This window comes from Psychromonas sp. SP041 (genome assembly GCF_000470315.2).
Classification (GTDB): domain Bacteria; phylum Pseudomonadota; class Gammaproteobacteria; order Enterobacterales; family Psychromonadaceae; genus Psychromonas.
The window spans coordinates 1-49,466 of the sequence record NZ_CBRF02000036.1 but is presented as its reverse complement, the minus strand read 5'-3'; the positions used below and the strand labels follow the sequence as shown (position 1 = coordinate 49,466).

41 protein-coding genes and 1 pseudogene are annotated in these 49,466 nt (G+C 35.6%); 19 read left to right on the top strand and 23 right to left on the bottom strand.

Annotation, left to right across the window (positions count from 1 at the left end):
- Window positions 1-235 precede the first annotated feature (235 nt).
- Window positions 236-625 carry a hypothetical protein gene (locus SP041_RS16830; RefSeq protein WP_025564304.1) on the top strand — a complete coding sequence of 130 codons (390 nt, stop codon included), beginning with the start codon at window positions 236-238 and terminating at the stop codon, window positions 623-625.
- A gap of 29 nt (window positions 626-654) precedes the next feature.
- Here SP041_RS16830 and SP041_RS16825 read toward each other — a convergent pair.
- Window positions 655-765 (bottom strand): annotated as a pseudogene (locus SP041_RS16825) (IS110 family transposase); the annotation flags it as partial.
- A gap of 116 nt (window positions 766-881) precedes the next feature.
- Between SP041_RS16825 and SP041_RS16820 the strand changes: the two are divergent.
- Both SP041_RS16820 and SP041_RS16815 read left to right on the top strand, forming a co-directional pair.
- Window positions 882-1,253 carry a hypothetical protein gene (locus tag SP041_RS16820; RefSeq protein ID WP_025564302.1) on the top strand — a complete coding sequence of 124 codons (372 nt, stop codon included), beginning with the start codon at window positions 882-884 and terminating at the stop codon, window positions 1,251-1,253.
- On the top strand, window positions 1,246-1,569 hold the full coding sequence (locus tag SP041_RS16815) for a hypothetical protein (RefSeq protein WP_025564300.1): 324 nt from the start codon (window positions 1,246-1,248) through the stop codon (window positions 1,567-1,569). The genes SP041_RS16820 and SP041_RS16815 overlap by 8 nt, the downstream gene beginning before the upstream one ends.
- A gap of 152 nt (window positions 1,570-1,721) precedes the next feature.
- Here the strand turns inward: SP041_RS16815 and SP041_RS21245 are convergent, their stop codons facing one another.
- Together SP041_RS21245 and SP041_RS16805 are read right to left on the bottom strand one after the other, a co-directional pair.
- Window positions 1,722-2,558, bottom strand: coding sequence for a zinc-dependent peptidase (locus SP041_RS21245; RefSeq protein ID WP_025564298.1), 837 nt, complete (start codon window positions 2,556-2,558; stop codon window positions 1,722-1,724).
- A gap of 317 nt (window positions 2,559-2,875) precedes the next feature.
- Entirely contained in the window at window positions 2,876-5,119 is a 2,244-nt protein-coding gene (locus SP041_RS16805) for a peptidase U32 family protein (protein WP_025564296.1), read from the bottom strand.
- A gap of 478 nt (window positions 5,120-5,597) precedes the next feature.
- Here SP041_RS16805 and SP041_RS16800 point away from each other — a divergent pair, with 478 nt between their 5' ends.
- A complete protein-coding gene (locus SP041_RS16800) occupies window positions 5,598-6,071 on the top strand; it encodes a peroxiredoxin (RefSeq protein ID WP_025564295.1) in 474 nt (157 codons plus the stop codon).
- 280 nt (window positions 6,072-6,351) lie between these two features.
- Here SP041_RS16800 and sfsA read toward each other — a convergent pair whose 3' ends face one another.
- Complete coding sequence (gene sfsA / locus SP041_RS16795; protein ID WP_037048814.1) at window positions 6,352-7,047, bottom strand: DNA/RNA nuclease SfsA; 696 nt, start codon at window positions 7,045-7,047, stop codon at window positions 6,352-6,354.
- A 231-nt stretch (window positions 7,048-7,278) separates the two neighbouring features.
- On the opposite strand from sfsA, the gene SP041_RS16790 reads away from it, so the two are divergent.
- Window positions 7,279-7,476: a hypothetical protein gene (locus tag SP041_RS16790; RefSeq protein WP_081695375.1), complete on the top strand. Its 198-nt coding sequence runs from the start codon at window positions 7,279-7,281 to the stop codon at window positions 7,474-7,476.
- A 282-nt stretch (window positions 7,477-7,758) separates the two neighbouring features.
- A complete protein-coding gene (locus tag SP041_RS16785) occupies window positions 7,759-9,387 on the top strand; it encodes an NAD(P)/FAD-dependent oxidoreductase (protein WP_025564291.1) in 1,629 nt (542 codons plus the stop codon).
- A 169-nt stretch (window positions 9,388-9,556) separates the two neighbouring features.
- Here SP041_RS16785 and SP041_RS16780 read toward each other — a convergent pair whose 3' ends face one another.
- The gene (locus SP041_RS16780) at window positions 9,557-10,099 is read right to left on the bottom strand and encodes a hypothetical protein (protein WP_025564289.1); all 543 of its coding nucleotides are present in this window, start codon (window positions 10,097-10,099) and stop codon (window positions 9,557-9,559) included.
- Window positions 10,100-10,669: 570 nt separating this feature from the next.
- Here SP041_RS16780 and SP041_RS16775 point away from each other — a divergent pair.
- Entirely contained in the window at window positions 10,670-11,602 is a 933-nt protein-coding gene (locus tag SP041_RS16775) for a D-2-hydroxyacid dehydrogenase (RefSeq protein WP_025563937.1), read from the top strand.
- A gap of 113 nt (window positions 11,603-11,715) precedes the next feature.
- Here SP041_RS16775 and SP041_RS16770 read toward each other — a convergent pair whose 3' ends face one another.
- The 8 genes from SP041_RS16770 to queF form a co-directional block, all read right to left on the bottom strand.
- Entirely contained in the window at window positions 11,716-13,011 is a 1,296-nt protein-coding gene (locus SP041_RS16770; protein ID WP_025563939.1) for an NCS2 family permease, read from the bottom strand.
- Window positions 13,012-13,246: 235 nt separating this feature from the next.
- Window positions 13,247-14,995, bottom strand: a complete 1,749-nt coding sequence (locus tag SP041_RS16765) for a hypothetical protein (protein WP_025563941.1) — start codon at window positions 14,993-14,995, stop codon at window positions 13,247-13,249.
- Between the two features lie 588 nt (window positions 14,996-15,583).
- Entirely contained in the window at window positions 15,584-17,302 is a 1,719-nt protein-coding gene (locus SP041_RS16760) for a hypothetical protein (protein WP_025563943.1), read from the bottom strand.
- A gap of 421 nt (window positions 17,303-17,723) precedes the next feature.
- Window positions 17,724-18,509 (bottom strand): flap endonuclease Xni, encoded by a 786-nt coding sequence (gene xni, locus SP041_RS16755; RefSeq protein ID WP_025563945.1) that lies wholly within the window; start codon window positions 18,507-18,509, stop codon window positions 17,724-17,726.
- A gap of 1 nt (window position 18,510) precedes the next feature.
- Window positions 18,511-19,863 (bottom strand): nucleotide 5'-monophosphate nucleosidase PpnN, encoded by a 1,353-nt coding sequence (gene ppnN / locus SP041_RS16750; protein ID WP_025563947.1) that lies wholly within the window; start codon window positions 19,861-19,863, stop codon window positions 18,511-18,513.
- A gap of 128 nt (window positions 19,864-19,991) precedes the next feature.
- On the bottom strand, window positions 19,992-21,455 hold the full coding sequence (locus SP041_RS16745) for a GGDEF domain-containing protein (protein ID WP_025563949.1): 1,464 nt from the start codon (window positions 21,453-21,455) through the stop codon (window positions 19,992-19,994).
- Between the two features lie 91 nt (window positions 21,456-21,546).
- Window positions 21,547-23,748, bottom strand: coding sequence for a hypothetical protein (locus SP041_RS16740; RefSeq protein ID WP_025563951.1), 2,202 nt, complete (start codon window positions 23,746-23,748; stop codon window positions 21,547-21,549).
- A gap of 85 nt (window positions 23,749-23,833) precedes the next feature.
- Window positions 23,834-24,691 (bottom strand): NADPH-dependent 7-cyano-7-deazaguanine reductase QueF, encoded by an 858-nt coding sequence (gene queF, locus SP041_RS16735; RefSeq protein WP_025563955.1) that lies wholly within the window; start codon window positions 24,689-24,691, stop codon window positions 23,834-23,836.
- A 106-nt stretch (window positions 24,692-24,797) separates the two neighbouring features.
- Between queF and syd the strand changes: the two genes are divergently transcribed.
- On the top strand, window positions 24,798-25,355 hold the full coding sequence (syd, locus tag SP041_RS16730) for a SecY-interacting protein (RefSeq protein WP_025563957.1): 558 nt from the start codon (window positions 24,798-24,800) through the stop codon (window positions 25,353-25,355).
- 134 nt (window positions 25,356-25,489) lie between these two features.
- Here syd and SP041_RS16725 read toward each other — a convergent pair whose 3' ends face one another.
- Window positions 25,490-26,335, bottom strand: a complete 846-nt coding sequence (locus SP041_RS16725; RefSeq protein WP_025563959.1) for a delta-class carbonic anhydrase — start codon at window positions 26,333-26,335, stop codon at window positions 25,490-25,492.
- 163 nt (window positions 26,336-26,498) lie between these two features.
- On the opposite strand from SP041_RS16725, the gene SP041_RS16720 reads away from it, so the two are divergent.
- From SP041_RS16720 to SP041_RS16695, 6 genes are all read left to right on the top strand, one after another.
- Window positions 26,499-27,374, top strand: coding sequence for a DMT family transporter (locus SP041_RS16720; RefSeq protein WP_240791491.1), 876 nt, complete (start codon window positions 26,499-26,501; stop codon window positions 27,372-27,374).
- 287 nt (window positions 27,375-27,661) lie between these two features.
- Window positions 27,662-28,510 carry a PA4780 family RIO1-like protein kinase gene (locus tag SP041_RS16715; RefSeq protein WP_025563963.1) on the top strand — a complete coding sequence of 283 codons (849 nt, stop codon included), beginning with the start codon at window positions 27,662-27,664 and terminating at the stop codon, window positions 28,508-28,510.
- A 75-nt stretch (window positions 28,511-28,585) separates the two neighbouring features.
- Window positions 28,586-29,680 (top strand): GGDEF domain-containing protein, encoded by a 1,095-nt coding sequence (locus SP041_RS16710; protein ID WP_025563964.1) that lies wholly within the window; start codon window positions 28,586-28,588, stop codon window positions 29,678-29,680.
- Window positions 29,681-29,806: 126 nt separating this feature from the next.
- The gene (locus tag SP041_RS16705) at window positions 29,807-30,241 is read left to right on the top strand and encodes a TerB family tellurite resistance protein (RefSeq protein ID WP_051368505.1); all 435 of its coding nucleotides are present in this window, start codon (window positions 29,807-29,809) and stop codon (window positions 30,239-30,241) included.
- 123 nt (window positions 30,242-30,364) lie between these two features.
- Window positions 30,365-32,110, top strand: a complete 1,746-nt coding sequence (locus SP041_RS16700; protein ID WP_025563966.1) for a SagB/ThcOx family dehydrogenase — start codon at window positions 30,365-30,367, stop codon at window positions 32,108-32,110.
- A gap of 71 nt (window positions 32,111-32,181) precedes the next feature.
- Window positions 32,182-32,544 (top strand): 4a-hydroxytetrahydrobiopterin dehydratase, encoded by a 363-nt coding sequence (locus tag SP041_RS16695; RefSeq protein WP_025563968.1) that lies wholly within the window; start codon window positions 32,182-32,184, stop codon window positions 32,542-32,544.
- Between the two features lie 50 nt (window positions 32,545-32,594).
- Here the strand turns inward: SP041_RS16695 and SP041_RS16690 are convergent, their stop codons facing one another.
- Window positions 32,595-33,170 carry a GNAT family N-acetyltransferase gene (locus SP041_RS16690; protein WP_025563970.1) on the bottom strand — a complete coding sequence of 192 codons (576 nt, stop codon included), beginning with the start codon at window positions 33,168-33,170 and terminating at the stop codon, window positions 32,595-32,597.
- Window positions 33,171-33,304: 134 nt separating this feature from the next.
- Here SP041_RS16690 and SP041_RS16685 point away from each other — a divergent pair, with 134 nt between their 5' ends.
- Window positions 33,305-33,934 carry an alpha/beta family hydrolase gene (locus tag SP041_RS16685; protein WP_025563972.1) on the top strand — a complete coding sequence of 210 codons (630 nt, stop codon included), beginning with the start codon at window positions 33,305-33,307 and terminating at the stop codon, window positions 33,932-33,934.
- A gap of 256 nt (window positions 33,935-34,190) precedes the next feature.
- Entirely contained in the window at window positions 34,191-35,258 is a 1,068-nt protein-coding gene (locus tag SP041_RS16680) for a branched-chain amino acid aminotransferase (protein WP_025563974.1), read from the top strand.
- Window positions 35,259-35,323: 65 nt separating this feature from the next.
- On the opposite strand, the gene SP041_RS16675 is transcribed toward SP041_RS16680, so the two are convergent.
- Entirely contained in the window at window positions 35,324-36,283 is a 960-nt protein-coding gene (locus tag SP041_RS16675; protein WP_025563976.1) for a LysR family transcriptional regulator, read from the bottom strand.
- A gap of 203 nt (window positions 36,284-36,486) precedes the next feature.
- On the opposite strand from SP041_RS16675, the gene SP041_RS16670 reads away from it, so the two are divergent.
- Both SP041_RS16670 and SP041_RS16665 read left to right on the top strand, forming a co-directional pair.
- Window positions 36,487-37,692 carry a multidrug effflux MFS transporter gene (locus SP041_RS16670; protein ID WP_025563978.1) on the top strand — a complete coding sequence of 402 codons (1,206 nt, stop codon included), beginning with the start codon at window positions 36,487-36,489 and terminating at the stop codon, window positions 37,690-37,692.
- An 89-nt stretch (window positions 37,693-37,781) separates the two neighbouring features.
- Window positions 37,782-38,570: a M48 family metallopeptidase gene (locus SP041_RS16665; protein WP_081695372.1), complete on the top strand. Its 789-nt coding sequence runs from the start codon at window positions 37,782-37,784 to the stop codon at window positions 38,568-38,570.
- 128 nt (window positions 38,571-38,698) lie between these two features.
- Here SP041_RS16665 and SP041_RS16660 read toward each other — a convergent pair whose 3' ends face one another.
- Window positions 38,699-39,664 carry a hypothetical protein gene (locus SP041_RS16660; RefSeq protein WP_025563982.1) on the bottom strand — a complete coding sequence of 322 codons (966 nt, stop codon included), beginning with the start codon at window positions 39,662-39,664 and terminating at the stop codon, window positions 38,699-38,701.
- A 217-nt stretch (window positions 39,665-39,881) separates the two neighbouring features.
- On the opposite strand from SP041_RS16660, the gene SP041_RS16655 reads away from it, so the two are divergent.
- Complete coding sequence (locus tag SP041_RS16655; RefSeq protein WP_025563984.1) at window positions 39,882-40,340, top strand: Lrp/AsnC family transcriptional regulator; 459 nt, start codon at window positions 39,882-39,884, stop codon at window positions 40,338-40,340.
- 75 nt (window positions 40,341-40,415) lie between these two features.
- Here SP041_RS16655 and SP041_RS21240 read toward each other — a convergent pair whose 3' ends face one another.
- From SP041_RS21240 to rapA, 6 genes are all read right to left on the bottom strand, one after another.
- Window positions 40,416-41,132: a hypothetical protein gene (locus tag SP041_RS21240; protein ID WP_240791490.1), complete on the bottom strand. Its 717-nt coding sequence runs from the start codon at window positions 41,130-41,132 to the stop codon at window positions 40,416-40,418.
- A 308-nt stretch (window positions 41,133-41,440) separates the two neighbouring features.
- Window positions 41,441-41,923: a hypothetical protein gene (locus SP041_RS21075; RefSeq protein ID WP_205961212.1), complete on the bottom strand. Its 483-nt coding sequence runs from the start codon at window positions 41,921-41,923 to the stop codon at window positions 41,441-41,443.
- Window positions 41,924-42,071: 148 nt separating this feature from the next.
- Window positions 42,072-43,442, bottom strand: a complete 1,371-nt coding sequence (gene pntB / locus SP041_RS16645) for a Re/Si-specific NAD(P)(+) transhydrogenase subunit beta (protein WP_137297955.1) — start codon at window positions 43,440-43,442, stop codon at window positions 42,072-42,074.
- 2 nt (window positions 43,443-43,444) lie between these two features.
- Window positions 43,445-44,986: a Re/Si-specific NAD(P)(+) transhydrogenase subunit alpha gene (locus tag SP041_RS16640; RefSeq protein ID WP_137297954.1), complete on the bottom strand. Its 1,542-nt coding sequence runs from the start codon at window positions 44,984-44,986 to the stop codon at window positions 43,445-43,447.
- A 409-nt stretch (window positions 44,987-45,395) separates the two neighbouring features.
- Complete coding sequence (locus tag SP041_RS16635; RefSeq protein WP_137297953.1) at window positions 45,396-46,058, bottom strand: RluA family pseudouridine synthase; 663 nt, start codon at window positions 46,056-46,058, stop codon at window positions 45,396-45,398.
- A gap of 78 nt (window positions 46,059-46,136) precedes the next feature.
- The gene (gene rapA / locus SP041_RS16630; protein WP_137297952.1) at window positions 46,137-49,049 is read right to left on the bottom strand and encodes an RNA polymerase-associated protein RapA; all 2,913 of its coding nucleotides are present in this window, start codon (window positions 49,047-49,049) and stop codon (window positions 46,137-46,139) included.
- Window positions 49,050-49,466 lie beyond the last annotated feature (417 nt).

Genomic DNA, 49,466 nt, shown 5'->3' with positions numbered 1-49,466 from the left:
GTGTTGTTGTTCTGAAGTGTTCATCGCTTATACTCCTATTATTCATCACGAGGACGTGATGTGGATAATAAGTATGAACGTTATTGGTCTTTTGTTTTTCTGCCGCACAGCGGCTTCGTTCAACAAGAGCTTTAAACGGAATAAAAACAGTTGGCTACGTTCCGCTTCGCTCCACAATTATAGCCAACTATTTTTATCCGCTTAAGCAGGCGGTTAAGTTTCCATGGAGTTCTACATGAGTGTAAATGTATCAGATAGAGTAATACTTAAAAAAATATATAATATGTATCTGTCTGATTTCAAAGAATTTGACGAAGAAAGTAGAATGAGTAAAGTTTATGTTCCAATTGATTGTGATTTAATTGCTAAAAATTTAAATATGGATCCGGAAATTGTTTTTGGGCGCTTATATTACCACTTAGAAAAAAAACACGGTTATAAAAACTCTACAGGTGTTGTGAATTTTTTTCGTCTAAAAATAGATAAAGGTCGTCATGTAATAAATTTTCCATTGTTATCAGCGGTTTTAGCTGAGGAAGAACAGTCTTTTCTCCGTTTTACAATTCCAATTACACTATCACTTATTGCACTTGGGGTTTCAGTCTTTACATTGGCTACAAAATAAAGCTTAACAAGTGGCTATGGTGTCAAATCCTAATTTGTATTCATTTTAGGATCCCACTCGACACCATCTCTAACCATCGAATTTAGGATAATAATCATCTTACGAACGCAAGCAATGATGGCGGTTTTTTTGGGCTTTCCTGCTGCTAATTAAAAATTTTGGACATATATTTCTCTTGATTTTTACAATGAACTACAGATGTTTAAGTACTGTTTTGTTAATATTTTTTTTTATTAATATTTGGTGTCTGAGTTTTATGGAATATACGTTTTTTGCAGAGAAAATTAAATCTAATATGTTGATGAGTATATGTTTATTCTCAGTTATTTCGATATTTGAACCTTTTATGCTTGTTTTTCCTGTGATGTTTCTAGCAATGTTTTTCTTTTGGAAAAAGAGTCCTCTGGTGGTGCTTACTGATGAATATATCGCTATTAATCAAGGGCCTTTTAGAAGTGCAGGAATGATTATTTTAAGTGAAATAGAGTCGGTATCTTGGACGAAAAAAAGACAAAGCATTATTACGCATAACGGAAAAGAAAATAAATATATGCTTGGTTTTCTTTCAGACGAATCATTTGAAACCGTAAAAACATCACTTGAAAATGCTGCAGCCGCTAATGGGTAAAGTTTACCTTTCCTTAATGATCAATTTTTTGGTTTCTTTTTCTGTGCTTGGTGGAGATGACTCATCCATTGGTTTTGGTTTATTTGTTATTTTTGCTAGTGGTTGGGTTGTTAGTGTGATCGGTGTTGTTTGTTATCAAAATAACCAAGCGCGCTGGGCATATATAACAGCTGCTATTGGCTTTACAATCTTTATACCTATTGGGTTACTGGGATTGTTTGGCCTACAACAAGATCGTAGCGATAGAGATAAACAGAAGTTGCTTGATCGTTTGGCCGTAAAAAAGAGCACTAAACAGAAAGTGAATCATATTTAATCCGCTTCAATAATATGAACCGAGTGAACATTATATTATGTAATATGCTCACTCTCTTCATTTCATCAGTTTATTTAACTCTCTTTCTGTTTTCTTTCAATTCCCATTAAATGCAATTTTCATTAAATGTGAGTGACCACTTAACACCCTGATTAATCTGCAGGTAAACAACAACGTTTGTAACGTTTTCCACTACCACAAGGGCATGGATCTTTTTTTCTAGGAATGATTGCTTCTGCAATATTACTGAGATCTTGTTGGTAAAAGTCACTTAAGGCTTGATATAACTTAGGGTGTTTATGTTTTAGTTGTTTTGGTCTTTCAAAAAAATACTCGCTGGCGACACTAAAAAATTCAGCATTATTGGTCGCACCGTAGGGATTGATATTGCTTTTTTTTGTCTCTATCTCTGATATTTTTTCTCGTACTAAGTTTAACCAAGGGATTGAAAAGCTAAACTCTTTTAAGCGTTCAGGGAAGCCATCACAATCACCATCTGCCATATCAATTAAGTGTACAAATTCATGTATTCCGACGTTACGTTTATCTTTATTATTACTAAAACCATAATGTAAGGCGTTGCGGCTAAGTAACATTTTACCATGCATCATTCCAGTGCCGACCATACCTTCAATATAAGAGTCTGGCTGCGAGGTCATAATGTCGTAGTTAAAACTAGACGGTAATAAAATAACGGTTTGGAGATTAAAGTAATGCCATTTTGGAAATTTCCACACTGGAATAATGGCGCTGGCAGCCACTAATAAACCATCCTCCTCAGTCACTTCAAGACCGTTTCCTACGATTTCAGTGGTATTTAAAAATAATATAATACGTTGCTCAAACAGTTTTTTATCAGCTTCTGACAATACTTTATAGAAATTGACATTTTCGGTTAAAAATAAACGCCAATCAGCTAGGAAAGGAATGGGCTCTGGTTTTTTCGATGAAAATAATTGTCTGATAAAATTGAATAAATTAGAAAACATGATTGTCCTAAACGATAGTAGTGACTATAAAAAATAAATTACTTGTAAATTAAAGGTATTTTTAAAGAGTGTCACGTATAAAAGACAGTTATTTTGGATTACTTGGTCGATTGATGAAGTTCATGTATGAAAATGATGATGTGTAAAGTAGAGCTATGAAGCATATGAAATGATGCAAATGAGCATTTTAAATATTTATTAATGCATTGATGTATTAGCTAATTTATTTGCAGAGGTAGCCTTAGTAAAGAGGATCAATATTAAAAATTAAGCGAACCAAAATCACTTTTGGCTCGCTCAGCTAAGCACTTATAAAACTATAAACCTTGTTGATATTGCGCATTAGTCGAGACAGTTACCATGCCTGTCACTGTTGCTGCTGCTTGCTGATCTCCCGCTAAGAAATCTTCAAAGTGCTTAATTAATTGTACCTTATCTTGCTTCTCTTTTGAACCTGAACCGATGTCAGTTAGGTCAATGAAGAACTCGTCAAATAAATCAGAGAAGTCTCTTACCGCATCAAAGTTTAAGAACTGTTCGTGGTTGTAAATACTTGGGTAACCACCTAACTGCTTATCAACGGCGAAAGAGATTCCTTTCACGTTGGTAATCGTTGTCGCTTTTTGGCACTTCAACATACAGCCATCTTCAATGCTTGGTTTGTTACAACCTACCGTTTGTTGGAAGAAACACTGACGGCTAGTCATCATCAATATTGGGTGGTAAATGCTGTATAGCATTTTAAAGTTAGCAGGGCGTTTGATGTTTTTGATTTGGTTGCGGTTTATCTCGTTAGAAATAAACGCGCCAGCACAATTAAGTTCTTCTTGCATGGTTAATAGCGCGTAAGAGTTAGTGGTGTTTAAAAACGGACCTGCAATCCATTCAATACCCATTTCAAAGGCTTTATAAGCGATACCCGTATTATTGGTTACGATGCGTTCTGGTTTTAGTTCTTCTAAAATACGCACGGCTTCAATGTAGTCTTTACCAATTAATACCGCAGGGAACCATGGAATAAAGCGTGGATTACGCGCTAAAATGTCACGTTGTTTGTTACAGCGTTTTTTAAAGCTTTCAGGTAGTTTGAAGTAGATATCTGCGTTCGTTACGTCACCTAAGTGTGCATCTTTTTCATCGCTAATTAATATTGATAACGTAGGCGTTTCATTTAATTTAGGGTGCGAGGTTAACGGTGGAAGTGTTACCGCTGAAATCACGTCTTTCTCACCATTAAGGTAGTAAGCCACTTTGTTTTTAACGTCTGTTAATTCTTTAAATGGAATCGTTAAGCTATCCGCGAGTTGTGAAAAATCAAATTCAGCGACGTTATAACGGCTGTTTTTAAAACTTTTAAAACGTTTTGCAATGGCGTCTGAGGTGACTGCCGATTGCTCTGAAGCAATCATTTTTGAGTTAGATTCTACAATAAAGGTTTTTTCATCAATCACGATAGTCACAGTGAACGGTTTATCCAACTGCCCTGAGAAGCTTAATGATAAATCACTTTTATCGATATTCAAGGTGGCGACTTTAGCCGCCACTTCATCAACGATTTTATTTTTATCGTCACGTAAGTCTTGTTGTACTTCTTGAATTTGTACGACTGAAATTGCATTATTTTTTTCATTGGCATGGGTAAAGCTGTTATCGCGTGGATTGTCGATAAACATGTCTTTAGTTAAATTGCCTTTCAAAAACGAGTTAGTGAAATCACGGTTAAATACTTTATATAAAGCAGAGTCATCGGCTAATAGTTTACCAGTATCTACAAAGGTGTTGATTTGTTGGCGCCAGCTATCGACGACGGTATGCACGTATTGTGCGCCTTTAATACGACCTTCAATTTTTAGTGAGTCAACGCCTGCTTCTACTAAATCAGGTAAATCAAACCACGCGGAGTTATCTTTTAAATTAAGCGGGAATTTATTGCCTGCTGCAGTGACTTCATATTCATCACGACAAGCTTGGCTACAGCGACCACGGTTACCTGAGTTACCAACACTTACTGAGCTTGAGTAACATTGGCCTGAAAATGCGATACATAATGCACCGTGTACAAACACTTCGGTTAATACTTCGTTATCGTGTGCTAATGCAGTGAGGATCTTGATCTCAGTGAGGTTCAATTCGCGTGATAAATTAGCGCGTGTTGCCCCAATTTTAGCAAGGAATAAAATTTGCCCTTCATTGTGTGTAGTGAGTTGTGTTGATGCGTGAACATGTAAGCTTGGGAAAAACTTTTTAACCAGATTAAAAATACCTAAATCCTGCACGATGATGCCATCGATACCGGTATTCACGAGTTGGTTTAATAGTTTAGTGAGGGTTGGAATTTCATGCTCTAAAATCACCACGTTTAGTGTGAGAAAAACCTCACATTCATATTCGTGTGCCAGCTTAATAATGCCGACTAAATCATCAAAGGAAAGATTAGCAGCACGGTTACGAGCATTAAAAATATCTAAACCACAATAAATGGCATTAGCGCCAGCAATTATCGCCGCTTTGATTGCGTCAACATCGCCACCTGGGGCTAATAATTCGATTTTTCTACTCATAACTTTTCACCATCTATTTGATTCATTTTTATTTTGAGGCGCGAGTTTACCCTTATCCTTGGCGTTTTACTATGCTATCTCTACTGTAGAATTAATAAGCGTTTATTTTAGTGATGATTTTATTGTTTGGAGCATAATAGCCTTTATTTTATTCTGTGTTTATTGAGTCACTTTAAGGATAAACTAGATCCCATAAAGTAATAATGCCAATCTAAGTCATTATCTCGTCATTTATGCTTGTTAAAATGAATCCTAGCTTCGTTGTTGATTTTGTAATGAGAATACTAGTTACTGCAATCAACGCCTTGCTAGCATCCATTTTTCCTAACGCCTAAATAGAGCATTTATTAATCCAGATTGGTATAACTTCATCGCCTATTAAATTTATGATGCGCATTTCAATTTGATGAACATTTAAATAGGTATTCTTTATTCACTTTTCTACTCTAATATTGTTAACACAATTAAAGGATAAAACATGATTGAATTAGGCCAAAAACTACCCGCTGCAACATTAAGTCAACTAACTGCTGATGGTATGGTTAAGCATGACGTAACAGAACTTTTTGCTGGTAAAAAAGTCGTCTTATTTGCTGTCCCTGGTGCATTTACTCCCACTTGTTCTGAAGCGCATTTGCCAGGTTATGTGGTCCTTGCTGATAAGTTACAAGCAAAGGGCGTTGATTTAATTGCTTGTGTTGCAGTTAATGATGCCTTTGTGATGAAAGCATGGGGCGAAGTGCATAATGCGTCTGAATTGTTAATGTTAGGCGACGGTGATGCAAGCTTCACTAAAGCATTAGGATTATCAATGGATACTGAAGGTTTCGGCGGTATTCGTTCACAACGTTACGCAATGGTAATTGAAGACGGTACAGTGACGTTATTAAATGTTGAAGATGCTGGTGAGTTTGAAGCAAGTACTGCTGAAACGATATTAGCTGCGCTTTAGTCGCTTAGTTAACGCTGCTATTCAAACTATAGTATTTTTATACCACTATAGGCTCTAAAAAAGTATCTAAAAACGGAAGCTGAGCTTCCGTTTTTTATTGTTTTTTAAATGGTCTAAAAAGTAGATGTAAAATAATCAGTTGGTAGGGGGCAACTATTCCAATAGGTTTCCCGTCGTTGTTCTTTTAATTTTTTCATGGCTGTTAGTCACGTTGATAATTCACCTTTAAGCGGTGAATGACATCATCCTTTATAACATTGCTCTAAAACATTAATCTAAATTAGACTAATGGATTAACAACATTGCTTAAATCTGGGAAATAACAAATCACTTCCACACCCGCTTCTTTAGCTTGCTCAAATAAAACTGCATATTTTTTATCAATAAAGTCTGCTGCTTGTACTCGTTTAATGCCTGAATGTAATACTGCAAATAAAAGAATACTGCGATGACCCTGTTGTTTCATTTCAATTAATTCACGTAAATGCTTTTGCCCTCGTGTGGTTACTGCATCGGGGAAGTATCCATCACCGATTTGATTACGTTCATCTAATAAGGTGCAGCTTTTCACTTCCACATAACAGTTCGCTTTATGGTCATCAGTTAATAAAAAGTCGATACGACTATTTTCTTCACCGTATTTAACTTCAGCTTTACAGTGTTGGTAGTCGAGTAATTCTGGAATTTTTTGTTGTTCAATCGCTTCTGAAACTAATGCATTGGCTTTAGCGGTATTCACACATATCCACTCGCCAGCTTGAGTGAATGTAAATTCCCATGTGTATTGGTATTTGCGTTTTTTATTATTAGAGGTGCTGTAAAAAACACTGTCACCTGGTTCTGCGCAGCCAGTCATTGCACCTGTATTTGCACAGTAAATGGTCGTTTCAGTCCCATCTTCAAGAATTACATCAGCTAAAAATCGCTTGTAGCGTTTTATTAATATTGCTTTTTTAAGAGGCGTTTCAAATAGCATTTTTACTTATACCTTTATGGTTTAACTCATTATTTTTAATCTATCAATTACTTGTTTTTAATAGTTTACCAACAATTTTATAACAATTTAGTCATATTTTAATTATTCACCTCTTTACTATTTAAATGATAATCATTACCATTGCGTTGTTGGTGATTGATTTATCCCAAACGAAGATTAAAATTTTTAAAAAGGGAGTACTAAAAACACATGGAAATGGAGGAGTCTGATATGACCATTCAAATTGAAATAGACGAAGAAAAGTTAATGCACTTATTCGAGCTGGGCGTGTTATGTGCTTCTGATTTTCGTTGTTTAAATAGTGAGTCAAAGCAACAAGTCTCTAAGTTATGCCTTACTAGTTGCTCTAAACGTTTAAAAACAATTACCTGCAATATCCCTATTGCTATGTATAAACAAGCACACTAGCTTTTTCCATTTATCAATGATCTCAAGGGATCTTATTTAAATGTTAGATTGCTTGGCTTGTTTTAACTTACGCCCTATATAGAGGGCTTAATATAGATGTTGGCCTTTTTTATTACTGTTGTCAGATAAAAGCCGTTAAGCAAGTCGTTGTTTAAAGGTTTCCTCAAATTTCACTAAACGAATATGATTAAATCGCTATTTAATATGCTGGCTATTATTACATTTCCTAAACAGATCACGTAAACTACGCGCTTATTTTTTAAGCCACTTTTCAGGTGAATCATGATACGTCTCAACCAAGTTAAATTACCGCTCGACCACAATGAAGATGCGTTGCAGCAGTTTGTCTTAACAAAGCTAAATATTACAGCACAGCAATTGGTTAATATTCATGTATTTAAACGTGGTTATGATGCCCGTAAGAAGAATCAAATTACGCTTATTTATACGCTTGATATTACGTTAGTCGATGTTGACGAAGCGCAATTGTTGAGTGATTTTGAAACAGATCAAAACGTACGTGTTTCTCCAGATACCGATTATAAATACGTTGCGACAGCGCCAGCCGATTTAACTGAGCGTCCTCTTGTTATTGGTATGGGACCTTGTGGTTTATTCGTTGCGTTAATGTTGGCACAAATGGGCTTTAAGCCGATTGTATTAGAACGCGGTAAATCTGTTCATGAACGTGCAAAAGATACGTTCCGTTTTTGGCGTACCAGTGAGTTAAATACTGAATCAAACGTGCAGTTTGGTGAAGGTGGGGCGGGTACTTTCTCTGACGGTAAATTATATAGTCAAGTTAAAGATCCTGGTTTCAAAGGTTTAAAGGTAAAACAAGAGTTTGTTGCTGCGGGCGCTCCTGCTGAAATTATTTATGTAAGTAAACCACATATTGGTACTTATAAGCTTGTGACCATGGTAGAAAAAATGCGTCGACAAATCATCGAGTTGGGTGGTGAGATCCGCTTCGAAACACGTGTTGAAGAAATTAATATGGAAGAGGTTGACGGCCATAAACAAGTTACTGGTGTGACGTTAAACGGTGGCGAAGTGATTCACTCTCGTTATGTCACCGCAGCGATTGGTCATAGTGCCCGTGATACTTTCCAAATGTTACATGACAAAGGCGTACACATGGACGCACAGTCATTCTCTATTGGTTTCCGTATTGAACATAAACAAGAGATGATTGACCAAGCGCGATTTGGTCTTAATGCAGGGCATCCCATTTTAGGCGCTGCCGATTACAAACTTGTACACCATTGTAAAAATGGCCGTAGTGTTTATAGTTTTTGTATGTGTCCAGGTGGCGTAGTAGTTGCTGCAACGTCTGAAGAACATGCAGTAGTAACCAATGGTATGAGTCAATATTCACGTAGTGAGCGTAATGCAAATAGTGCGATTGTAGTTGGTATCTCACCTGAAGACTTTAATAATGACCCGTTACAAGGGGTTGCGTTACAACGTAAATTAGAGCGTCATGCTTATATCATGGGTGGCAGTAATTACGATGCACCTGCTCAAATGGTGGGTGATTTTCTTGCTGCGGGTAGCGGTAAACCTTATGAGAATGTTGAACCATCTTATAAACCAAACGTAAAAATGACTGATTTAAGCGAAGCATTGCCACAATTTGCCATTGATGCAATTCGTGAAGCATTACCTGCTTTTGCTAAGAAAATACGTGGGTTTGATAGTAAAGATGCCATGTTAACCGGTGTTGAAACACGTACTTCATCGCCAATCCAAATTAAACGTGGTGATGATTTCCAAAGTATTAACACACAAGGTTTATATCCGGGTGGTGAAGGTGCTGGTTATGCTGGTGGTATTTTATCGGCAGGCATTGATGGAATTAAAATTGCTGAAGCGGTTGCGTTAAAAATGTTGGCTGATTTAGAAGCTTAATTTATTAAGTCATTAAGCTTCTAAATAAAGTAATAAAGTAATAAAGTAATAAAGTAATAAAGTAATAAAGTAAAACTGAAAAAGGTAATCTCGCATTAAGCGTGATTACCTTTTTTATTATTTAAGCGTAATTAAAGCCTCAGCGAAATTAAAATCTAAGCTTTCAGCTTTAGACTTCAAGAATAGGAATTGGGCTAGTATTTTGTGATACTGCAAAGTCGATCAGTTCTAGTAGCTTGTCTTGGATGATAACTAAATTTCTAGACTGCACCGCTTCTTCTAACGGTTCATTTAAAGACAAACCATAACTACGATACCCGGCTTTTGTTGGGATAGATAATGACATAGGGATGCCTTGCGCAACGCCTCCGCCAATTAATTCAATTGCACGATCTCTAATTAACACTTCTTTAGGATCTTGAATGGGTTGGAAAATAATACCATTTTCGTCTGAGCGTAACATGATACCTGAAAGATCTGGACGCCAACTGTCGTCCAATTGCCCCATAAAGCGCCATGCGCAATACCAGTCTTGGCAAACAGAAGGGCGTTGCTGATAAATTTTACAGCCGCCAGCTTCCATTAAATTTTCACAAGCCTGGTTAGCTGGTTTCTTGAAATTTTTGTCATCAATAAGGAGTTCTACACAACAGGCTGTACATTCTCCACATTCTCGATTTTTTACTAAATGTGATTCGTTATCTTCACTCATTGTTACTACTCATTTATTCTGTGTTATGACTCATCATGTGACTACTAGTTATGTTGGTGATTGTATTCGCTATTGGCTAAGTTTTTTTACTTATTTTAGGCCTTCAATAACTTGGCTTTAGAAAATATGCGCGAATAGTACAGTAATCGATGTGTTTATTCAGCGTCTGTTTTATTTGTATCTATATAACCATAACCATAGCCAATAAATAAAGTCACTTTATAAACGTTACATAAATTTAAGCATTTAACCATGCGATTATCTTTGGTTCATTTATTAATGCCACGATTTAAGTTTGATAATTTAATACTTCTATCTCTTTTTGATTTTTTAATACTTATCCCAATCACAATAAATAGCTCATCTATTTTACTTGTTAAAACAGCGCACTTCCTCGTTGTAAATTTCGTAAAGGGAACAGCCATTTACGTCTTGAATTGAACTGTTTTTCCAGCGCAAAATTTAGATAACATATTTAATGTAACCGGTATTACAATTTGTACTTCTACTTAAAAATCCTGTATATCTAAGACTCTCAATTTATTAGCTTTTTCGGATTAAGGAATAGAAATGAATATTGTTTTATTAGATGCATTAACGTTAGGTGATAGTGATTTATCGGTTTTTGATGGGTTAGGAAAACTAACTGTTTATCAAACAACAAGCTCAGAAGAAACGTCAGAAAGGTTGGCTGGGCAACAAGTTATCATTACCAATAAGGTGGTGATCACTGCTGAGCATATGGCGAATAATCCTGAGTTAAAGTTAATTTGTATTTCAGCAACAGGCACTAATAATGTTGATTTAGTGGCTGCTGAAAAGGCGGGAATTGAAGTTAAAAATGTATCGGGTTATTCAACTGAAAGCGTTAGCCAATCTACTTTTTCTTTATTGTTTCAGTTAATTCATCAAAGCCGTTATTACGACCAATATATTGCAGAAAAACAATGGTGTGATAGTCCAATATTTACGCACATAGAACGTCCTTTTTATGAGTTAAAAGGGAAACGTTGGGGCATTATTGCGATGGGCACTATCGGGCAACGTGTTGCTGAACTTGCCGGCGCTTTTGGTTGTGATGTTTGTTATTACTCGACGTCAGGTAAAAATACACAACAAAGCATTCCACAAGTTAGCTTAGAAGTATTATTAAGTGAATGTGATGTTATTTCTATTCATGCCCCATTTAATGCACAAACTGAAAACCTGATTGGTGCTGAACAGCTAAAACAGTTAAAAGCGGGGGCTGTGATCATGAATTTAGGACGTGGCGGTATTATCGACGAAGCCGCGATGGCAGAGGCGTTAGAGACTCAAGATATTTATCATGCAACTGACGTATTAGCGGTCGAGCCTATGTTAGCAAATCATCCTTATTTATCATTAAAAGCATCACATCGTTTAGTGGTAACACCTCATACTGCTTGGGCAAGTGTAGAAGCTCGTGAATGCTTAATAGGTAAAATTGTAGATAACATTAATAGTTTTGTAGATAGCCAGTAAAACCATTAACAACACGTAAAGAAAAGCCCCGCTTTATTGGTATAAAGCGGGGCTTTTTAATGTTAATTGTTAATTATAGATTATGAATTACCATCAATAATCTTAGTGTTAACTTAACCAGGAAAGAAAATAAGTTTAGCTAGGAATAAAATAGCTAAGAACCAAACACTGAGACTTAAGTCTTTTGACTTGCCGCTTGCAATTTTAATCGCTGCGTAAGCGATAAAACCAATCGCGATACCATTTGCGATTGAGAATGTTAATGGCATCATCAACGCAACAATCACTACTGGTGCAGATTCAGTAATATCATCCCAATCGATACTTTTTAGCCCACCGACCATTAATACCGCAACATATAACAGAGCACCTGCCGTAGCATAAGCGGGTACCATACCAGCCAATGGTGCAAAAAATAACGCTAATAAAAATAACACACCGACAACAACAGCAGTTAAACCAGTTCGACCACCTTCAGCAACACCAGATACGCTTTCGATGTAACTTGTTGTAGTAGAAGTACCTAACATTGAACCTGCAATCGATGCACCACTATCGGCTAATAAAGCACGGCTTAAGCGTGGTAAATTGCCGTCTTTATCTAATAGTTTTGCTTTATCTGCTACGGCAATTAATGTGCCTGACGTATCAAATAAATCGACGAACAAGAAGGCAAAAACAATACTAATCATGCCAACATTAAATGCACCAGCGATATCCATTTGCATGAAAGTAGGGGCAATACTTGGCGGCATAGACATAATACCAGTGTATTGAACGTCACCCATTAACAAGCCAATAATCGTCACACCTAAAATAGCGATCATTACACCGCCTTTAACACGGTAATGTGCTAATGCGATCGTAGCGATAAACGCTAAACAAGCTAATGCTGCTGGTAATGCGGTTAAATCACCTAAGCTCACTAATGTGGCTGGGTTAGCAACAACAATTCCTGCATTTTTAAGTGCGATAAGAGCAAGGAATAAACCAATACCGGCTGCAATTCCTTTACGCATTGGTAATGGAATTGAATTGATTATCCACTCACGAATTTTAAATAAACTTAATAAAGTAAAGCAAACACCCGATAGGAATACCGCACCTAATGCCACTTCCCAAGTGTATCCCATGTGTAAAACAACTGTGTACGAGAAGAAGGCATTAAGCCCCATTCCAGGTGCTAATGCGACAGGGTAATTAGCGTAAAAACCCATGATAAAACAACCTAACGCGGCTGCTAAACATGTTGCTACAAATACGGCACCTGAGTCCATACCGGTTGCTGATAACATTGATGGGTTAACAAAAATGATATAAGCCATGGTTAAGAAAGTGGTAAAGCCAGCAACAATTTCTGTTTTCACATTACTGTTGTTCGCGCTTAGTTTAAATAATTTTTCTAACATAATTTTTCCATTACTAACGGATGTGGAGGCCTATTCCCTCTAGCCTGTGGGGTTAAATTCTTTGTGTGAATTTTGCGAAATTATAGAATAACTGGTTTTATTAGCTAGTGTAAAAATTAAATTAGAATAGATTGAGGTGTCGTTAGGGGAAAAAGCAAGCAGAATGCCTAATAAAAAAACTGACCGAAGCCAGTTTCTTAAATTAAAATAATAAGATAAAAATTATTTATTTATATTATTTAGCAGATTTGGTGTTGAAAGTAACATCAAAGCGTATACCTTCAGAATTAATATCAGCATTTGTGTCAACACGTATTTCATAGTTTAGTAAATTTTTAACTTCTGGTGGTAAACCATCTTCTTCTGATTTTTCTATTTCATTTATTATTGGGCTCATCATTTTTGATAAATCAAATGCCATACGATATAAGCCATTAGCAGACAGTTTCTCATTTGATAAATTCTCTGCTTCTTTCTTTGCTATTTCTCCATTATAAATAACAAAATGGTTACCCCTTATAGCAACCTGTGGATCTTCTTTAAATTCCGGAGGAAATGGAATCATAGACTTTAATGAAACTGATGGTCCATCAACTGTTAAACTTAGTTGCGATAAACCAGGCACCATCATTTTTAAAGTGTCAAAAGTTGTTTTTGGTGATTCTGCATGAACAGCAATTAATGCATCAATATTTAAATGCTCTACTTTTTTTGTGTCTGTATCAGAACGTTTTATTTTATAGTCAAATATTGTTGCACTTAGACCTTGAATGCCTGTTGCCATATTTGCAAACATGCCTACCATACCTAACGGTTTACTACCTTTAGCTATTTCTTGTTGTACTATGTGTAATGGAAGGCATTGATAACTTGGTGTTACTAAGTCTGTAAAAATATTAGCTAATGAGCCTGATAAATTACTTACATTAAATGCAATACCTATCGATGCGATCTTATTTTCATAACCTTGAACATATGCTGGTATGTAACCGCGTAACGCTTGAAGAGAGTCTAAGATAACTTTGTTTTTACTTTCAACAATAGTAGACATTCCCATAGTCGTTTCTTCTTTTGTGATATCCATTTTTGTGTAACCAAATACGGTACGTGGCCAGTTTTGTGCAATAGAGTTAAACTCTCGATGACAAACTTCATTTTGAATCATTGTAAGCGATTCATTGCTCTCTTCTTTCATTAATTCAGTTATTTGCTTAGCGATTAAATTACCGTCGGTTGTTGTTAATCCTTTAATTATTTCAACGTGATTAATAAATCCAATATTTGATTTAGATAAATTATGTTGTTTAGCCGTATCCGAAATAATGCTTGTATCTGATATAGGATTAACTGGTTTGGTTAAACCTAAAGCTGTTGATAATAGTTGTTCAGAAACACCTTTCGTTGTTATTGTTAAGGTTAAAATACCGTTATTTTCTGCAATAATTAGATTAATTGTTTTATCTGCATCTACGCTATCGTCAGTTAAACGATAAAGGCGGTAAGTTTGTTCATTCAGTTTGCCTTGTATATGATTGAATCCCGTTTCTTTTTCATTCTTATCTAAAAAGTCCCAAAGCACTTGTGGGTTTGCTATTTCAGCTTTAAAAACAGGTAATAAACCTATTGTGTAGAAATAAGCTCGTATTTCATCTGCTAAACCGAAGTTAGTTGATAAAATTTCTGGGTTTTTTAATGCGTCTTGATAAGTGCTCAATATATTTTGTGCAAAGTTAATTGCAGGGCTTTCTTCCTCTAAAATTTCAGATAATAAAATTTCTTTTTGAGAGTCAAAAGAAGGGATCGAAGCAAGGTAATCTTTTATCGGGAAAGGGGTTAATTGACCTGTAAATATTGCAGTATCTGCTGGTACATAATTTAGTACGTTATAAGCCGGTTGTTTTGTTTGTTGCGGTTGCTGTTGTTGATAAAGGTAAGCTGCACCAGCGAGGGCGACAAGGGCAACAGGTATTAATATTTTTTTCACGATTAAAGCTCCATAATATATTGATTTTAATTACTATTATTTTTTTATTAAACGTTTGTTAGAGAATAGAACCATATAAATATTAATAAGCTTATTTATGTTATTTATTGATACTTTAAATAATTGGCTTATTAATACCAATCACACTAATTAACTGATCTATTTTACTGGTTAAAATAACTTATTTCTTTGTTATAAATTTCGTAAAGGGAACAACCATTTAGCTCAATTTACGCCTTAAACTAAGTCATTTTCCTGCGCAAAATTTAGATCGCTTATTTAATGTAATCGGTATAATAATGGTTAAACAGGTTAATTTAATAAATGGATGTTACTAAAAAATTGACGATAAAGCTTTTTTTATTATTTTATTTTGATTTTTAGGGAGGGAAGTGGTTTTACTATGTTTAGTCTTGAAGTGTTATTATTTTGAATACAATCTTATGTTTTTTATTAAATATTTATAGAATTAGCGTTAATCTCTTATGGTAAACGAGAGGTGTTTTTTAATTTTAAAGTTATTTAGAGGATATAAACTGGCCGAAGCCAGTTTTAAGTTATATAAAGGATATTACTGGAAAAATACGTTTATTTTTTAGGTGATTTATTATTAACGATTGAATCGAAGCGTATGCCTTGATCATTAATGTCTAAATTAATATTCATACGGGCATCGTAGTCCATTAAGAACATCGCTTCTTCAGGAATAATTTCACCCGCTAGTTTTGCAGCATCTGAAATTGGCGTTAATATTTTCTTCGCATCAAAAGATAATTGATAAATCCCATTAGCTGATAACTTCTCAAGTGCTAATTTTTCAGCTTCCTGTAAACCTTTGTTACCATTATAAATGATTAAATGATTACCTTTGATCGCAAGTTGTGGATCTAAGTTTAATTCAACTGGTGTTGGGAACAGGCTCTTTAATGATATCGCTGGGCCATTATTAGTTAAATCAACTTGTTGTAACTGACGCACAAGCACTTTAACCGAGTTAAAAATAGCGACTGGATTATCAACGTGTATTGCTAATAATGCATCAAAGGTATCCAATTGTGCTTGGTCATTATTTTCAGAAATACTGTAATCAAATATTGCACCGCTAACGCCTTTAACGCCAGCAGCCATATTTGCACCTATTCCTAACATCGATAATGATTGACCACTTACTTCAATTTGATATTGCATATCTGCTAGCGGCGCACATTGGTAACTCGGTGTTATTAAGTTAGCTAGAATATCTGTTAGAGAACCAGAAAGTTGACTAACATCTAAACCAATGGATGTTGCAATGACGTTATTATCAAAGTTCTGAGTATAGTTAGGGATATAACCTCGTAATGCTTTCAGGGCACCTAATATAACTTGGTTTTTACTTTCGATGACCGCTGAGAACCCTAATGTCGATTCGTCTTTACTGATATCCATTTGAGTATAACCAAATACAGTGCGAGGCCAGTTTTTTGCAATGCCATTAAACTCGTTTTTACAGACTTCTGTTTGTAGCATTTTAAATGGGTTTTGACCCTCTTCTTTACTAAGTTCAGTTAATTGTTTAGCAAGTTGGTTATCACCTTTGCTCGTTAAGCCTTTTATGATTTCGATATTGTTGATGAAACCAACGCTAGCATCAGAGAATTGATGTTGTTTAATGATATCGGAAATGGTGCTTGTATCTGCTAATGATTTCCTTGGTTTTTCTAAACCGAGTGCCATTGCTAATAGGTCTTCAGATACAAAGTCGCCTTCAATCGTGACGGTGAGCATGCCATTTGACTGTGCTACAAGTAAGTTGATTGATTTACCGTTATTATTTTCTGTTAGTGGGTAAGTTCGGTAAGTTATGTCTTTTAATTTACCTTCTTTATGTATGAAACCTGTTTCTTGTTCATTTTTGTCTAATAAATCCCAGATAGCTTGTGGGTTTTGAACTTCAAGTTTTAACACGGGTAATAGACCCAAAGTGTAAAAGTAACCACGTACTTGATCTGCTAAACCAAATGTTTTAACCAACAAGTCTGCATCTGATAAACCATCTTGATAAGCTTTCATTAAATTAGCTAAAAAGTGCATTGAAGGCGTATCTTGATCATATAAAGATTCAATTTGAGCCTGATCTGACGGATCAATTAAATGCGGAGAAGAAGCAATATAATCTTTAATAGGGAAAGGTGTTAATTGGCCAGCAAAGAAGGGCGTATCAGCAGGTACGTAGCTTAATACATTATCATCTGAACTTGGCTGTTGGTATATGTAAGCTGAAGCACCAACGGCAACAACAGCGATAGGGATTAATAATTTCTTCACGGTTAAAACTCCATCATTCATTTCTGAGTATTGTGACCCATTATTAGCCACGCTTCATTTTTATAAAATATTGTACCGAGTCGATTAAACAGTTGACCTATTTTTACTAATTAACATCATGGCATCTGTGTTGTGATGTTAGTAACAAAGCAGAATTTTTTGTTAATTTACACTTTGTATCAGGTCGTTTTCTTTGCTAAATCTTAAGTCACAAGCTTAACTCTATTCGTCTTCCATAAGGATGCCGCATAAGATGCTATATAACAGTATTACATCACGCTATCGAAGGGCCATTAGTGAACATTTTCTAGCTCATCTTGCGTATTTACGAGGTAAGTCTATTGGTCATCTAATTTGATGTAATGTTCATTTAAATTATTCGATATTTAACATTTGTAGTGACTATTTAACGTCAAAAGGGTTATTTCTTTTGATGACGTAAATCTTTTAAATTAAAACCAAGTTCAATTTGGGTTTTTAATGACACTAGCTGTTTTGATAATAACGCATCATGATGATTTTGTTGTACTTTTAACAAACGCTTATCAACGGGTTCTGTTTGCGGATGAGCTAACATTGCATTTAAGCTTTGATATTGTTGTAATAGAGCTAACGCGCCTTTATTACCAACACCTTCTACACCTTTGATATTACTGCTGCTAATACCTGTGATCGCCCAATAGTCAGTTAACTGATCAATTTTAAGCCCTAACTTATGTTCTACATAATAACTATCCATGTGTAGCGATTGAAAGTAATCGTAAATACTGGTGTAAGCATTCAGTAACTGATAAAAGCCTTTGTCCGTTGACACAATAATACAACGTTGTTGTCTGCCTGTTATTTTACAGGCAAGCGTTGCAATTAAGTCATCGGCTTCATCTTGCTCTGTCACTAAAGATTCAATTCCCATTTCATAAAATGCATCTTGGATGGTTGGTAAATAAGCTTTCAATGCAGGAGGTATTGGTTTTCGACCTTGTTTATATTCAGGTAACAGTTGGTGGCGCCAGCTTTCTTTATGGCTATCAAAAACACAAATAACATGGGTCGGTTGGTGCGCTCGTAACATTTTTTGTAATGCATTACAGGCAGTGTTGTTCGTTGCACTTAAGGCAAACTCTTGTTTAGTATTCTGTTTTTCTTGAACCGCATAGATACGACGAATTAAATTCATCGCATCTATGATTAATAGTGAAGCACTCATATTAGGTTTTTATCTTATAGCAAGGAGTGTAAGCCGTACCGGGTAATTTCATACGGCCTTGGTCTATAAAGCTTTTTAATAGTTTATCTACACGCAACATTAAATCTTTTTCACCGGTGAGTTGGAATGGACCATTTTCTTCGATTGATTTAATCCCTTCATCTTTAACGTTACCGCCTACAATGCCAGAGAATACACGTCGTAAATTTGATGCTAATTGCTCTTTTGGTTGGTCGCGATGTAAGACTAAATTAGCCATGTTTTCATGGTTTGGGATAAACGGAACTTGAAAGTCTTCAGCAATTTTTAGTGTCCAGTTGAACGAGTAAGCATCACCAATTGCTTTGCGGTACTCTTTCACGCGGTGCATTGATTTTTTAATTAATTTAGCAACCAAAGGCGCATCGTCAATAATGATCTGATAATGCGCTTGTGCCTCTGTGCCTAAAGTATTAACAATAAACTCATCAATCGCTTTGAAATAATCAGCGCTACTTGCGGGGCCTGTTAATACAATCGGTAAAGGCTGACGTTTATTTTCAGGATGCATCATGATCCCTAAAATATATAACAGTTCTTCGGCTGTGCCTGGACCACCAGGGAAAATAACAATGCTGTGTGTGAAACGAACAAAAGCTTCTAAGCGTTTTTCAATATCAGGTAAAATAACCAGTTCATTAACTATCGGGTTAGGTGGCTCAGCTGCAATAATTCCCGGTTCAGTTAAGCCGATATAACGTCCGTTGCTGACGCGTTGTTTTGCATGACCAACGGCGGCGCCTTTCATAGGGCCTTCCATTGCGCCAGGACCACATCCTGTGCAGATATTAAGTTCTCTTAAACCTAATTGGTTACCCACTTCTCGTGTATAAGCAAATTCAATATCGTTAATTGAATGTCCACCCCAACAAACAACAACATTTGGGCTGACACCTGCTTTTAATACATTGGCATTACGTAGAATTGAAAAAACTAAACTGGTGGCTTGTTCACTATTAAATTCTGATGAGAGAGCAGGCTGTAGCTGTGTATTTACATACAATAAATCACGTAATACGGAAAATAAATGATCTTGCATGCCTCTGATCAGAGCACCATCGATATAGGCATCTTCAGGAGGATTTAATAACTCTAAAATCACGCCGCGCTCTTGGTGCAGTACATTAATTTCAAAGTCTTTGTGTCGTTCTAGAATTTCTTTACTGCTATCGGTATGGCTGCCTGATTTTAAAACGGCTAAAGAGCATTGTCTGAATAATTGATAAGTTTCGCAAGAGGCACTGTATTTAAGTTGATTTACTTCTAATTGAGAAAGTAGTGCCATACTACCAACGGGACTAATATGTGAAATCATAGCTTCTCCTTATAACTGTCTATTAAGATTAACTTAGTTAGATTGAGAAGCCACCTAAAAGCGCTGATTTATTCTAAATAATTGAAATAAAACTACATTAAGGTATTTAAATTATTTATAGTTTAAATTTATTCACTGTCTTTTTGTAAAAATACAACCTGATCTCTACCTGCATTTTTAGCTTGGTACAAAGCGGTATCAGCACGTTCAAAAGCATCATCTGCACTATCTGAAAGTAAAAATGTGGTGAAACCGATAGAAATCGTAATTGATAAATTTTCTTTTTTAAATTGAAAAGGAATCGCTTTAATACGCTCACGTAATTTATTTAACGCCAACTCTGTTTGGGCTGGAGATATTTCAGGTAATAATAAAGCAAATTCTTCACCACCGTAACGTGCTAGATAATCAGCATTACGAATAGATTTCTGTAAGGTTTGCGCAATCACATTAAGTACTTTGTCCCCAGCTAAATGGCCAAAGCTATCGTTGATCGATTTAAAGCTATCAATATCGATAATGGCAATGTTAAGTGTATTTTTATAACGTTTAAAACGCGTCACTTCGATTTTTAAACGCTCACTCCAAGCTGCTCGGTTAGGGATCTTAGTTAAGAAATCAATATGTAATTGCTTGTTTTGTTGTTTAAGTGTTTTTTGGTAGCTTTGCGTTTCATTTTGCAACTCTTTGATCTGTCTAACCATACCTTGGAACTTACAACGAAACTTTTCTTCTTGTTGTTTTTCTTGTGCGACCATCGCTTCTTCTACATTGATGGCATATTGCGCTATATTCTTACGTAACGATTCAATAGTTTGTTCTTTTTCACTGTTTTCTTTTAATGCTTTGGCATTATTCTTAATAGTTACAAAAGCTTCTTTTTGCTTTTCAAAATCTTTTTCAGTTATTTTTAATGTCTGAGCAAAGTTTAAATAAAATTGCGTTAAGCTATCGTTTAGCGTGTATAGAAAGTGACGAGAAGATCGTCGTTCTTCACGAGTACTATTAATAATAATAGTGATAACGTGCAAACAGTGATGAGGCAGTTTAAAAGGGTCACTTTCATTGCAGATATTAAGACGAACTTGATCAAGCTTTTTAACATACGCTTGACCTACATCCAATTCAAGAATAAGCAGTTGCAGTTCATCGTTAATAAATTCAACTTCCGCTTTATTATCAATCTCAGATTTATTTGAGCTTTTGCTAAGTTCAATCACCGCTCGTTGGTAAATCTTAATGAGCTCTTTTAGTTCAGAGTGATACTCAATAACAGTATAAGGTTCAGGGCTGCTTTTCATCTCTTCAATTCTATTGTGAATAGAACTAGAGAGCAGTTGTATTTGTTGCAATTGGGCTTGTGACTGACGAGAGACTAAATGGCCTTCTAAAAGCTTATCATCTAAATTATTTGGAATGGCTTCAAGCTGTTGGCTGTATTCATCGAAAAGTTCTATTTCGGCTTCCATTGTTGAAGCTGATTGCAATTTTTTTAAAAATCTAATTTGATACTTATCAATCGTTTTATTTTGACGATGAGTTCGTTTTAATAATTGCTGCAATAATCGAACTATTGCGATAGATGATGCCATTAGTTGATTCCTTTTAATGATGCCCCATTAATTATCAATTAGTTAAGGGATAACTACAAGCGTGATAAGTCAAATTTAACTCTCTTAATTATTAACGATTTAACTCTGGCCAACTGATTGTAGTACCTGGATGGCTACACTTTAATTTCACAATTCCTTTATCGATACCTGCTTGACCCAGTATCCACAAGTCGCCATCAAAGAATGCAGGTTGTATTTTTTCAATTGCATATAACTCTAACCAACTGCTTTCAGCGACTGTTTCTCTTATTTGGCATGCTCCAAATAATGCTAAGCTTGTTAAGTTAAGCATCCTTTCTGGAGCAATGGCTCGTGAAACGTTGTTTAAGAAAGGAAAAGCAACAACACCGCTGGCGACTTGTCCATCAAGTGAATAGAATTCTGCAAAAGAATGAAAAAACGCTTCAATATCTTGTGCAAACTTCTTCGCTTCACCATGGTGGGCTTGCTCTGAAATAAATAATAACTGGTTATCTCTAACTTGCGTCACTAATGTATGTTGTGAAAAATTAGCTTTTAACTCTTCGCCTAGAGCTGCTTCAATTTTCTCTGAGCTAAATAACCCCTTTGAACCATTTAAGTTACTTAAAAAGGGAACATGCACTAATGCATAGAACAACGGCTTCCCTTGGTATTGAAGATTATCATCTTGAATTTGCGCTCGATGCGAGGGTAGTTTAGTACGAGGGTGTGATTGTGATTTCTTACGGATGAGCTGTTCTGAAATAATCAGTTTTTTAGCTTTACGTAAAACTACAAAAATAATTAGAAACGAGATAAATAATAATAAAGTTGCAACATACGCAACATTTTTAAAGCGATTATTTTTTAATAATAATTCATTGTTTTTTGTTTCTAATTGGATTTGTTGCTGAGTTTGCTCAATAAGCTGAAATTGTTCGTTGATTTTTAATTGTTGTAAAGCAAATAATTTTTCTTTGATAGCATTTTGTAAAGAATGAAAGTTTTTAAAGTGGAAATTTGCTTGTTGGTGATCGCCTGATAACTCATAACTTAATGCCAACATTTCAAATGCTTTTACACGTAACTCTGGGAAATTATCTTTAGCTAGGGTTAACACATTCTCTAACTGTAAAATTGCAAGGCCTGTATCTTGGCTACGGATATTGAGTTGCGCTAACAATAAGATACTTTCTGTTTGTTGTTCTAATTTATTGAGTTTTTGAAAGTGATGACGTGCATTTTGTAAATACTTTTGAGCAAGATCTGTGTTTTTTTCGAGTTCAAACGGAATTGACGCATAAGTACGACCCAATTCTAAATAAATATAAGCAAGCAAGGTTTTATTTTTTCTTTCTACTAACTCCATAGCATTAAATAAATAAATTAAAGATTGGTTAAATTCTTTATTTTGACGCTTTAAAATGGCGAATTTTAATAAGCTATCAGCCTGTTGTACGTAATTCTCTGTTGGTAGCAATAGCTCTACTCGCTGACTCGCGAAGTCGATTGCGCGTTTATAGCGATGTTTTTGTTGGTATAAGTTAGATAAACTTTCTTTTACCAAACTACTCAATTTAATCAATTTCAGTTTATCTGCCATTGAATTAGCATTTTGAAAGTTGGTTATTGAAAGTTGTTGTTGATTTATTTGATCGTAATAATGCCCATAAAAATAGGCTAACCAAGCTAATAGCTCTGTTTCTTTAGAGTTTTTTAGGTTTTGTTTCACTTTGCTTAAGGATTCATTTGCTAATTGATATTGATGTGTTTCGAGCGCTAATTTAGTGATCGATAAATTTAAAATGTCAGTTAAGTTATTCTTGTTCTTACGCTTTTCTTCCTTCATCAATTTAAGTGAATTTTGCATCATATTAATAAGAGTTTCATTACTTAGTTGCGGACGCTCTGACTCTGGGATTTCACTGGCGATTAAATTTAACGTTCTAATCTCGTCAGGGGTAACGCTTGGGTTTTTCAACAGCGGCATTAATAATGCTAAGCTTTTCTCATAGTTCTCTAATTCAATATAACAAGAAGCTAATAAATGCGTTGGGGCATTATTAGGCACTCTTTTATTGTTAGTCAGTAGGTTTTCGCTGCTTCGAGTATTTACCGGTGGGGGCAATGCTGCGACTTTTTCTATAAATTGAGTGACTGATTTTATGCAGGTTAAGGGCTCAAGTTGGCGTGTTTCATAGCTTTTTTTTATTGAAGCAGGGATCAGTGTATCCATTAGTCCGATGGCTGAGGCAGAATGACTAATAGAAAGTAGTAAGCCACTTAAAAGTGCACGTGAAAAAAAATTCATTAATACTTTAAACCCTATTAAGATATGGAATCTTATCGCTATTTAAATACTGCTTGTCGCAAATTTAATGGTAGCAAAATTAACGTTACTGTCTTATTAAACGTACATTTTTGATTGTCGATGATACTGAAGTACTTCGTAAAGGGTTGATATCTAATCCACCTCGACGAGTATATCTCGCATAAACCGTTAGTGATGTTAATGAGCCATAGGTCATTAAATCACAAAAAATGCGTTCTACACATTGCTCATGAAATTCATTATGTTGGCGGAAAGAGATTAAATACCGTAACAACTTCTCACGATCTAACTGTTTGCCTGTGTAGCTAATTTCAACACTTGCCCAGTCTGGTTGACTGGTGATCAAGCAGTTTGATTTTAACAGATGAGAGTATAACGTTTCTGTTACTGTTTCCTCTAAACTGACATTTTTTAAAAGCGCAGGAGAAAGTTGGTATTCTGATACTTCAATATCTAAGTCATCTAGGTTAACGCCTGTGAATGAACCTAGGGTATCAGTTATTTTATCTAATGTAGCATTGAGCGTCACTTCAACAGGTTTAGTTGCACAGACACTAAGATCTTTACTTAGTATTTCTTGTACTGCTTCTACTGAATCAAAACGACTTTGATTGAAACTATTTAGATATAATTTGAACGATTTTGATTCAATTAAAAATTCACTATCATAAGGTACTTTAACTACGCCTGTCGCAACAACAGGTTTACCTTTTTTATTTAACCAAGAAAGCTCATAGATATTCCATAAATCAACACCATAAAAAGGTAAGGATGTTGCTTTTAATCCTAATTCATCACGGTTTAAGCTACGAGGTACTGCTTGTAATAATGAGTTATCGTAATGACATTTATATTCCGTGACTTTACCTAATGATAGGTTTTTTAAGGCATCGTTTTGGCTGTATAAACTTGAATCTGACATGGTATTTCTCATTTTAAAAGGCAAGGTTTGTTATAAATGCAAGACAACACTGCCTGAATCGTTACAATATGCAGTATTGTAACTAAAAAGAAGAATTATTCGAGCTATGAATACAGATATCCAAATTGAACTATTTGCATTACACCAACGTTATCAACAATTATGGCAGTCAACTCATCAGACTTTACCTACTCAAGCATTTGATGCAGAGTGGATTTCTCCATGCCAAGTCGGTGATGTTGTCGATCAAAAAATTACTTGGAAAGCCCTCGTTCGAGATAAAAAAGCAACCTTAAGTAATATTGAGGAAGCACTTGAGGTGACATTACACCCATCGATAGAAGATTTATTTTGTAGTGCTTATAGTGAACATATTGCTTGTGAGTTTGAAGGACACCCTATTGAGCTAATTCAAGTTTGGAATGAACAAGACTTTTCAATGTTACAAGAAAATATGATTGCGCATTTTATGATGCAAAAACGCCTTAAAAAACCAGCTTCTATGTTTATTGCTAGTTGTAGTGATGAGATGCAAGTCATTTCAATTTTAAATGAAACAGGTCAAGTACAATTAGAGACGTTAGGCAAAAATCAGGAATCGGTATTAGCTGAATCATTAGCGGAATTTTTAAGTAAATTAACCCCTGTGTTACCTCAATATTAAATCCATTATAGAGAATAATATTAATAGCGCTCTATAAATGAATAGCCGCTTAGTGAGTGGTCACTAAGCGGCTATTCATTATCTATAAAGTGTTAACAATATTTTTAGTTTGCAGGTAATTAATTTAAATAAAATTAGTTTGCAGATAATAAGGCAGGATTAATCACCAAGTTTCGAACACCATGAGCATGATCTTCATTATATATATTATTTTGTAGCCAAGTATCTACTGTACTTATGTCAACTTTGAGCACTTCAGGACGAACATTCCAAGTGACTTGATAAGGTGAACCTACTTCATTGTAACTCGGTCCTGTTGTTGACCCTTTATACTGTACTGGACTTCCAGAATTAGAAGGGATGTTGATCGCTTGTTGATAACCTCCTTTATTAACATTTTTAGTTAACTCAATAAAATTAAGTGCAGATTTATCATTTACTAAAACAAGTACTTGTGACTCAACTCGTAGTTCAGGGTTTTTAATCGAATCACTCAAACAAGCCCCAAGTGTAGGGCCTGGTGTGACTTGTGCTGAAGAGTAAACATAATGCACTTCAATTGTGTCACCAGGAAATAATTCACTATGTGAATTTTTGCCTACAGCGTTATTCGTTGGAGAAAGCTCATCTTTTGTTAGTAAACCAGTATATTGGTAACCACTACTATAACCATCACCACTACCATTACCTGCATATTGTGTAAATTCCCCTCCTTTATGTTCGGCATTTTTATGGAAATGAATATTACATAGATTCATTTTAGAAGCGCTTGGTGCTGCCGAGAATAATTGTTGATTAATACCACTTAAATCATCTATGTCACGAGGAGATTGAGGGCCAAATCCTTTGCCTATTGTATTTTTTTGTAACTCTGCTCTTTGTGCTTCAATAACCTGATTTGATACAGACTCGTGATGTAGTGCGAATGCTGAAAAAGGAAGGATTGAAGTAGTACACAATAGCAGTAGATATTTTTTCATTTATATTTCCATTGTTATGAAGAAATTTAACTTTTTAGTTAAATAGAGTTGTAACGCTTTAAATAACATAACAAAAATAACTTATTAAATAAGTGAGTAAGATGGCAATAATACGATAAAATATATTTTCTTTATTTTATATTATAGTAGGGTTGTTATTTTGATGTTTTTTTTCATGTCTATCCCAATTAGTTTACGTTTCATGCTGTTATCAGCACTTTCTTTTGCATTAATGACTGCTTGTGTAAAGTTGGTAAGTACTCACAATATTCCTGTGTTTGAAATTGTTGCTGCACGTGGATTGGTTTCATTAATTATTAGTTATGTCGATATCAAGCGTAAAAAAATACCGGTTTGGGGCAACAATAAAATATTATTAATATCACGTGGAGTGGTGGGAACACTCGCTCTATTGTGTGTGTATTACGCCGTTACTACATTACCGTTAGTTGAAGCGACTTTATTACAATATCTCTACCCTGTATTCACTGCGATTTTAGCTTTTTTATTTTTAAAAGAAAAAATACAACGTTCAACGTTGATATGTATTCTATTTTGCCTGCTCGGCCTCGTTGCGATGGTGAAGCCAAATCTCTCTCTTAATAGTGAAGTGGTATTGCCTTGGTTTAGTGTTTTTATTGCTTTGTTGGGCGCATTAGGTAGCGGTACTGCTTACGTACTGGTAAAGCGTTTAAGTAAATGTGAAGACAGTTCTGTTATTATCTTTTATTTCCCGCTTATTGCATTGCCGTTATCTATTATCTTATTAGGCGATAATTTTGTTATGCCTGATACCGAGGCGTTAATTTTATTGTTGTTTGTGGGGATATTTACACAGATAGGGCAGGTTGGATTAACCAAAGCAATGCAGAGTGAAGTGGCTGCTAAAGTCAGTGCTTTTTCGTATGTTCAAATTATATTTTCAACCATATTGGGGGTGATTATATTTAATGAAGTCCCCTCATTTTGGACATTGATCGGCGGCGCGTTAATTATTCTAGGGGCATTAATTAACGTATTTGGTAGTAAGAAAAAATAGACAGTCATTTAAATTTTTCTAGAAGGTGACTTAAAGGCTGCAATGAGTACCTATTGCATTCCAAGTGAAATTTTATCGATATAAACGAATGATTTAAAATATATTTTTTATATTTTAAATGAACTAAATCTTATTTTTAATGACTATAATCGAATAAAAAAGAAACAATGCTTATCTATCTACCTAACTATAGTATTATGGCCTACTATTGTTTTTGTTAGATAAGATTACAAAATTAATTAGCATTCAGCTATCTCAATCAAATATTAGAAAACTTAATTATATAAATGAAAATACCTAAAAGAATTCAGCCATTAGTTGACGATGGCATTGTCGATAATGTTTTACGACAATTAATGAGCGGCAAGGAAGCGACGGTTTATGTTGTTCAATGTGGCGATGAAGTGCGTTGTGCAAAGGTTTATAAAGAAGCCAGTAAACGTAGTTTTAAAAATGCTGTTTTGTACAATGAAGGACGAAAAGTCCGTAATGGCCGGAACGCGAGAGCAATGCAAAAAGGCTCTAAATTTGGTCGTGAACAACAAGAAGAAATTTGGCAAAATACCGAAGTAGATGCGCTTTATAAATTCGCAGATGCAGGTATCAGGGTGCCAACGCCTTTCGGGTGCTTTGGTGGTGTGTTGATTATGGAATTAATCACCGACGCTGATGGCTTTGCTGCTCCACGTCTAAATGATGTCACGATGACAGAAGAAAAAGCATTAACAGACCATGCTAAAGTGATGGACTATGTGGTTCGTATGTTAAGTGTTGGTGTTATCCACGGTGACTTATCTGAATTTAATGTATTAGTGGATGAAGAAGGCCCTGTGATCATCGATTTACCACAAGCTGTTGATGCAGCAGGCAATAACAATGCAAAGAAAATGTTATTGCGTGATGTCAATAATATGACTCAATATTACTCTCAGTTTGCTCCTAGCCTTGCTGCTACACGTTATGGAGATGAAATTTGGGCTATATTTGAAACAGGCGAATTAACCCCTAAAACAGTATTAACGGGACAATTTATTGACTCTGAAGTAAATGCTGATGTGGATACTGTTTTAAATGAAATAAATGCAGCACGTGAAGAGGAGCTAGATCGCTTAGATCGCATGTCAGACAGTGAATAGTTGATATTAAGTTATCACGACTTTATTTTTCTAAATTTTGATCTGTTTTTTATATGTCTAAGAGCGCTTAATATTATGTTTTTCTTCCTCTCTTCTATTATGGCGCTTGGCACTGAAAACGAACATTCAAGTGCCGTACAAAAGGCCCGCATGTTAAATATGCTGGTCTTATTGACTATCCTTATTGCGATAGTCTATTCCGCTAGTTATATGTATATATTAAATGCGCCGACGGTCGCTTTGTTTAATATAATTTTAACTTGCGGTTACTTCCTTTCATTTATTTTGAATGCCCAACATCATCATAAAGCAGCTAAGACTTGGTACTTTTCCTTGATTATGTTGCACTTATTTATTTGTAGTAATGTCTTTTTTACTAAAGAAAGTGGCTTTCATTTTTATTATCTTTTAGTGCCAATCGGAGTGCTATTATTATTTGAATTAAAAGAGAAAAAGTTAAAGACAATCCTAAGCTTAGTCGCTGCCTCGTTATTTTTATATTGTGAAAATACACTTAATGAAAATCCGTTAAGTGTATTTAGTGATGCGGCGAATCATTTGCTTTATCAATCGGCTTTTTTAATCGATATGTTCGCTATTATTTTAGCGCTGACTTTATTTAGTAAACAAATTGAAAAGCATGAATTAGAGCTGATCGAACAAGCCTCAACAGATATGTTAACAGGATTAAATAATCGTCGATTCTTTTTTCAACAAGGCGAAAAATTATTAGTAAAAAGTAACAAAGGAAAAAAAGTCTATAGCTTGCTACTTATCGACTTAGACTACTTTAAAAGTATTAATGATAAATATGGGCATGCTGCAGGTGACGAGTGTTTGATTCTTGTGAGTGAGGCTTTACAGAAAATAGGTCCTGACAATAAAATTTGTGCGCGTATTGGCGGAGAGGAGTTTGCCATTGTATTGCCTCGTTGTGGGCATAAATCTGCACAAATTATTGCTGAATATATTCGAAGTACTATCGAAGACGCCGCCTTCACAACTGCACAAGGTGATTTTATCAAATGCACCGCTAGTATTGGTGTTAGTTATAATTTAGCTAAAAAAGAATCTCTTAAAGAGTTACTTGAGCAAGCTGATATCGCTTTATATAAAGCTAAACATTATGGTCGAAATCAAGTGGTTTCATTTCATCATTTAGCTAACTAATAATATCTATTAATATCATTTTTTAACAAATCCCTTCCTTCTCTTTTCGTAACAACTCAGCTTTATGGTAGGGTTATTTATCAGAATATTTCACTTTAAACTCTTTTTATTTAGATAGGGCATCAGATGATTACAAAAATTAAGCAATTATTGAATACGTTCATACCAGAGGAAAACCCTCAATTTGATAGTACATTAGCGATTGTTTGTTTGCTTTGTGAGGTCTGTGTTGCCGATGAAAACATCTCTAAAGAAGAAAAGGCTGTCATTGTTCATTCGCTTGAAAAACTGGTCAATATAGAAAAAGAAAAGGCGTCTGAATTATTAAAAGTTGGAATGAAAGAAATTACAACTAGTACTTCAGTTTTTGATTTTACATCTCAGTTAGGTGACTTAGATAATGAAGCGCGTATTGATCTAATTAAAGCAATGTGGGAAGTCGCATACGCAGATGGTCACTTAGATGAAATGGAAGAAGCATTAATACGTAAAGTTGCAGCATTAATTTATGTTAATCATAGTGATTTTATTCGAACCAAACTCACGGTTAATCCAGCCTAGCAATTAAAGACCTTTCTTTATTAACTTTAAGGTTTTTTAATTTTAAAATTAATAAACCTTAAACTACATGAATAACATTCATTAGCTAATCTGCTATTAACCGATCATAAAAGTGATATCGCTATGTCTACTTCTGCATTACAAATTGTTAAACATTACCATCAACAAACTAAACATAGACCGGGAGCATACGCTCGTTCAGCTGGCTTTATGGATTGGGTAAATCAACCGCTACCTTATCGTTTATATCAAGGTGCTGAAAAAATACGTTTACCATTACCGTCATTATTAAAGAATGAGTTAAAGAATGAGTTAGATAATGTCCCTGCTAGTTATCTATATGAACGCTCTACTAAACCTGCAAAAGCGATTTGTCTTGAGAGTATTGCTGCACTATTACAGAACAGCTTAGGGTTATCTGCATGGAAGTCTTATAACGGAACAGAGTGGGCATTACGTGTTAATCCATCAAGTGGCAATTTACATCCGACAGAGTGCTATTTACTGTTGCCTGATCTTGAGATTGAAACCGAAGGTGACTTAAATCCAGAACATAAAAATGCTTACAGTACCCATTATAATCCATATATTAATTCCTTAGAAAAGCGCGCAGTATTATCTGAATCATCTAGTGAGCTGCTTAATAAAAAGCAAGGCTTTGCAGTGGCATTAACAAGTATTGCATGGCGTGAAGCTTGGAAATATGGGGAGAGAGCTTACCGTTATTGTCAACATGACTTAGGCCATGCGCTTGCGGCTTTAAATATTGCCGCCAATTTAAATGGCTGGCAAGTTGAAATACTTGAGAATGTTTCAAATAAAAAAGTGCAGTCAATACTAGGGCTTAATCAATCAAATACAGTAGCAGAAGAAGTTGAATATGTTGATTGTATTTGTTGGGTGAGTTGTAGCAACGATCATACCGAAGAGGTTAAAAACCCAGAAAAAGTCAAAAGCCTAGAAGAAGTTAAAGCCTGGTTAAACGACTTGCCGGAGATAACGTATGTTGATCCTGCTAATCAATTAAGCCAGTCACATCAAGATTGGCCGATTATTGATGATGTTTTTAATGCGACTCATCAACAAGATCTTACTTTTTTAACTGCTGAGACAACACCTTCTTCATCAGCTCTTTCTGAAAAATCTCTTTCTGTAAAAGATCATGGTGAGCAAACTGATTCCTCTTTAATTGAACAAAGCGCACAAGCACTTATTCATCAACGTCGAAGTGCGCAAAGTTTTGATGCGATCGCGAGTACGATGTCTATTGATACTTTTATCTCTCAATTACAAAAAACATTACCAGAGCAAAATATTCTATTTTCTCTCCTGCCACAACCAGCCCAAACTCATTTAATGCTATTTGTTCATCATGTTGAAGGGATAAACTCGGGGTTATACCTTTGGTTGCGTAATCCATCTCATTTAAATGCATTAAAGTCAGCAATGCATAGTGATTTTGAATGGTCACAAACAATAGAAAATCAGCCTTTATATTTATTAAAAAAAGGTGACTATAGAAAAATAGCTAAGGCAGTAAGTTGTGAGCAAGATATAGCAGCAGACAGCACCTATAGCTTGGGGATGTTAACTAAATTTGAAGATAACCTAACCTGTTCGGCAAGCCAATATCCTTTGCTATTTTGGGAAACAGGTATGATTGGGCAAGCATTATATTTAGCCGCTGAAAGTGATGGTTATCGAGGTACTGGGATTGGGTGTTTCTTTGACGATCTCGTTCATGATCTGTTAGGACTAAAAGATCAGCAATGGCAGAGTTTATATCATTTTACTGTGGGTAAACATATTGAGGATAGACGTATTTCAACCAAACCTGCATACTTTCATCTACAAGCATCGGCAGAATAATTGGTTAGTTGAAAGTAGAATAGTTAGTTGAAAAATAGAAGTCTGATTACAAATTAAAATAGGAAAATATCATGACATTGTTAACCGAACAAACATGTAGTGCATGCAATGCTAATTCAACAGAGCAACCATTAGCCGTAAGTGACATGTCTGAGTTACTGGTGCAGCTAAAAACACAATTTAATGATTGGTCTTTGATAGAAGATAAAGGGGTAGGGAAGCTATCTTGTGAATTTGTTACTAAGCGTTATAGCAATTCAATTCGTTTTACTAATCAAGTGGCTGCGTTAGCAGAATCAGTCAATCACCATCCGTTGATCATTGTTGAATATGGGATGGTGACGGTGCAATGGTGGAGCCATAATATTAAAGGCTTACATCAAAATGATTTTATTATGGCTGCTAAAACGAGTGCTTTATTCTTAGATTGTTAACTGATTACTGACATTAATGATTTAATTCGACTGATATCGTTATAGATTTTTTATAGAACCCTTTTCAATAATAAATCTTTTTGGATATCTCCACCCATATTGAAATCATGTTCACCAAATTGTTCAAATCCCATTTTTTGGTAAAACGTTAATGCAGGGAAGTTATGTTCCCAAACACCTAACCATAAATATTTTTTATTCTGTTCAATGGCTCGCTCAATAGCAAATGAGATTAATTTTTTACCTAAACCTTGTGATAAAAAGTCTTTAAGTATATAAATTTTTTCGACTTCCAATGCCTCTGCATCAAATATATCTGTTTGTGCACTATCGACATTTAATTTCAAAAAACCAGCTAGCTTAGCGTCTGTATTTTTAGCTTCATTTTCAGATATGCTTTCTGATGTATTAGAAGTGGCATAAAGAAAATAAAATTCACTGTTTGTATTTTGCAGCTGTGCAGATAATTTCTCTATATTGAGCGACTCTTTATAATACTGCTGCAGTAAAGCCTCACTATTAGTATCAGAAAAAGTTTCTTGATAGGTTCTTATCGCTACATATTGTAATAATGCAACCTGAGATAAATGACATGGCTCTATTGTTGAAGTTGATTTTTTAAACATTGTTCCTCAATCCCTATCTTCATTTATTTAATTTGATTGTAACTAATAAATTATCTTAATTCATCGGCTTCTTCACTTGACGATTTATCGACATAATCGCATTATGACCCTTTATATATTAGCTTGAGAGTAATATGAAGCTTATTTTTAATGGACCTGAAAATGGACCTTTATTTGTTTTTTCCCATGGCGCAGGCGCACCACTAACGTCAGACTTTATGGAAAAGGTAAGTGTTGGCTTGGCTGAACAAGGTATTCGAGTTGCCCGTTTTAATTTTAATTACATGCAGCAGCGTGTAGAAACCGGAAGTCGTCGGCCTCCTGAGCGAGCTCCTCATTTACTTAAACAGTTTTTAGAAGTGGTGCAAGGGCTGGATCAACCTATGGTGATTGGCGGAAAGTCCATGGGAGGGCGAATGGCTACTTTATTAGCGGCCGAGTCTACTGCTGAGCAATTAAAACAGGTTAAAGGAATTGCTTGTTTGGGCTATCCTTTTCACCCTCAGGGGAAGCCTGAAAAACTGCGCACAGAACATTTAGCGACTATTAAGCAACCTATTGCTATTATTCAAGGCTCACGTGATAAACTTGGCGACCAACATGAAGTCATCGGTTATTCTTTACCAGAAACCTTTCAATGGTGTTGGTTAGAAGATGGCGATCATGATTTTAAGCCTCGAGTGAAAAGCGGCTTTACGCATCAACAACATATTGAATCCAGCATTACGTATTTAGCTGCTTATATTAAACGTTGTCTTGTTTAACAATAAAAAGCCTTATCAGTAAAAAGTCTGAAAGTGAAATAGATAAAAATAGAATAAAGTTGAAAGGTAACAACCCTTATTTTTCATCAATCAAAATCGTAAATGATCACTGTTTATTCAATAATCTGATTAATTGTGGTTTATTTGTAAAAGAATTGTGGATGTATTGTAGATTATTTTTTAAAATCTATTGCTCGTCCATCCACACGTAGAATATTTGTGCTTGTTAAAGCATTTAGATACATAAGGGATTTACATGTCAATTGAGATCAAACCGCTAGCAGTTGCTGACCGCAATGCTTGCCCTGCAGAATTTAGTTTTGGTGAAGTATTTGCCGACCATATGTTTACACAAACATACGAGCCGACTCAAAAGTGGACAAATGCTGAAGTTAAACCTTATCAAATGCTGCAATTAGACCCATCTGCTTCAGTGTTACATTATGGGCAAGAAATATTTGAAGGTTTAAAAGCGTACCGTACTGAAAAAGGTGAAATTAACTTATTCCGTCCTCGTGAAAATTTTAAACGTTTTAACCGTTCTGCTGCGCGTATGGTAATGCCTGAAGTTGATGTTGAGTTTCACCTTAAAGCATTAATGGAATTACTAAAAATAGATAACCAATGGGTACCTGAAAAAAATGGTACTGCGTTATATATTCGCCCGACTATGATAGCAACGGGTGCTAAATTAGGCTTAGGCGCAAGTGATAAGTATTTACACTTCATAATTACTGGTCCTGCTGGTGCTTATTTTAAAGATGGGTTTGCACCTGTCTCTGTTTATGTTGCTGATAAGTACCGTCGTGCTGTAGTGGGTGGTGTTGGCGAAGCTAAAACTGGCGGCAACTATGCGGCTAGTTTATATATGTCTGAAGATGTTGCTGCAAGAGGGTACTCTCAAGTACTTTGGTTAGATGCGATACACGGTAAATATATTGAAGAAGTTGGCGCGATGAATATCTGTTTTGTTTATGGTGACCATATTGTGACACCTAAATTAAGCGGTAGTATTTTACCTGGTATTACTCGTGATTCAATTTTACAACTTGCTCCAACATTAGGCTACACAGTATCTGAAGAACAAGTAGCCATTGAAGACATCTTAGCTGATATTAAAAGCGGAAAAATTACTGAAGCATTTGGTTGTGGGACTGCTGCCGTTATTTCTCCTGTTGGTCAACTATGTTGGAAAGACGAAGATTACTTTATTAATGACAATAAAGCAGGGACTGTTTCTCGTAACTTATACGATGAATTAACGGGTATTCAATACGGTTTACGTGAAGATAAATTTGGTTGGATTGAAAAAGTAGACTTCTAACGTTTATTTTTATCTTGATGTGATAGAAGGCGCTTTTAGCGCCTTTTTTATTTTTTACTTCCCTTTTAACTTCCAAATGTATTTTCTACATTATTGCAGATCATTTCTCTGATCCATTTGTGCCCTGGCTCATCATTATTTCGTTGGTGCCATATCAATACATAAGCCATCTCAGAAAAAGCAAAAGGCAACGGGATTTGTTTAAGTGGATATAATTTTTGTGCATGAGTAATAAAGCTTGAAGGCAGGGTGAAAATTAAATCACTATGTGCACAAAGACTCGCACCTCCATAAAAGTCTGGTAAGGTGCTTATAACGTTACGCTGCTTTCCTTGTTTTTCTAAAAAATAATCTAATGCCCACCATTTATTACCCTCACATACGATTTGTATATGATTTTGTTGTAGATAAGCGTCCTGATCCCATGAACCATTTTCTACGGCTGTTAAAATAGGATGATGTTGATGGACTAAACAGGTTTGATGGTCATTAAATAAAATAACATGTTCAATACCATCTGGTAATTTTTGTGTCTCTAGACGGTGATCTTCAGAGAAGTCTAATGCGGTAATACCAAAATCCATTTTTCCTTGTTGTAGTGCTTGCATAGACTCTTTTTTCCAACTTAAGACATCAAGGTGAATACTTTTTGCTTGTTGTAATAATGGTCCGATAAAGCAAGGTAATAATGTTGCATAGGCACTTTCTAACATACTGATGGAAAAGTGTCTGTCACTACTAGCTGGGTCAAAGCTTGGTGCTTGTGTTAACTGATATAAACCCTGTAATAGATTCGGTAGTGTTTGTTGTAGCTGTAAAGCATGCGTAGTTGGTTTTAAACCATGTGCAGTACGTGTAAATAAGGGATCTTGTAAGCTTGTTCTTAAGCGAGTGAGGCTTTTACTTAATGCTGATTGACTTAGGTTTAGACGAACCGCTGCACGTGTAACACTCTCCTCTTCTAATAAGACTTGCAAAACGACTAATAAATTTAAGTCGATGCGCATTAGTTTATCGATATTCATAGGTATTCCTAGCTACTCCTAGATATTCCCATGAGGAAACTAAGATCTGAATTAATGTCACTTCTATTCATATCATAGCTGATTTAAACTCGCTTTGTTATTCACTGACTGTCATTGAGTCTTATTCCATAAAGCGTGACTCAACGAACGTTGTTTTATTATCGTAATTCAGCCAAACCTGTTTTTTCAAAAAAGAGATTGTTATGACCCGTAAGTTATTGCCTATTTTAATGATGATGGTGGTATTAAGCCCATTAGCCATCGATATCTATTTACCGTCAATGCCCGAAATGGCATTAGAGTTTTCTGTTTCTGACACACAAGTTCAATCAACGTTAGTACTCTTTATTTTAGCGATGGGTATTGGTCAGATTCTTATTGGTCCATTAGCTGATCGTTTTGGTCGTCGACCGATCGCATTACTGGGTATTTGTTTATATATTGCGAGTAGTTTATTTGCAGCATCGGTCGTGGAGTTTGAATATCTACAATTAGCGCGTGTATTACAGGGGATTGCAGCGTGTGCAACGTCAATTGTTGTTTTTAGTGCGGTACGAGATCGATTTAATGCACAGCAAAGCGCACATTATTACAGTTATTTGAATGGCGTTATTTGTGTTATTCCTGCGTTAGCACCGACACTAGGTGGTTTTCTTGCTTTGCATTTTGGCTGGCGCTCTACGTTTATTTTCATGACCTTATTTGCTATTTTAGTTTTATTTATTGTTGCTTTTAGGTTGCCTGAAACCCGTCCAGATCATAAAAATAATCATGCCGCGTTATATCGTTGGGCACGTTATCAACCTATTTTAGCGAATAGCCAATTTGTATTTTATGCATTGACTTGCATGATGGGTATGGCAAGTATTTTAACCTATGTTTCTTATGCACCAAGTTGGATAATTAAACATTTACAGCTTAGTGAATTAACCTTTAGTTATTTGTTTGGTTTTAATGCTCTGATTAATATTGCAGCTTGTTTTATTGCACCTAAAATAATTAAACAATTAGGTAATCATCAAACAGTGGTGGTTGCATTATGGCTGTTTATATTGTCAGCGGTGACGCAAGTGGTTATGCAAAAAATACCCGTTGAAAGTGCATTATTAGCAGGGATATATTTTATGTTACCTATGCTGTTACTGTGCGTTGGTTTCGCTTTGTTATTGGGCCCAGCGACATCGATGGCATTAAGTGCTTTTGGTGAAAGGGCTGGAACGGCTAGTGCATTATTGGGTTGCATTCAAATGAGTGGTGCTGCGTTATTAACTGGCTTGTTACAACAAACTTCTCTTTCAGCACCTTATGCGAGTGTGGTAATGATTGGTGCTGGTGGATTCATATTGCTAATAACCATGTCATTACCTCATTATAAACATTGGCATCAAGAGCAAGTAAATTATCAATAGTGCTTATTTTGACTATTTTAAAAGCATTCGCATTATTACTTTTAGCCTGAGATAATAGGTTAATTATTCCTTTATAAATTGGACTCATGATGAAGAATTCTATATTTAAATTATCATTATTAAGCAGCTCTATTTTGTTAACTGCATGTGTAACATCATCACCAACAGGACGTAATCAAGTTTTATTATTTGATGGTTCTGAAATGGCTACATTAGGCGTTAATTCATTTGAGGAATTAAAAAAACAAGAAACTATTAATCAAGATCCAAAAGTAAATTCTTACGTGCAGTGTGTTAGCAAACAAATCACAGATACGTTGGGTAAACAGCCTGATTTTGATGAATGGGAAGTGGTCGTTTTTGAAAGCGAACAAGTCAATGCTTTTGCATTACCTGGTGGTAAAATTGGTGTTTATACAGGTTTATTAGGCGTCGCTAAAAACCAAGATCAACTTGCAACGGTTATTGGACATGAAATTGCTCACGTACAAGCAAATCATTCTAATGAGCGTTTATCTTCTAGTGAAATCACAGGCTACGGTACCTCTGCTGTACAAACGGTTATTGGCACTACTCAATATTCCGAAGTAGGAATGGCGGCATTAGGTTTAGGCGTACAATATGGTATTACGATGCCTTATGGACGAGCTCAAGAGTCTGAAGCAGATATCGTTGGTTTACAGCTAATGAATGATGCAGGCTTTGATCCACAACAGAGCGTTGAATTATGGAAAAACATGGCAGTCGCTTCTGGCGGCAGTGAGCCAATGGAGTTCTTGTCTACTCATCCATCAAATACAACGCGTATTAGTAACCTACAAGACGAGTTAAAGAACTTAACAAAAAGTACTAGAACTGCACCTAGTTGCACATTGTAATTATCTCTTTAGAAATGACACATTGTTAGTACTTCTTTAAAAATTCCCCTTAGATTAAGGTTAATCTAAGGGGAATTTTTCCTTAGCTGTTTCCTTCCTGCTTTATTTAGTTCCACATCTGTCGCTGTTTAGTTGCGCACAACACTTCGATATAAATAACGCTCACAAAATACTGGCGATAGCTTTCTAATCGTCGTTGCTAATGCTGCAATAATAATGAATGAAAACAATAACCTTCCCCAGAAAATCGTATTAAAATCTGCGCCAATTAATAAAATCAATAATGTATCTTCAATCAAACTGTGTAATAAATTTAATAACATAATGGAAGTGAAAACATCTCGTGCTGCGACATGTCCTTTTTGTGCCTCATGTATCAATAACCCACCACCAAATGAAAGTCCTAATGTGGCACCAATAATAGTAATGTTCGTTGCTTCTTGGCTAATTCCTAATAATCTTAAAAAAGGCTTTAAGATGATCGCCATTAACTTTTCAATACCGAGTATTTTTAAAACCTTTAAAGTAAATAGCAACGTCGAAATAACAAGGAACACCATCGCTAAATTTTGTAGCTGGCTAGTTGCCCAATCAAGATAACCATTCTCGACACTGACCTCTGGAGACCAAAGCATTTTTGCTGGTTGATTAAGGCTACCAGTTAATTGGTAGGTTTGATGTAATATCCACGCGAGCAATAAGCTACCACCAATACGAAAGACTAAGGTTACCCATAAGCTAACACCTGCCTTTTTTGCGATAGTCGCTTCAATTGGTAAAGAGTGCGCAAGTAACATCATGCTGCCAAGAATAGATGCTTGGGCAACAGTTAAGGCGTTGTCGATACTAATGAGTACAATTAAACCGCCATAGATATTAGTGAGTAGAGTCGTTGCCCATACTAAGCTCATACTGTCTGGTAAGCCGACTGTTTGCATTAAGGGGCCAAGTAATTGGCTTAACAAAACAATACCGCCTAATTCTTCAATAATTTTTATGGCAATTAAGATTGGGATCATGACTTTAAACAGAGTAAATGTGACATTAAAAATGTCTCTGCCTAATTCAATGAAAAAATGTTTAATAGATTGCATAAGACTAACCTTTATTTTTTAAAATTTTAATAGGTTATATGATACAGAATAAGACTGAATGAAAATTTCAAATATGACTGATTCTATTTTTAATATTTCTTTTTGGCTTGGGTAAAGGAAATATAGTTTTAAATAATGTGGTTTTAAAGAAATAATGTGTTTTGGAAAGTAATGAGACTGAGTGAGCTTTAAAGTAAATCATGGGTGAGGTAATCTAATGGATGTAGATAGAATTGATCGTGCGATATTAATGTCGCTGCAAAAAAATAACCGTTTACCTAATATTGAGCTTGCTGCAAAAGTGGGGTTATCCGCACCTGCTTGTTTAAAGCGAGTTAAACGTTTGCGAGAAGGTGGAGTCATTATCAGTGATATTTCAATCATTGATGCACAGTTAGCGGGCAATAAAATGACCTTAATTGTCTCTATTGAGATGGAACGAGATAGAGCTGATATTTATCAGAAATTTAAACACTCAATTATTCAAGCTAACGAAGTGATGCAATGTTATCAAATATCAGGCGCATACGATTTTGTGCTAATTGTTTGTGTTCAAGATATTCAGGCCTACGAAGCCTTTGTAGATCGCGTATTACACACAGATTTGAATATTAGAAAGTTTCATACATCAGTGTCATTACGCACAGTAAAACACAGTACAGCCATTGAACTGTAGTAAGTTAATAATTAGTTTTAATCTATAATACGTCGATCTTCGTAAATAAAAAACCGCCAAAAGGCGGTTTGATGATTAGTTGTTGTTTTTTAAATCATACACACAAAGTAACCTGCGATATCCAGTACCTTTTTTATCTGGCATTTTTTTGAGAAATTTCTCGACCTCGTCAAGAGATAAATTTCCTTGCCACGCAGACCACATAATTGCATTCAATTGATTTGCTCTTGTAACTGAGCAATCATCAAGTATTTCTTGTAAGCTCGAGTGTGGTGTCTCTACTGTTTTAGGCAGTCCTTTCAAATAATCAACTATTTTGCATTCTTGCTGTACTTTTAAAGTGTTTGCTTTTGCCAATTCAGAGTAAATCCTGTCAAATGCATAGATAGGAAACCACTGCTGATTAGAAATATTAATTTGATTAATAAGTTGAATAAGGTGGTGATTCGATTCCTCAATAATTTCAAAGTAATCAGACATAAAGCTAGATGCATTTTTGTGCTCATACTGAATTGATTTAGCTGAGCCTATTACTAGAATTTTGTCGTTGTTATTGAGAGAATCGATGTCTTCAGTAATATTTACCTTAATACTTGTGCCGTCGTCATTTTTTCCTGAATAAATATCTTTAACTATGCTTTGTACTTTTCTAATATCCATTGCTGAGACTGGTAGATTCAGGTTTGAAAGCGATTTATAGATTTCATTAAAGTCATCTGTTTTCAGTTTGTTGATTCGAATAGTTGAAAAACCTTCTAAATCGATATCATGTTCAGTAATTTCGTGGGACATCGAGCCGTGATCAAACTCTACCAGTAAAAAGTTATTTCGGATTCTTTCTGCATCTTCAGAGTTTGGTTCAACATATGTAAAGATTGTTTTTAATAAGCTCTTTATATTTTCATCACCTATGCCATATCCCAGAAAGATAATAGGGTTGTGTATGAAAATAGAAAGTAGCTGTGCACGAATTAGTTCGTATTTATCATCAAATTGCTTATAGTCTTCTTCAGTGATGATTATTTTTGAGGGTGCAATACAACAGCCATGTATTTTATAAACAGAGCCATATGGGTTACTTAATAATATATCGTTTCCTACTAATGCTTCAAAGCCAAAAACATCTTCAATAAGACTGTCGTAGTTAGTTGTAATAACAGAACCAATATTTTTACGAATTTTTTTAATTCAGCTAACTCTTCTTTTTTATCTTCTTTATAGTTAAGTTCACTTACTAATTGGGATATGTAAATTTTAAAACGGCTAAGATAATTTTCCTTCTCCATTTCGCGATAAAAAATATCGTTAATTACTTCAAATTTTCCATGCCGATCTTGACCTAGATTAGTATTAAATACTTCTTCAAGCTTTGCTGCCACTTTTGTATAATCGTACTTGTCGTTATCTCTGCACTCAGCTTTAATATCAAGGTAGAATTCATTATTTCCCTTGAGTTCAAATGAAATCTGCTTTAATAACCCATCCCATGTATGTGCATTATCCAAATATCTCAAACTCACACCAGCACCCACAAATAAAACAGGGTGATTGTGATATTGGCCTATAAATTCTTGTATATTCATTTTACCCTCTATCAACTAAAACTTATTTATATACTACCGCAAGATTATAAATTGAGTTATCTTTATGATTACAAGGCTGGTATTTAGACATAAAAAAACCAGCTAATTAGCTGGTTTTTTAAAGTAAATATTGTAATTTAGTAAATGTTTATAGGCTAGCTAAAATTGCATCGACAGATGCTTTTGCATCACCTAATAACATTTCAGAGTTCTCTTTAAAGAACAGTGGGTTTTGTACACCAGCATAGCCAGCGCCCATTGAACGTTTAAACACAACTACTTTCTCTGCTTCCCAAACACTTAGTACTGGCATACCTGAAATCGGTGTACCTGGTTCGTTTGCAGCTGGGTTAACTGTATCGTTTGCACCAATAACCAATACCACATCAGTGCTAGGGAAATCTTCGTTGATTTCATCCATTTCTAATACGATATCGTAAGGTACTTTAGACTCAGCTAATAGTACATTCATGTGGCCTGGTAGACGTCCTGCAACAGGGTGAATACCGAAGCGTACATTTTTACCTTTAGCACGTAGGCGCTTAGTAATTTCAGCAACAGGGTATTGTGCTTGAGCAACAGCCATACCGTATCCAGGTACAATAATGATGTTTTTCGCTGCATTTAGCGATGCTGCTACTTCTTGTGCTGTTGTTTCATTATGCTCGCCGTACTCTTGGTCGCCTTGGGCAAATGTTTCTGTACCGAAACCACCTAAGATTACGCTTACAAATGAACGATTCATTGCTTTACACATAATGTAAGACAGAATTGCACCACTTGAACCTACTAATGCACCAGTGATGATTAATAAGTCATTTGCTAGCATGAAACCAGTTGCTGCCGCAGCCCAACCTGAGTAAGAGTTAAGCATTGAAACAACTACTGGCATATCTGCACCACCAATAGAAGCCACTAAATGCCAACCGAATGCTAATGCAATCACTGTCATAATGATTAATGCAGTAAGACCTAAGTCACCACTTACAAAGGCAACCAGTAATAATGCTGCTGAAGTAACCGCTGCAATATTGATCCAGTTCTTACCCGGTAGCGATAACGCGGTACTGTTTATTTTTCCACTCAGTTTACAATAAGCAACGATTGAACCAGTGAATGTCACTGCACCAATGAATATACCTAAAAATACTTCTACGTCATGAATTGTTTGAGCCGCTGGTGCTAAAACAGCATGGTCTAAGTATGAGTTGAAACCGATAAAGGTTGCCGCTAAGCCTACAAAGCTATGCAAGATTGCGATAAGTTCAGGCATTGAAGTCATTTCAACTTTTAATGCTAAACGAACACCAATACCAGCACCGACTGCCATTGCAATCGTAATGTAACCTAAACCCGATACTTGCGAGCTTGCAATCGTTGCAATGACTGCGATTATCATACCGATAATACCGAAGTAGTTACCGCGCTTTGCACTTTCTTGACTGCTTAAACCATTAAGGCTGGCAATAAATAGGATGGCTGCAATGATATAAGCAGCTGTAATTAATCCTTGAGACATATTTATTTATCCTTTTGGAACATTTTCAACATACGGTGTGTCACGGTAAAACCGCCCACGATGTTGATGGTTGCAATTAGTATCGCAATCGTAGATAGAGCAGTAACAGCGTTATTGTCACTACCGACTTGTAGCAATGCACCAATAATGATGATGCCACTGATTGCATTTGTCACACTCATTAATGGAGTATGTAGAGAATGTGCAACATTCCAAACTACGCCATAACCAACAATACATGCCAGCATAAATACAGTGAAATGTGCTAAGAAGTCTGAAGGCGCTACGCTTGCTAACCAACCGAATAAACCAGCAGCAACAATGGCTACACCAGGTTTGATCCATTTATTTGGTTCTTTTTCTTCAACGACCACTTCAACTTTTTCTTCAACTTTTGCTTGAGGTGCTGCACTGACGTTGATAGCTGGTGGCGGCCAAGAAATTTCACCTTCTTTAACAACCGTTGCACCACGAATAACTTCATCTTCAAAGTCGATATTAATTTGACCATCTTTGTTTTTACAAAGTAGTTTCATTAAGTTAACTAAGTTAGTTGAGTAAAGTTGGCTTGATTGTGTTGGTAAACGACTTGGTAAGTCGGTGTAACCAATTATTTTTACGCCATTTTCAGTAGTAAATACTTCATCTTTTACTGTTAATGCTGCATTACCGCCAGCGGCTGCTGCTAAATCGACAATGACACTGCCAGATTTCATTGACTTGATCATCGCTTCAGTGATGATCTTAGGTGCAGGCTTACCTGGGATAAGCGCAGTAGTAATGATGATATCAACATCTTTAGCTTGTTCAGCCATCATTTCAGCTTGTGCTTGTTGGTAACCTTCACTCATGGTTTTTGCGTAACCAGTAGTGCTTACTTCGGTTTCTTCAACGTAGTTCACTTCAAGGAACTCAGCACCCATACTTTCGATTTGCTCTTTTACTTCAGGGCGAGTATCAAATGCACGAACGATTGCACCTAAGCTACCAGCGGCACCTAAAGCAGCAAGACCAGCAACACCAGCCCCAACAATCAGTACTTTTGCTGGTGGTACTTTGCCAGCAGCCGTAATTTGACCTGTAAAGAAACGACCAAATTGGTTTGCTGCTTCAATAACAGCACGGTAACCGGCAATATTTGCCATTGAACTCAGTGCGTCTAAAGCTTGTGCACGAGAAGTACGAGGAACACTGTCCATCGCAATCACGCTGATATTTTTAGCTTCTAGCTGTTTTAATAATTCAGGGTTTTGAGCTGGCCAAATAAAGCTAACAAGTGTTGCGCCTTCTTTGATTAGTTCAATTTCAGCTTGGGTAGGAGCGTTTACTTTAAAAATAATATCTGACTGTAAAACCGTTGCCGCATCAGCGCTAATTTCAGCACCTGCTTCTTGGTAAGTTAAATCAGAAAAGCTAGCCGCTGTTCCCGCATTTTGTTCTACAAGAAAAGTGAAACCTTGTTTAATCAATAGGGCAACAGTATTTGGTGTTGCGGCTACGCGGTTTTCATTTTCTTGGATCTCTTTAGGTATACCTATCTGCATAGTAATTCCATGATCGCTTATTGTAATAAATGGTTATAAAAAGTGTATCTTACGTGTCATTAAAAAAGGTCAATTAGATTGAGAACATCTTTTGCCTTATTGATATTTAACACTTACATACAAAGGACAATTTATATGATTGTTTTTGTAAAGTTTTCTGGGTTGTTATTTATGACAAAAAATTTCACCATGCTAAAGCTTAGTGAAAAAACAACGCTTATGCCACCATTTTAAGGTGCTTTAAAGGCTTTTTATGCAACATTAAGGTTACTTAATATAACCATTAATAATAAGAAGCTACGCTTGTTAATGTAATGTTAATGGAAAGGGCTTATATGCTTAATTTGCTACGATTATGTTAAATTTTAACTAGGTTAGTTATACAAAGTTTTTTTATATAAAACGTTTTTTATAGAAAAGGAGGAGGGCATTCAAAGCTAACACGTAATTCAGTTGTGGGATGAGTTAATGTAATACTGGCAGCATGTAAAGCTAAGCGTTGAGGTGATATCTGTTTACCAAATTCGGTTGCGTAAAATTCATCACCTACAATGGGATGACCTAATTGTTGCATGTGTACTCGTAATTGGTGTGTTCGACCGGTAAGGGGAGTGAGTTTAACTAATGTTGTATTACTTTCTCTTTTGACTACTTGCCATTCTGTTTGTGAGCTTTTACCTTGCTCAAAATCTACCATTTGTCTGGGTCTATTTTCCCAATCACAGCGTAATGGTAAATCAATTAATCCTGCGTCTTGCTCTATGATCCCTTCTACACGTGCAAAATAGGTCTTATCAATGATTTTTTGTTGGAATTGACGACCCATATGACTTTGCGCAGACTTTCGTAACGCTAAAACGATAATGCCAGAAGTGGCCATGTCTAATCGATGTACTACACATGCATTGGGCCAAACACGAAGAATACGTAAAGCTAAACTGTCTTTATGCCAAGTATCGCGGCCAGGTACACTTAATAAGCCTGATGGTTTATTCAATACAACGATATCTTCATCTTGATGAATAATATCTAAGTACGGATGCATTGGTGGGTTATAAACAAAGTTTGGCATAATTAATTATCTGTATTGAAGCTTAAAGAGATAAGGCGATAAAGGAATTATTTATCGCCTATGCTTTATGGTGATGTATTACGAGTGAGTTGAAACAATAAAGCGAATAGCATCTAATTTTAGCTGCGTATTATCGAGTATTTGTTCAAAGTTCGCTTGTTGATCACTTAAATATTGAATCTCATCTTCACGAATATTTGGATTCACTGCTTTTAAAGCTAATAAACGAGCACTTTCTTGCTGCAAAGTATGCTGCATATTTTGTTTCGCTTCATCAATGATATCTGCCATTAAGCTTTGTGCGGTAGGCAATGATTGTTTAATCAGCTGATCAATCAATGATTGTGAAGCTGCGGCTACTTTACGACTAATATGACGATTAATAGGGGTTAATTGGCGATTAAAGCTATCAAAAGTAACATTCTCACCTAAGTTCTTGGCATTTTTATCCAATAACAAACGAATCGGTGTCGTTGGTAAGAAACGGCTTAATTGTGCATTATCAGTATTGATCGCCTCAACAACATAAATTAACTCTAAAAAAGTTGATGCTGCTGGTAATGAATTGTTTTTTAAGATCGCAACCGACGTAGTGCCTATCTCTGAACTTAATACAATATCTAATCCATTAGTAATGATTGGATGTTCCCATGTTAAATAAGATACATCATCACGGCTCAATGCGGTTTGGCGATTAAAAGTAACTGTTACGCCATCTTCTGGTAAGCCGGCATAATCAGAAGCTAGCATGTGCTCAGTTGGTTTTAAAATTAAGCAATGTTCACTACTATCTTCTTGTTGTACACCTAGAACATCGAACATCTGTAATGCAAAACCAGTAAAATGAGGAAGTTGATCCATCTCAGTGATGTCATCTAACAAGTTACTGTTTTGTAATACACCACTTGAATTGATTTCTAATAATTTATCGCGACCTTGCTCTAAATTAGTTTTTAATTCGTTATTCAATGTTGATGTATGTTGGATCAGTTTGTCGAGTTGATTATCACTATTATCACCCGTTGCTAATAAACTAATTAATTGGTCTTTAACTGCTTCGTAAACCGTATGGCCAGTAGGGGTTGTTTGCGTAAAGGCAGACAAACCTTGCTCATACCATTGTTGCAAAAATTCCTGCGATGTATCTTTTAAGTAAGGGGTATAGATTTGTATATCACAACGTTGTCCAATACGATCTAAACGGCCAATGCGTTGTTCTAATAAATCAGGGTTAATCGGTAGATCAAATAAAACCAAGTGATGAGCAAATTGGAAGTTACGTCCTTCAGACCCAATTTCAGAACACACCATGACTTGAGCACCGTCTTCAACTTGTGCAAAGTAGGCTGCTGACTTATCACGTTCAATTAATGATAAACCTTCATGGAATACGGCTGCTTTAATGGCTTCTCTAGTACGTAATGCTTCTTCAATGGCTAAAGCGGTTTGTGCTTGTGCAGCGATGATTAAGATCTTCTCATTTTTATTCTGTTGGATCAGGTCGATCAACCAGTTAATACGAGGATCAAATGCACACCATGAGTTATCGGTTGATGCTTCAAATGCTTGATAAATTTGCTCTGGATATAATGCAGTGAAAGCTTGTTGTGCAATATCACCAACAGGCATCATTTTAGAGACTTTCATTGCTGTTTTATATTGATCAGGTAATGGTAAAGCAACTGATTTTAATAAGCGTTTTGGAAAACCTTTAATAGCAGAACGCGTATTTCTAAATAATAGACGACCAGTACCATGTCTATCTAATAAACCGCGGATTAACTCTTGTTGTGCAGATTGTTGCTCAGCTTCATCAATAGTAATATCAGTGATTACATTTAATAAAGGTTCAACATCTTGTTCAGATAACAATTCAGTAATACTATTTTTTGCATCGTCACTTAAAAACTTTCCATCTAACAGTTGGTTTACTGCATCTACAACTGGTTTATACCCTGCTTCTTCATTAACAAATGCTTGGTAATCATAGAAACGATTAGGATCAAGTAAACGTAATCGAGCAAAGTGACTTTCATGACCAAGTTGATCAGGCGTTGCCGTTAATAATAATACACCTGGAATAGCGTTAGCCAGTTTTTCTATTGCGTTATATTGAGCACTTGGTTTTTCTTTATCCCAAATAAGGTGATGAGCTTCATCTACAATTAATAAGTCCCAAGTCGCCAGTAATGCATTCTTTAAATGTTTTTGTTTACGAATTAAATCAATACTACACAACACTAATTGTTCAGTATCAAATGGATTAACTGCATCCAAATAAGCTTCTTCACAGCGTGATTCATCAAAAATACTAAAATGTAAATTAAAACGGCGCAGCATTTCTACTAACCACTGATGCTGTAGATTTTCAGGTAAAACAATCAATACACGTTTCGCGCGACCAGTAATTAATTGCTGGTGGATGATTAAACCTGCTTCGATTGTTTTACCTAAACCAACTTCATCCGCTAATAAGATACGCGGCGCATGACGTTGCCCAACTTCTTCAGCAATATAAAATTGGTGTGGAATAAGATCGACTCTTGCACCTAATAAACCACGTAAGTGAGAGCGTTGTTGTTCATGTTGATTAAGTAATGATTTATAACGTAAAACAAAACGATCGAATTTATCTATTTGTCCAGCAAACAATTTATCTTGAGGTTTATTGAATTTTATAAAGTTATTAAGGAAGGTTTCTTTTAATCTAGTTTCTTCACCAGTATCGATACGTGTACCAATGTAAGTGATAATCTCGTTATTTTCTTCTATATCCGTCACTAACAAAGTCCAATCGTCGTGACTTAATATTTCATCACCTATATTAAAGCGAACACGTGTTACGGGAGCTTCTTGAATAGAATAAAGTCGTTGTTCACCTGAAGCTGGAAATAACAGCGTCAACATACGTCCTTCAATTGCAACAATAGTACCTAAACCTAACTCTGATTCCGCGTCACTAATCCAACGCTGGCCTAACGAAAATGTCATAAAAACTCACTCATCATTTGTAACTAAAAAACTTAATAGCAGAAAAGCCGCGTATGTTACCTAAATCCTAATCAAACATACTAGCGTTAAATAGAATAAATGCAGGGAAAATAAAAATAGCATATAAATGAAAGAAAATGTGGGGTTGTTTGTTATTTAAGCAAACGATAATTAATCGTCATAAAACGCTTGCGAATAGTTTCGCGATCCCTATAATACGCCGCACAGACAAGGACGGAGGCGCAAGCCACTAACCAAGACTGAGAATAAAAGAAACGCGTTAACGATTAAAACTTCGGTTTGAAATTAAGTTAAAATAAGACGTTGACATTGTTCGAAAGGCGCGTAATATACGCCGCCTAGCCGAAAGGCACGCTCTTTAACAATTTAATCAAACAATCTGTGTGAGCACTTGTT

What these genes read in the sequence shown, in the direction of transcription:
- SP041_RS16830 (WP_025564304.1), top strand. Translation starts at nt 236, where the DNA reads ATGAGTGTAAATGTATCAGATAGAGTAATACTTAAAAAAATATATAAT.
- SP041_RS16820 (WP_025564302.1), top strand. Translation starts at nt 882, where the DNA reads ATGGAATATACGTTTTTTGCAGAGAAAATTAAATCTAATATGTTGATG.
- SP041_RS16815 (WP_025564300.1), top strand. Translation starts at nt 1,246, where the DNA reads ATGGGTAAAGTTTACCTTTCCTTAATGATCAATTTTTTGGTTTCTTTT.
- SP041_RS21245 (WP_025564298.1), bottom strand. Translation starts at nt 2,558, where the DNA reads ATGTTTTCTAATTTATTCAATTTTATCAGACAATTATTTTCATCGAAA.
- SP041_RS16805 (WP_025564296.1), bottom strand. Translation starts at nt 5,119, where the DNA reads ATGAGTAGAAAAATCGAATTATTAGCCCCAGGTGGCGATGTTGACGCA.
- SP041_RS16800 (WP_025564295.1), top strand. Translation starts at nt 5,598, where the DNA reads ATGATTGAATTAGGCCAAAAACTACCCGCTGCAACATTAAGTCAACTA.
- sfsA (WP_037048814.1), bottom strand. Translation starts at nt 7,047, where the DNA reads ATGCTATTTGAAACGCCTCTTAAAAAAGCAATATTAATAAAACGCTAC.
- SP041_RS16790 (WP_081695375.1), top strand. Translation starts at nt 7,279, where the DNA reads ATGACCATTCAAATTGAAATAGACGAAGAAAAGTTAATGCACTTATTC.
- SP041_RS16785 (WP_025564291.1), top strand. Translation starts at nt 7,759, where the DNA reads ATGATACGTCTCAACCAAGTTAAATTACCGCTCGACCACAATGAAGAT.
- SP041_RS16780 (WP_025564289.1), bottom strand. Translation starts at nt 10,099, where the DNA reads ATGAGTGAAGATAACGAATCACATTTAGTAAAAAATCGAGAATGTGGA.
- SP041_RS16775 (WP_025563937.1), top strand. Translation starts at nt 10,670, where the DNA reads ATGAATATTGTTTTATTAGATGCATTAACGTTAGGTGATAGTGATTTA.
- SP041_RS16770 (WP_025563939.1), bottom strand. Translation starts at nt 13,011, where the DNA reads ATGTTAGAAAAATTATTTAAACTAAGCGCGAACAACAGTAATGTGAAA.
- xni (WP_025563945.1), bottom strand. Translation starts at nt 18,509, where the DNA reads ATGAGTGCTTCACTATTAATCATAGATGCGATGAATTTAATTCGTCGT.
- ppnN (WP_025563947.1), bottom strand. Translation starts at nt 19,863, where the DNA reads ATGATTTCACATATTAGTCCCGTTGGTAGTATGGCACTACTTTCTCAA.
- SP041_RS16745 (WP_025563949.1), bottom strand. Translation starts at nt 21,455, where the DNA reads ATGGCATCATCTATCGCAATAGTTCGATTATTGCAGCAATTATTAAAA.
- SP041_RS16740 (WP_025563951.1), bottom strand. Translation starts at nt 23,748, where the DNA reads ATGAATTTTTTTTCACGTGCACTTTTAAGTGGCTTACTACTTTCTATT.
- queF (WP_025563955.1), bottom strand. Translation starts at nt 24,691, where the DNA reads ATGTCAGATTCAAGTTTATACAGCCAAAACGATGCCTTAAAAAACCTA.
- syd (WP_025563957.1), top strand. Translation starts at nt 24,798, where the DNA reads ATGAATACAGATATCCAAATTGAACTATTTGCATTACACCAACGTTAT.
- SP041_RS16725 (WP_025563959.1), bottom strand. Translation starts at nt 26,335, where the DNA reads ATGAAAAAATATCTACTGCTATTGTGTACTACTTCAATCCTTCCTTTT.
- SP041_RS16720 (WP_240791491.1), top strand. Translation starts at nt 26,499, where the DNA reads ATGTTTTTTTTCATGTCTATCCCAATTAGTTTACGTTTCATGCTGTTA.
- SP041_RS16715 (WP_025563963.1), top strand. Translation starts at nt 27,662, where the DNA reads ATGAAAATACCTAAAAGAATTCAGCCATTAGTTGACGATGGCATTGTC.
- SP041_RS16710 (WP_025563964.1), top strand. Translation starts at nt 28,586, where the DNA reads ATGTTTTTCTTCCTCTCTTCTATTATGGCGCTTGGCACTGAAAACGAA.
- SP041_RS16705 (WP_051368505.1), top strand. Translation starts at nt 29,807, where the DNA reads ATGATTACAAAAATTAAGCAATTATTGAATACGTTCATACCAGAGGAA.
- SP041_RS16700 (WP_025563966.1), top strand. Translation starts at nt 30,365, where the DNA reads ATGTCTACTTCTGCATTACAAATTGTTAAACATTACCATCAACAAACT.
- SP041_RS16695 (WP_025563968.1), top strand. Translation starts at nt 32,182, where the DNA reads ATGACATTGTTAACCGAACAAACATGTAGTGCATGCAATGCTAATTCA.
- SP041_RS16690 (WP_025563970.1), bottom strand. Translation starts at nt 33,170, where the DNA reads ATGTTTAAAAAATCAACTTCAACAATAGAGCCATGTCATTTATCTCAG.
- SP041_RS16685 (WP_025563972.1), top strand. Translation starts at nt 33,305, where the DNA reads ATGAAGCTTATTTTTAATGGACCTGAAAATGGACCTTTATTTGTTTTT.
- SP041_RS16680 (WP_025563974.1), top strand. Translation starts at nt 34,191, where the DNA reads ATGTCAATTGAGATCAAACCGCTAGCAGTTGCTGACCGCAATGCTTGC.
- SP041_RS16675 (WP_025563976.1), bottom strand. Translation starts at nt 36,283, where the DNA reads ATGAATATCGATAAACTAATGCGCATCGACTTAAATTTATTAGTCGTT.
- SP041_RS16670 (WP_025563978.1), top strand. Translation starts at nt 36,487, where the DNA reads ATGACCCGTAAGTTATTGCCTATTTTAATGATGATGGTGGTATTAAGC.
- SP041_RS16665 (WP_081695372.1), top strand. Translation starts at nt 37,782, where the DNA reads ATGAAGAATTCTATATTTAAATTATCATTATTAAGCAGCTCTATTTTG.
- SP041_RS16660 (WP_025563982.1), bottom strand. Translation starts at nt 39,664, where the DNA reads ATGCAATCTATTAAACATTTTTTCATTGAATTAGGCAGAGACATTTTT.
- SP041_RS16655 (WP_025563984.1), top strand. Translation starts at nt 39,882, where the DNA reads ATGGATGTAGATAGAATTGATCGTGCGATATTAATGTCGCTGCAAAAA.
- SP041_RS21240 (WP_240791490.1), bottom strand. Translation starts at nt 41,132, where the DNA reads ATGTCCCACGAAATTACTGAACATGATATCGATTTAGAAGGTTTTTCA.
- SP041_RS21075 (WP_205961212.1), bottom strand. Translation starts at nt 41,923, where the DNA reads ATGAATATACAAGAATTTATAGGCCAATATCACAATCACCCTGTTTTA.
- pntB (WP_137297955.1), bottom strand. Translation starts at nt 43,442, where the DNA reads ATGTCTCAAGGATTAATTACAGCTGCTTATATCATTGCAGCCATCCTA.
- SP041_RS16640 (WP_137297954.1), bottom strand. Translation starts at nt 44,986, where the DNA reads ATGCAGATAGGTATACCTAAAGAGATCCAAGAAAATGAAAACCGCGTA.
- SP041_RS16635 (WP_137297953.1), bottom strand. Translation starts at nt 46,058, where the DNA reads ATGCCAAACTTTGTTTATAACCCACCAATGCATCCGTACTTAGATATT.
- rapA (WP_137297952.1), bottom strand. Translation starts at nt 49,049, where the DNA reads ATGACATTTTCGTTAGGCCAGCGTTGGATTAGTGACGCGGAATCAGAG.